Here is a 45875-nt window from a genome sequence, read left to right on the forward strand (position 1 = left end):
ATGCCATGGTAATATATCCTGTTTGTTGTGTCAGTCGGTATGATAATACAACTGAGCCTGTTCAATCAAACCCTGCCAGAGGCAGGGCAGGTAGCCCTTTAATCATGGGCCTATAAGATATTATTATCAAAGGCAGAAGCTGCTATTTTTATATATTCTCACGCTTTTGTGAAAATTTGTTTTGCCTGGCTGAACGACATGCCGGTACTGACAGCGCAGTGATGTGAGCAGGGTTTTTTGCCTGTTTTTATGCCTGAGAGGGGTAAACCCGCCAGGCGGTAATTTCTGCACCTTTATGTGTGATAAAGCCATAGAGTATGTGCTTAAGAGCAATGCAGAATAATAAATTGACTTGCGTAAAAAAAAAGGTAGCGTGGCACCTGAATATGCAGGAAGTACCGTTCTGCCTTTTAAATGGTCTTCGGTTTCCAGGTCTTTCATAGTCCGGAGCAGACTGGCAGGAGGGGCGTGCTCTGTCAGTTATCCCAATGACGAAAGGTCGGAAAAATGGGTCTGTTTATGTTCGTGGCATTTATTATCTGCGGTCTGGATATTTTTGCTGTTGCAGCAACTGAAGTAAGCTTCATTGGCTTCGTTGTGGCATTTATCATTCCGTCTGTTCTCATGGCTGCTTATTGTCTGGTTGGCTTCAGCCAGGATTCGGCCGAAAAACTCAGTGGCGAACACCACTAAGATTACACAACGTTTCAGGCCCGCCTGATCGTTCTGTATTGCTGACGAAGAAAGCGCCTGACGGCTGGCCCGTGCAGGCGTTTTTTATTTTCAGACACGTAAAAGCTGTATAACTGATGTGCATATGACTGATATCACAGGAGAGACATTATGAAGAAGGTATGGAACCAGCCTTATCTTGAAACATGCTGTCGCTCTTCTCTGCACAGATTATGCCTGACGGGGGCTTCAGGCCGGCCCTCAGGTCTGCGTGATGATCCCTGCCTTGAGCGTATGCAGAAGATGGGATTCGTGCAGCGTTCACCTCAGGGGCGTTTTTTAGCCACTGATGCCGGATATGCCCGCTACAGGCAGGAAGTGCTTGGCATGAAACGGTATCGCGGTGGTCGCTGACCTGTCTGAGGCCGGGCGTCTGTGGCATACGCTCGACGGGCTGGCGTCAGAGCACGGCTTTACCCCTTCCGGCCTTGCCAGAGCAGCGGGGCTTGATCCGACAACTTTTAATCCTTCCCGGCGTCGTAACGCAAAGGGGGATTATCGCTGGCCGTCTCTGAGCAGCCTTTTCTCGGCCTTATCTGTTTTGCGCCTGTCTCTTTCAGAGTTTGCTGATGCCTTTGATAAAAGGCAGGTGGCCCGGCCAGTACCGGTGGAGGGGGGGGTGTTTTTGCCAGCTCTGCCTTTGTCCCGGCTGCATGAAGAGGGGGTTTTTGATCATACGGGCCTTCCCCGGACGATCATGTGGGAGAGTGTGGTCCTTCCTGGCGTATTTGCCCCCTCTGCCTACGTTGTCCGGGTCGATACCGATATGTATGAACCCGTGATGCGTGAGGAGAGCCTGATTGTGGTTGTGCCCGACCTGCCACCGCGCCGGCATGACCGTGTTTTGTGCAGTCAGATCGGGCGGCCCTCAGTCGCGGGGCTGTGGTCGCCTGGCGCCCCTGGTGCAGTACTGCCTTTTTTTGCCGGACAGTCAGAGCAGGAGTCGGATGAATTATCTGCGGTATCGGGCGGGGCAGAGATATGGGTGCACCGTATTATTACCGTGACCTTCTGAGAAAAATATGGCTCTGCGCTTTGCTCTGAGCAGGTGAGGCGAAGAGAATATAAAAAATTATGATAAAAGCCGTGCGAACTCAGACGGAAATGGCTGACTTTTTCTTTCCTATCCCTTAAAGGGAGCATCATGACCGATACACCTCTTTCGCTTATCCGCAATTTCTCGATCATTGCTCATATTGATCATGGGAAATCGACCCTCGCTGATCGTATGATCCAGGCCTGTGGTGCACTGACCGCACGTGAGATGACCAACCAGGTTCTTGATAATATGGACCTGGAGCGCGAACGTGGCATCACCATTAAAGCACAGACCGTCAGGCTGCTTTACCCGGCAAAAGACGGGCAGACTTATGTCCTGAACCTGATGGACACGCCCGGACATGTTGACTTCGCCTATGAGGTCAGCCGTTCGCTTGCTGCCTGCGAGGGGTCTCTTCTGGTGGTTGATGCCTCTCAGGGGGTTGAAGCGCAGACGCTGGCTAACGTGTATCAGGCTATTGATGCCAACCATGAAATTGTTCCGATCCTCAATAAGGTTGATCTGCCAGCGGCTGAGCCCGAACGTGTTAAGGCGCAGATCGAAGAGGTGATTGGTATTCCTGCTGATGATGCGGTCGAGATTTCTGCTAAGACCGGCCTGAATATCGAGGGCGTTCTTGAGGCTGTTGTAACCCGTCTTCCCCCGCCGCAGGGTGATGCTGAAAAACCACTTCAGGCAATGCTGATTGACAGCTGGTACGACCCTTATCTCGGGGTTATCGTGCTGGTGCGTGTGAAGGAAGGTCGTCTGCGCAGAGGCATAAAAATGCGCATGATGTCGAGTGGTGCGGTGCATCAGATCGACCAGGTTGGTGTGTTCTCTCCGCGTATGACACCAATTGACAGCATTGGCCCGGGCGAGATGGGCTATATTAATGCGGCTATTAAAACTGTTGCTGACTGTAACGTGGGTGACACCATCACGGATGACCGTCGTCCGGCCGAAAAAGCTCTTGCCGGGTTTAAGCCATCTATCCCGGTGGTATGGTGTGGTCTCTTCCCTGTTGTGGCGGACGACTTTGAAAAGCTGCGTGACAGCCTTGCCAAGCTGCGTCTTAACGATGCCTCCTTCCATTACGAGGCCGAGACATCAGCTGCACTTGGTTTTGGTTTCCGTTGTGGCTTCCTGGGGCTTTTGCACCTTGAGATTATTCAGGAGCGTCTCTCACGCGAGTTCGACCTTGACCTGATCGCAACAGCGCCGTCGGTTGTTTACAACATCACCATGACCAATGGCACGAAGGAAGTTTTGCATAACCCGGCTGATATGCCTGATCTCTCGCAGATCGACCATATTGAAGAGCCATGGATCAAAGCAACCATCATGGTGCCGGATGAATATCTGGGTGCGGTGCTGACGTTGTGCAGCGAGCGTCGTGGTGTGCAGGCTGACCTTACTTATGTTGGCACCCGTGCCATGGCTGTATATCGCCTGCCGCTTAACGAAGTGGTTTTTGACTTCTATGACCGCCTGAAATCACTGACACGTGGTTATGCCAGTTTTGATTATCAGATGGATGGGTATGAAGAGAGTGATCTCGTACGTATCTCCATCCTTGTGAATCAGGAACCTGTTGACGCTCTGTCTTTCATTGCACACCGCTCAGCCTCTGAAACCCGCGGGCGGGCAATATGTGCACGTCTTAAAGACCTGATTCCCCGGCAGCTGTTTAAAATTGCTATTCAGGCGGCTATTGGCAGCAAGGTTATTGCGCGTGAGACCATTGGTGCATTGTCAAAAGACGTAACGGCAAAGTGCTATGGTGGTGATATTTCCCGTAAAAGAAAGCTGCTTGAAAAGCAGAAAGAAGGGAAAAAACGCATGCGTCAGTTTGGTAAGGTTGAAATTCCGCAAAGCGCGTTCCTTGCTGCTTTGAAAATGGATGGCTAAAGCGAAAATAGTTTTTATGTGCCTGGTGCCGGTATGTCCTTGCTGGTATCAGGTGCGAAAAGCAGCCTGACAAAAAGTTTGTTTATGTTGCTATGTTGCTGGAGTGTCAGAGGACGGTTATGAACAGCACGGCTTCTTTTGATCCCGGAAAACACACCAGTGTGACGTTCCCGGAGGGTCTGGACCTCGAATGTGGTGTTCATCTTGCTCCGCTTGAGGTTGCTTATCGCACATACGGTACATTGTCTGAAAAACGCGATAATGCGATTGTTATCTGTCACGCGCTCACAGGTGATCAGTACGTTGCTGAATCGCACCCGCTTACCGGTAAGCCCGGCTGGTGGGCACGCATGGTCGGGCCTGGCTGCCCGATTGATACAGACCGCTTTTTTGTGATCTGCCCCAATGTGCTGGGGGGCTGCATGGGCAGCACCGGCCCGCGCTCTGTCCGCAGCGATGGTAAGGGAAACGGCTCAGAGTGCTGGGGTACTGACTTTCCGCCCATTACGGTGCGTGACATGGTGCGTGCCCAGCACAGTCTCGTAAAACATCTTGGAATAGAACGCCTTTTTGCCGTTGTTGGCGGGTCAATGGGGGGGATGCAGGCGCTTGAGTGGGCAGTTACCTACCCGCATATGATGCTGGCCGTTCTCCCTCTGGCAACGTCACCGTTTCATTCCGCGCAGAATATTGCCTTTAACGAGGTGGGGCGTCAGTCAGTTTTCGCTGACCCTGACTGGCATGGCGGGCGTTACTGGGAATATGGCAAAGTGCCAGCGCGAGGTCTCGCTGTTGCGCGCATGATGGCGCATATTACCTATCTGTCGGAAGAGGCGCTGACCCGTAAATTTGGCAGGCGTGTGCGCAGGGAGCAGCTGGCGTCGCAGGCACCTGAAACGTCTTTGTCGATGTTCAGTGATATCTTTGAGGTGGAGTCGTATCTGCGTTATCAGGGCTCTTCTTTTGTGAACCGCTTTGACGCAAATTCTTATCTGACGATCACCCGCGCGATGGACTGGTTTGACCTGGCGGCTGAGCATGAAGGTGATTTATCAGCCGCTTTTGCGGGTACTCCGGTACGTTTTTGCGTTGTGTCTTTTTCTTCTGACTGGCTTTTTCCTACCTCGGTGTCACGCCAGCTGGTGAATGCACTGAACCGGGTGGCGGCCAATGTCTCTTTTGTAGAAATAGAGAGCGACAAAGGGCATGATGCCTTTTTGCTCGATGAGCCGGATTTTGACCGCACAGTCAGGGGTTTTCTGTGCGGTGTTGCTGAACATGCGGGGCTTGCCTGATGCGACTTGACCAGCGCCTTATTGCTGAAATGGTAAAGCCGGGAACGCGCGTTCTCGATGTTGGCAGCGGAGACGGAGCGCTGATTGGTCATCTCTTCCGCGAGCGTCAGTGTGATGCGCGTGGTATTGAGATTAATATGCGTGAGGTGACCCGCTCTGTCGCGCATGGTTTGCCGGTTGTGCACGGAGATGCAGATAATGACCTGGTGCATTATCCTGATGGCGCGTTTGACTATGTGGTGTTGCAGCGCACCTTACAGGCGGTTGAACGCCCGCGTGAGGTGCTGCGGCAGATGCTGCGCATTGGCCGTCATGCCATTGTCTCTTTTCCCAATTTCGGGCACTGGCGGCTGCGCCTCCAGCTGCTGCTGACAGGGCGTATGCCGATGACATCGGTATGGAGCACCCCCTGGTATGAGACGCCAAATGTGCATCCGTGCACCATTCGCGACTTCCTGGCATTGTGTGAGGAGGAGGGGTACACCGTGCTGCAGTGGATGGCCGTTGACGAAGATGGCAGCCGTGCCCCCTGGCGGCGCTCTGTACGGCTGGCTAATCTGTTTGGTGAGCAGGCCCTGTTCCTGCTGGGGCGCCGTTAAGGCACCCCATAGATAAAGCTGATCAGGTGCGGCGTTGCAGGTCAATGACCATGCGGCCGCAAATCTTGCCGTCTTCCATTTCCTGAAAAATATCGTTGATATCTTCAATGGCGCGTAACGTTACCTTTGGCGTAACTTTGCCTTCGGCAGCAAACTGAAACGCTTCAGCTAAATCCTGACGTGTGCCAACCAGAGAGCCCACAACTTCGATTCCATCCAGCACCAGGCGGGGAATATCCAGGCTCATGGCTTCGGGGGGCAGACCAACGGCGATGACCCGTCCACCGGCACGCACGGCGCCAACTGCTGAGTTAAAGGCATCTTTAGCGACGGCGGTTACGACTGCCGCATGGCATCCGCCGGTTTTTTCCTGAATAACGCTGGTGGCGTCTTCTTTCCGCGGGTTAACGACAAGGTCAGCCCCCATCTCTGTTGCCAGGCGTAGCTGTGAGTCGTTTACATCAACAGCGACTACTTTGGCGTTAAAGACGTTTTTAGCATATTGCAGGGCGAGGTTGCCCAGGCCGCCAAGGCCATAAATAACAATCCACTGGCCCGGCGTTGTGCGGGTCATTTTGATTGCTTTGTAGGTGGTTACGCCGGCACAGGTTATGCTGCTGGCAGCGGCTGAGTCGAGAGAGTCTGGCACTTTTACGGCATAATCAGCAACGACAATACATTCTTCGGCCATGCCGCCATCAACACTGAAACCGGCATTTTCTACACTGCGACACAGGGTTTCATGACCTGTTGTACAATATTCGCAATGGCCACACCCTTTAAAAAACCATGCCACGCTGGCGCGGTCTCCTGGTTTGAGCGATGTCACGCCTGGCCCGACTTCGCTGACAATACCAACGCCTTCATGGCCAAGTGTTACGCCGGTTTTATCTCCAAAATCAGCATTTTTAACGTGCAGGTCTGTGTGGCATACGCCGCAGCACACCATTTTAAGCAGTGCTTCGCCATGTTTAAGCGGGCGCAGCGTTTTATTTGTAATTTTGACTTTATGGTCTTTGGTAACAACTGCAGCTTTCACGAATTCTCTCCTGCTGAGTGTGAAAGCAGAGATGAATTCTCTGCACGCAGACATTCGCAGAAGAAGAGGATGATGCGAAGAGTGAATTTTATGTAATCTTAAAGAATTTGCTGCATGTCAGGATATCTGTGGCAGATGCAGAGAGACGCTTAAAAAAAACTCTTTTAAGATAAAGGCCGAATTTTCATTAAGGGGTATTTTAAAAGCGGGCTTGGTAGTGCCCTGCTTTGATTGTCATAATACGATGATTTCCATCGCATTGGTGCCCAGAAGAAGACTCGAACTTCCACGACCTTTCGGCCACAGGTACCTGAAACCTGCGCGTCTACCAATTCCGCCATCTGGGCTCAAATGACTACCTGAAGTTTGTTTGCATCAGGTCGGTGAACGGGTGTTTATCGCGACAGGCCAGGTGCGTCAATCGGGTAAAATGATTTTTTTCATTTTTATGAAGTTTTTTTTCATTACCATTTTGTATAACTTCATAAAATTACAGTCTCTTAGTCTGTGGGGGGTCATTTATACGGTGTTGTGATGTCAGGGTTGTTGCGGCCTTTTGGTAATGGGTATGCTACTATGTCTTCAGATAGCTGACAGAACAGAGCCTGTTTTTTGCATGTGAGCAGATCAGGCAGGAGAGGGACAGATGAGCGCAGGCAGAATAGCCACCGTTTTTGGTGGGAACGGTTTTGTAGGGCAGTATGTGGTTCAGCACCTGGCCCGTGCAGGGTATCTTGTGCGTGTTGCCGGGCGCCGGCCCGACCTTGCTTCTCTGCTGCGCCCGCTTGGTGATGTCGGTCAGATCGCCCCGTTCTATGCCCCCGTGCAGGATGAAGAGGCTGTTGCCTGTGTTGTTAAGGGCGCCTCTGTTGTTGTGAACCTGGTTGCCGTGCTGGGCGGGCGGGGGCTTGAAAGTGTAAATGTCGAGGGTGCAAAGCGTGTTGCGCGCCTGTCTGCCGCCGCGGGTGTGGAGACCTTTGTGCAGGTCTCAGCGCTTGGTGCCGCCTCTGATGCCCCTTCAGCCTACGGGCGTAGCCGCGCTGCGGGTGAGGAGGCTGTGAAGCAATATATCCCCACAGCGTCGATTATTCGCCCGTCCGTTATTTTCGGGCCGGATGATCATTTCTTTAACCGCCTTGCTTCTCTGGCGCGTTTTCTGCCGGTTATGCCGGTGTATGGTGCCTCTGCCCGTCTTCAACCTGTTTTTGTGGGTGATGTGGCTGAGAGTATCGCCCGTATTATTCTGACGCCTGAGCTTGCTGAGGCCGGCAAGACCTGGTCTCTGGGCGGGCCGGATATCCTGACAATGCGTGAAATTTATCGCTGGATTCTGGCGCAGACGAAGCGTGAAAACCTGCTGGTCAGAGTGCCTGGCTGGATCGCCACTCTCCAGGCCGCGTTTTTTGAGCGTCTGCCAGGTCAGATTCTCACGCGTGATCAGCTCCGTATGCTCTCGCAGGATAATGTTCTGTCCCCGGGTGAGCCTGGTTTTGCCGAGCTGGATATGGAGCCAAACAGCATTGAGCGTTGTGTGCCTTTTTATATGGAGCGCTTTCGTCCGGGTGGTGGCCGTTCAGGTATTGTTGTTTCAAAACAGGATATTATAACGCAATAGGACTCTTTTGAGTCCTATGTTTATGAACAAATTTACATATTACGACGTTTCGGTTTTGTGAAAAACAGAGAAAGGTCAGCTTTGCTGTCTTTTCACAAAAGGGGGAAGAGTTTACCTCAGGCTAACCTGTTTTGGGCGTAGTGTGTCTGCTGCGCCATTTTAATCGGGAAGGCGCCCCCATGACCGAATCAATGCTCAAGTTTGTTTCTGTTGCGCAGCAGCAGCCCGAAAAGCGTACAGCCCCGGCCCGTAAAGCCGACTTCAATGAAATTTATGAAGATTTCAAACCGCAGGAGGCAACAACTCAGGCGAGCCGCTGCTCGCAGTGTGGTGTGCCTTTTTGTTCGGTTGGCTGCCCGCTTGGAAATAACATTCCTGACTGGCTTATGCTGACGGCCAATAACCGTCTTGAAGAAGCCTATGAAATTTCCTCAGCGACAAACACATTTCCTGAAATTTGTGGCCGTATCTGCCCCCAGGACCGTCTGTGCGAAGGCAGCTGCGTTATCGAACCAGGCTTTGAGAGCGTAACTATTGGTGCGGTCGAGCGTTATGTAACCGATACAGCTTTCGAAAAAGGCTGGGTTAAACCTGTTTCTCCCGTAACCGAGCGTAGTGAGTCAGTCGGTATTGTCGGGGCTGGTCCTGCAGGTCTTGCCGCAGCTGACCGCCTGAGAAGCAAAGGCTATCAGGTTCATATCTATGACCGGTATGACCGCGTGGGTGGCCTGCTGGTTTATGGTATTCCGGGCTTTAAGCTTGAAAAAGATATCGTAGCCCGCCGTCATAAACTGCTTGAGGATGGTGGCGTCATCTTCCACATGGGGCAGGGTATTGGTGAGGCTGAAGGCGAGCTCTCTTTCGCTGAGCTGCGTAAACGTCATACGGCTGTTCTGGTTGCAACCGGTGTTTACAAATCGCGTGACCTGGGTGGCCCGGGTGCCGGCCTGAAAGGTATTGAGAAAGCTCTTGATTACCTGACAGCATCTAACCGTCGCTCTCTTGGTGATACGCTGACAGACGAGGCAAAAGGCCTTGATGCTGCGGGGCGTAATGTCGTGGTTATCGGCGGTGGTGACACAGCGATGGACTGTGTGCGTACAGCTATTCGTCAGGGTGCGAAGTCAGTTAAGTGTCTTTACCGCCGTGATAAAGCCAATATGCCTGGTTCAGCCCGCGAAGTGAAAAACGCTGAAGAAGAAGGTGTTGATTTCGTATGGCTCGCCGCACCAGAGGCTTTTCTGGGTGATGAGACAGTCACAGGTGTTCGCGCTGTGCGTATGCGCCTGGGGCAGAACGATGCTTCAGGTCGTCAGGCGATTGAAGCTGTTGATGGCAGCTCTTTCACCATCGAAGCAGACCTTGTCATTAAGGCGCTGGGTTTTGACCCTGAACCACTGCCAAAATTATGGGCGCAGCCTGCTTTGTCAGTGTCACGCTGGGGCACTCTTGCTGTTAAGTCTGATACTTTCATGACCAGCCTGCCTGGTGTTTTTGCCGCAGGTGATATTGTGCGCGGTGCCAGCCTGGTTGTGTGGGCCATTCGTGATGGTCGTGATGCAGCTGATTGTATCGATAAGTGGATTGAGGAAAACGCACCAGCCAGCGTAGCAGCGGTGCAGGGATGAGTGACATGAACAAGCTCCATAACGCAGACTCGCTGGAAAATGCAGAGACTTTTCTTAAAGAGTGGGACGCCAATGTTCACGCTCTGGAGGGGTTGTATGACCCCGCGGATGAGCGCGATTCCTGTGGCGTTGGCCTGATTGCGGCTATTGATGGCAAGCGCCGCCGTGATGTGGTTGAGGCTGGTATCGCTGCGCTGAGTGCCATCTGGCACCGTGGTGCGGTTGATGCCGACGGTAAAACCGGTGACGGTGCAGGTATTCACGTTGAAATTCCGCAGGCTTTCTTTGCGGATGCGATTGCAAAAGCCGGTGACTATCAGGACGGCAGCATCATCGCTGTTGGTCAGGTTTTCCTGCCCAAAACAGACATGGTCGCTCAGGAACTGTGCCGTCAGATTATTGAAACCGAAATTCTGGCTTTTGGTTACACGATTTACGGCTGGCGTCAGGTGCCGATTGACACCGCCTGTATTGGTGAAAAAGCCAACGCAACCCGCCCTGAAATTGAGCAGATTATGATTCGTAATCTGCCAGGTAAGTCGGAGGATGCGCTTGAGCGTGACCTGTATGTTATTCGTCGCAAAATTGAAAAAGCTGCGATTGCTGCACAGGTTGATCTGTATATCTGCTCACTCTCATGTCGTTCTATTATTTATAAAGGCATGTTCCTTGCTGAGCATCTGACCGAGTTTTATCCTGACCTTCTGGATGAGCGTTTTGTCAGCCGCTTTGCTATCTATCATCAGAGATATTCAACCAACACCTTCCCGACATGGAAGCTTGCCCAGCCTTTCCGCAGGCTGGCGCATAACGGTGAAATCAACACGATTTCAGGCAATATCAACTGGATGAAAAGTCACGAGACACGTCTGTCTCACCCTGACCTTGATCCCTGGATGAACGATATTAAGCCGCTTGTTCAGGCCGGCGGGTCTGACACGGCTGTGCTCGATAACGTGTTTGAGCTGCTTACTTTTGCCGGTCGTGATGCCCCTGCGGTTAAAGCGCTGATGATTCCGGCCAGTGTGGGTGGTCACTCCTGCATGAAGGAGAGCCATCGTGACATGTTCATGTATTGCAACTCCGTCATGGAACCGTGGGACGGCCCGGCCGCTCTGTGTGCTACTGATGGCCGCTGGGTAATCGCTGGTCTTGACCGTTCTGGTCTGCGCCCGCTGCGTTATACGGTGACTGAGAACGACCTGCTGATTATCGGGTCAGAAACCGGTATGGTGCGTGTGCCTGAAAGCGAAGTGGTCGCACGTGGCCGCCTTGGGCCAGGCGAGATCATTGGTGTTGATCTCCACGAGGCAAAACTGTTTGGCAATGAAGAGCTGCTCGATATTCTGGCTGCCCGTCATAAGTTCTCCTCATGGGTTGCCGGTACACAAAAAATCGGTGCGGTTGTCCGCTCTGATGTGACTGAGCCTGTCCTGTATGAGGGCGAAGTGCTGCGTCGTCGTCAGCTTGCTGCCGGTGCAACCCTCGAAGAGCTTGAAGCTATTTTGCACCCGATGGTCGAAAATGCTGCTGAGGCTGTCGGCTCAATGGGTGATGATACACCTCTGGCCGTGCTGTCTTCGCGCTATCGTGGTCTGTCGCATTATTTCCGTCAGGCTTTCAGCCAGGTGACAAATCCGCCAATCGATTCTCTGCGTGAAAGCCGGGTGATGAGCCTGACCACACGTCTGGGTAACCTTGGCAATATCCTCGACCAGTCAGCTGATCAGTGCAAAATGCTCCAGCTGCCCAGCCCGGTTCTGACCTCGGGTGAGTATGAGGCGCTGATCGCATTTTGTGGCAACTCAACGGCCGTTATTGACTGCACATTCCCTGCATCAGCGGGTGAGGGCGGGTTGCGCGAGGCTATTGAGCGTATTCGTCGTGAAGCAGAAGAAGCTGTGCGCGAAGGGTGTACGCATGTCTTCCTCAGTGATGAGAAGCAGTCTGCCACCCGCGCTTATATTCCGATGATTCTGGCAACAGCTGCGGTGCACACGCATCTGGTGCGTCACTCCCTGCGTACGTTTATTTCGCTTAACGTGCGCACAGCGACAGCCCTGGATGTGCATGCTATTGCAGTGACCATCGGGGTGGGTGCAACCACGGTAAACCCTTACCTGGCGCAGGAATGTATTGCTGATCGTCATCGTCGTGGTCTGTTCGGCAAGCTGACGCTGCGTGAGTGTGTTGAGCGTTACCGTAAAGCGGTTGATAAAGGCCTGCTTAAGATTATGTCCAAAATGGGCATTTCTATCATCGCCTCTTACCGTGGTGGCTGTAACTTTGAGGCTGTTGGCCTCTCACGTGCGCTGACGGCTGAGTTTTTCCCTGGCATGCCTTCACGCATTTCAGGCATTGGTCTGTCTGGTATTGAGCGCAATGTGCTCGATTTCCATAAAGAGGCCTGGCACTCAGGCAGCCTGCCTCTGCCGGTTGGCGGGCTATATAAGCTGCGTCGTAAAGGGGAGCAGCATGCGTTTGATGGCAACGTGATCCATTTGCTGCAAACCGCAGTTTCGACCGACAGCTTCTCGCTTTACATGCGCTATGCCGAGGCAGTGAAGGCACAGCCCCCTGTGGCTCTGCGCGATCTGCTTGACTTCCGCCCTGGCCGGACACCTATCCCGGTTGAGGAGGTTGAAAGCATTACCCAGCTGCGTCGCCGCCTGATTGCCCCGGCTATTTCTCTGGGAGCGCTCAGCCCTGAGGCGCATGAGACTCTCTCCATCGCGATGAACCGTATTGGTGCCCGCTCTGACTCGGGTGAGGGGGGTGAAGACCCTGCTCGTGCAAAGCCACGCCCCAATGGTGACAATGCCTCATCTGCTATTAAGCAGGTTGCCTCTGGTCGTTTCGGTGTTACGGCACAGTATCTGAACGACTGCCGTGAGCTGGAAATTAAAATGGCTCAGGGTGCAAAACCAGGTGAAGGTGGTCAGCTGCCTGGCTTTAAAGTGACACAGCTGATCGCTAAGCTGCGTCATGCGACCCCGGGTGTTACGCTTATTTCACCGCCGCCGCATCACGATATTTACTCGATCGAAGATCTGGCTCAGCTGATTTATGACCTGAAGCAGATCAACCCGGATGCAACTGTAACAGTTAAACTGGTAGCCCGTTCAGGTATTGGTACGATTGCAGCCGGTGTTGCAAAAGCGAAGGCTGATGCCATCCTGATCTCCGGCCATTCAGGTGGCACAGGGGCAAGCCCGCTGACATCGGTTAAATATGCTGGTCTGCCGTGGGAGATGGGCCTGGCAGAAGCACATCAGGTGCTTATGCTTAACCGCCTGCGTCACCGCGTTAAACTGCGTGCAGATGGTGGTATCAAAACCGGTCGTGATGTCGTGATTGCCGCGATGCTGGGTGCTGAAGAGTTTGGTATTGGCACAGCAAGTCTCGTGGCTATGGGCTGCATCATGGTGCGTCAGTGCCATTCTAATACCTGCCCGGTTGGTGTGTGCTCGCAGGATGAAGAGCTGCGTAAAAAGTTTGAAGGCACACCGGAGAAGGTTATCAACCTGTTCTCTTTCATTGCGGAAGATGTCAGAAATATTCTGGCTGAACTTGGTTTCCGCAGCCTGAATGAGATCATTGGCCGCACAGATCTGCTGCATCAGGTGTCACGTGGTGCAGACTATCTGGATGACCTCGATCTGAACTCTCTGCTGGTTCAGGCCGACCCCGGCCCGTATGCCCGTTACTGCACGCTTGAAGGGCGTAACGAGGTGCCGGATACCCTCGACGCTCAGATGATTAATGACGCAAAGCCGCTCTTCTCACATGGTGAGAAAATGCAGCTTCAGTACAATGTGCAGAACACACAGCGTGCTATTGGCACCCGTATCTCTTCACTTATTGTGCGTCAGTTTGGCATGAAAACTCTGGTGCCTGGTCATCTGACTGTGCGTCTGCGCGGTTCTGCCGGTCAGTCACTGGGGGCTTTTGCCGTGCAGGGGCTGAAGCTTGAAGTGCTGGGTGATGCCAACGATTATGTCGGCAAAGGGCTGTCGGGTGCGACCATTACCGTCCGTCCGTCTCCGTCATCACGTCTGGTCTGGAACCAGAATGCGATTATTGGCAACACGGTGCTTTATGGTGCGACAGCAGGTGAGCTGTTTGCTGCCGGTCAGGCCGGTGAGCGTTTTGCGGTGCGTAACTCCGGTGCGACGGCTGTAGTCGAAGGCTGTGGCTCTAATGCATGTGAATATATGACCGGTGGTACGGTTGTTATTCTCGGGCAGACGGGTGACAATTTCGGCGCAGGCTTTACCGGCGGGATGGCCTTTGTCTTTGATGAGAAAAACAACTTTGAAGACAAAATTAATGCTGACTCGCTGCTCTGGACCCGTGTCACGCAGCCTGAATGGCAGGAGAAACTGCATGCGCTCGTAACGCGTCATGTTGAAGAAACCGGCTCACCCTATGCCACTATGCTTTTGCATAAATGGGATGAGGTTCTGCCTTCTTTCTGGCAGATCGTGCCGCGTGACTACGCACGTATCATCGGTTTTACCTGTGAGAGTGAAGCCGTAAAAAAAAGCGCCTGAAACTGTCATAAAAGCAGGGGCAGGGGATAATCCTGCTCTTGTTTTGGCAGAGTTGTTTTTTCATCCTCTCGCACCCTGCACAAATGCAGTGTAGGGTGAGGGAATGGAACATATAGCGCATTTTTCTCATCTGTCCCGGTTTCCAGCCGCAGCTGCGGAAGCTGATACAGCTCGCAAAGCAGAGACCACGCAGGGAGCAGAAACATCTGCCCTGCCGCGCTGGGATCTTTCTGCTCTTTATAACAGTATGGAAGACCCGCAGCTTGAGCAGGATCTGACCGATGCTCATACCCGTGCCAGGGCTTTTGCTGCCCGCTATCAGGGTAAGCTCGGCGGGTTATCGGGCGCAGAGCTGGCTGAGGCAATTGCGGCCAGTGAAGAAATTGACGAGATTTTAGGCAAAGCCGGCTCTTATGCCTCTTTGTTATTTGCCGCCAATTCTTCTGATGCGGCTATTGCCCGCTTTAGTCAGTCAGTTAACGAGCGCCTGACAGATATTGCAGGTGACCTGCTCTTCTTCACCCTTGAGATTAATAAGCTTGATGATGCTGCGCTTGAGGCAAAGCTTAAAGAGCCTGCGCTGGCGCGCTGGGAGCCGTTTTTGCGTGACACGCGCCTGTTTCGCCCGCACCAGCTGAGTGATGAAGTCGAGAAAGTTCTGCTCGAAAAATCCGTAGCAGGAGCACAGGCCTGGTCTCGTCTGTTTGATGAAACAATTGCAGGGCTGCGCGTCACCCTCGATGGTAAAACCATTACTGTAGGCGATGCGCTCAATCGTTTGTCAGATGAGAACCGTGCTGTGCGTGAGCAGGCAGGTAAGGCCGTTGGTCAGGTTTTCTCTGATAATATTCGTCTGTTTGCGCTGATTACGAATACGCTGGCAAAAGATAAAGCTATTACCGATTCTCTGCGCCATTATGCCCGTCCCACCTCGTCACGTAACCTGAGCAACATGGTTGAAGACGAAGTGGTTGACGCACTGGTTTCCGCTGTGCGGGCCGATTACCCGCGCCTGGCCCATCGTTATTACGGGCTTAAAGCAAAGTGGATGGGCCTTGATAAGCTTGAGCACTGGGACCGTAATGCTCCTCTGCCTGGCACACAGGATCGCAAAATCCCGTGGGATGAGGCTAAAGACATTGTACAGAAAGCCTATAGCGATTTCGACCCGCGCCTGGGTGAGGTGATTACAACCTTCCTGACAAATCCATGGATCGATGTGCCTCCAGCCGAGGGTAAAAGCCCCGGTGCTTTTGCACACCCGACGGTGCCGTCAGCGCATCCTTATATTTTGCTCAACTATCATGGCCGTACCCGCGATGTTATGACACTTGCGCATGAGCTGGGTCATGGTGTGCATCAGGTTCTGGCCGCGCGTCAGGGCTATTATCAGTCCAGCACACCTCTGACACTTGCTGAAACGGCCAGTGTGTTTGGCGAGATGCTGACCTTCCAGTCGCTGCTTGATGCAGAAAAAGATCCCGCCCGTAAACGCACTTTGCTGGCAGGAAAAGTGGAGGATATGCTCAATACGGTCGTGCGGCAGATCGCGTTTTACGAGTTTGAGACCCGCCTGCATGATGCCCGTAAACAGGGTGAGCTGCTGCCTGAACAGATTGGTGAAATCTGGCGTCAGGTGCAGACTGAGAGCCTGGGTCCGGCCTTTAATTTCAGCTCTGAGTATGATGTGTTCTGGGCTTATATCCCGCACTTCATCCATTCACCGTTCTATGTATATGCCTATGCGTTTGGTGACTGTCTGGTTAATGCGCTGTACGGTGTGTTCAGTGAAGGCGCCCCCGGTTTTGCTGATAAATATGTGACCATGCTCGAAGCCGGTGGCACCCTGAGGCATAAAGAGCTGCTGGCTCCTTTTGGTCTTGATGCCTCTGACCCGCATTTCTGGCGTAAGGGTCTTGATGTGATTTCTGGTTTTATTGACCAGCTGGAACAGGTCTGAGCTAATGGCAGAACGTGATCTTGATAATACCGGCATGTTTGGTGAGCTGCGCCGTATGATGCAGACCACCGGCACAGTCGGGGGCATTGCGGCACGCTATGCAGGTCATAAAATGGGCCTGCGTTCTTCTGGCAGTTCTTATGCAGAAGACCTGAAGGGTGTTCTTGGTGGCCTTAAAGGGCCACTGATGAAGGCCGCTCAGCTTCTGTCCAGTATTCCGGGGGCTCTGCCTGAGGAGTATGCGAAAGAACTGGCAGAGCTTCAGTCAAATGCGCCACCTATGGGGTGGAGCTTTGTGCGCCGCCGTATGGCAGCAGAGCTTGGTCCGGCCTGGGAGAAAAACTTTAAGGCCTTTGGTCGCGAGGCCTCGGCTGCAGCCAGCCTGGGGCAGGTGCATCAGGCCATATTAAATGACGGGCGTCGTGTGGCCTGTAAACTGCAGTATCCTGATATGAAAGCCGCCGTGGAGTCTGACCTGCGGCAGTTTCGTATGGCGATAGGTGTATATCACAAACTTGATAACGCCATCCGTCAGGATAACGTTGTGGAAGAGCTGAGCGAGCGTTTGCGCGAAGAGCTCGATTACACGCGTGAGGCAGCCAATATCCGCCTCTATCGTACCATTCTGGCGGACTGCCCTGAAGTGACTGTGCCAGAACCGGTTGATGAATTAAGTACCCGCCGCCTGCTGACGATGGACTGGGTGCAGGGGCGCAGCCTGAGTAAAGCGATTGATGCCGGGTTGTCAGAGGATGAGAAGAAGAAGATTGCCCGTGCATTGTTTCGTGCCTGGTATCTGCCGCTTTATCGTTATGGTGTGGTGCATGGTGACCCGCATATGGGCAACTTCACACTGCGTGACGATTTTGGCCTGAACCTGTTTGATTTTGGTGCGATTCGTATTTTCAAACCATCTTTTATCAGCGGGAATATCGAGCTGTTTGAGGCATTGCGCACAAAGGATAAAGACCGTGCTGCCGCAGCTTATGAAGCCTGGGGCTTTAAAGACCTCAGCTCAGAGAAAGTGGATGTGCTCAACGAGTGGGCTGGTTTTCTCTTTGGCCCGCTTATGGACGATCAGGAACGTTATATTCAGGATGAGAATAATCCCGATCAGAGCCGTGAAATTCTGAGCCGTGTGCATGAGGGGCTGCAGCGTACCGGCGGTGTCAGCCTGCCGCGTGAGTTTGTGCTGGTTGACCGCTCAGCTGTTGGTCTTGGATCAGTCTTTTTACGTCTTAAAGTGAAGATGAACTGGAGCGAGCTGTTTCGCGAAGTTGTGGGTGAGTATAACGAGCAGCAGCTTGCGGCTCGTCAGGCTGCGGCAATTGAGGCTGCACGCTTTCCTGAAGCACCTGCGGTTTAAACCGCAGGCACAGGGCTTTTCGCTTAGTAAGAGCGAAAATCAGAACCGGTTTTATGGTTTTTGTTATATTCCAGCTGTTGTTTATTCAGCTGGAAACCCACCTGAAACTGGTAATCAGACGCGATATTTTTGGGCGCAATCGGCAAAGAGACCGTAACGACCTTCGTATCTGTCGTGAAGTTGGCAAGGTTAGCCGGCACGGTAAAAGTATGTTTAAAAATATGTTTATTCACGATTTTGTCACCGTGTAGCACAACGATAAACCATGGCAGGGTTATCGTGCTGTCGCGCAGGGCTGCCCCTTTGGTGATACCAAAACGCAGTGCAATACGGGTTGTCAGCTCTTTCGGGCCGGCTGCAATGCAGTCACCGCGCAGGGTCAGAATGCTTGCGCGTGTCACCAGGTTAGTGAAACTGGGGGTTTTTCCGTCATACAGATAGTAATCGGCTGCTTCAGGCGGAATTTGTGTCACAGGGCAGGCCGGAGCAAATGCCAGTGATTTATCTTCTTCTTCTGCGCAGCCAGATAGCAAAGTCAGCGCCATAAAACCGGCCAGCACCAGATGAGGAGAGAAACGGCGTGAGCGGGTGAGCATGTGCAGCATATGTGAATCCGGATCTGTCAGTCTGGAAGTGAAAACGTAGTGAATGAGTGTTAAAAAGAACGCTAAAAGACTTTGATATGGTATGAGAGTGTCGAAAACGGCTTGCATATGCCCTGTGCTTTGCGTAGGCCATGCCTGCAATAGCCGTGCTTTGTAAAGTTCGGGTGTAGCATCGTTTTATAACAGCCTTTATCATACTCAGCTTCTTCTATACCGTCCGCTGTCAGTTTGGGGAATACCATGCCCGAGGAAACTCAGACCATTACCTTAGCACAGGCAGATAACGCCGCTCATACCAGAACCCTTAAGGTCCTTCTTGCCGGGCCACGTGGTTTCTGTGCCGGCGTAGATCGTGCCATTCGTGTAGTGGAGGAAGCCATCCGCCGCTATGGTGCCCCTGTTTATGTCCGGCATGAAATCGTACATAACCGCACTGTTGTTGAAGAGCTCGAAGCACAGGGTGCCATTTTTGTTGAGGAACTTGATGAAGTTCCGGCTGATGGCCATGTTGTCTTTTCAGCTCATGGTGTGCCTAAAACCGTGCCTGCCGAAGCTGAGCGCCGTAATCTTTTGTATCTCGATGCGACCTGCCCGCTGGTGTCTAAGGTTCACCGCGAGGCCGAGCGTCACTTTGCCGGTGGTGGCCCTGACAGCCGCCACATTCTGATGATTGGCCATGCCGGCCACCCTGAAGTGGTTGGCACAATGGGGCAGCTGCCTGCTGGTGCTGTCACACTGATTAACGATGCTGAGGAAGCCCGCACGGTTCAGCCTGCTGACCCGGCACGTCTGGCCTTTATTACGCAGACCACGCTCTCAGTTGATGATACGGCTGAGATTGTCGAAATTCTGCGCGAGCGCTTCCCGCTGATCGAGGGGCCTAAGCGTGAGGATATCTGCTATGCCACAACCAACCGTCAGGAAGCTGTAAAAGCGATTGCGGCTGAATGTGACCTGGTGATTGTTATTGGCTCGCCCAATTCTTCCAACTCGCAGCGCCTGCGCGAAGTGGCTGAGCGTTCAGGTGCACGTCGTGCTCTGCTCGTGCCGCGTCAGTGCGACCTTGACTGGACAGTGCTCGAAGGGGTGAACACCCTGGGTATTACCGCAGGTGCTTCTGCGCCTGAGGCTCTGGTTCAGGAAATGGTGGCGGAGCTTGCTAAACGCTACACCCTTCAGATTGATGAGCGCATTGTAAAAGAAGAAAGCGTTATCTTCCGTCTGCCGGCACCACTCGGTTAAGGCGCAGATGGCTGTTTATACGGATGTCAGTGATGAAGCTCTGACCGCTTTCCTCGCAGACTATGCACTCGGAGACCTGACCGAGTGCCGTGGCATCGCAGAAGGGGTTGAAAACAGCAACTTCCTTTTGCGCACCACCCAGGGTCAGTTCATTCTGACGTTGTATGAAAAGCGCGTTAATGAGCAGGAGCTTCCCTGGTTTTTAGAGCTGATGCAGCATCTGGCCACGCAGGGCGTTGCCTGCCCGCAGCCGGTTGCTGATAAGGCCGGGCAGATGCTGAAAGTTCTTGCAGGGCGCCCGGCAGCAATTACCACTTTTTTATCGGGTGCCTGGCCAAAAGTTATCCATCAGTCTCATTGTCGTCCGCTCGGGCAGGTGCTCGCCCGCCTGCATCTGGCCGGGCAGAGCTATGCACCGCTTCGTGTTAACGGCCTTGGGCCGCAGGCCTGGCGGCCCTTACTGGCAAGCTGTGGCACCGCGGCTGACGATGTGCTGCCTGGCCTGACAGATGAGATTGAAGCCGCCCTGGCACGTATTCTGCCATTCTGGCCAGGTGCTGACGGGCAGCCTGATCTGCCGCGCGGGCAAATTCATGCTGACCTGTTTCCTGACAATGTTTTCTTCCTTGAGGGTGAGCTGTCAGGGGTAATTGACTTCTATTTCGCCTGCTCTGATCTGCTGGCTTATGATATTGCAATTTGTCTCAACGCCTGGTGTTTTGACGCTGAGGGCCGGTTTAATGCCCGCTTTGCTCAGGGTATTCTTCGTGGCTATGAAGAAGTCAGACCTCTGGCCGTGGCCGAGAAAAAAGCTTTGCCTGTGCTTGCACGTGGTGCGGCGATGCGTTTTTTACTTACAAGGCTGTATGACTGGATCAATACACCGGCAGACGCCCTGGTCACACGGAAAGATCCGCTCGATTATCTGAAGCGTCTGCGCTTTCATCTGGCAAGGGAGACACTTGATGGATATGGACTCTGAGACGGGTTCTGCTCCTGAGCAGGATGTTGTTGAAATCTGGACGGATGGCGGCTGCCGCCCGAACCCTGGTCCTGGCGGATGGGGTGTTTTGCTGCGCTTTAAAGGCAAAGAAAAAGAGCTTTCAGGTGGTGAGGCAGAAACCACCAATAATCGCATGGAGCTGACAGCAGCGACCAGAGCGCTTGAGGCTCTTAAACGCCCCTGTATTGTCAGACTGCACACAGACAGCGAGTATGTGCGCAATGGCATTACACGCTGGCACACCGGCTGGGTGCGTCGTAACTGGCGTAACGCAGCGGGCGACCCTGTTGCTAATATGGATTTGTGGCGTGAGCTGCTGGCTGCGGCCAAACCGCACGATGTGTCATGGCACTGGGTTAAGGGGCACTCGGGTGTGCCTGAAAATGAGCGTGTTGATGAACTGGCGACACAGGGACGTATTGAGATAGAAAACGCGATGACGTCTTCATAAAGAAGACGTCTTTTTTTTATCGCTCGGTCAGACGAAACTCAATGCGCCGGTTACGGGCATAGGCTTCTGGCGTGTCGTTGTTGTCGACAGGCTGATATTCAGAAAAACCAGTAGCTGCCAGATGTGCCGGGCTTACACCCTGCGCGACCAGAAGCTTAACCACCGTGATGGCGCGGGCACTGGAAAGTTCCCAGTTACCAGGGAAGGCTGTGTGCACAGGCTGGCGGTCGGCATGGCCGTCCACGCGCAAAATCCATGGCACACTGGCCGGAATATGAGCCGTTACTTCCCTGAGGGTCCGGGCAAGAGTTATGATTTCCTTCCGGCCTGCCTCTGATATGTCAGCACTGCCAGGGGGGAAGAGAAGTTCGCTTTGAAAAATAAAGCGATCGCCGGTTATGTGCACGCCCTTCTGGTTGTGCAGTACACTCTGAAGACGGTCGAAAAACTCTGAGCGGTAGTGACTGATCCCCTGTGCTTTTGTACCCAGAGCGTCGTTGAGTTTTTTCGTAAGGTCAGAAATCTGAGTATCGTTTTCTGAGGCAGCCTGTCCGGCTGCTGCAAGATGCGTGTTGAGCTCACTGACTTCATCATCCAGGCTGCTGATCTGGTTCTGATCTGCGATTCTGAGGGCAGCAAGTGCTGCGGCATCTGCATCATGCTGGCTTTGCAGGGCAGAGACCGTGGTGCTGAGGGTATCGTTAAGCATATGCTCAGACTGCACCTGCTGAGCGAGGGCCGTTGTGCGCCCCTCCAAGCCTTCAAGTGCATGCTGTCTTCTGCTGAGTGCGGCTGAGAGCAGTGTCTGCCCCACGACAAAAATGAGCAGAACAAAAATAACGACCATCAGCAGGGTAGAAAGCGCATCAACATAACCTGGCCATGCGTCTGGCCCGGTATAGGGTTTTCTGCGGCGGCGGGCCATGGTCAGTGTTTTTCCTGGTCTGAGGTTATACCGTCAGTGCTTTTTATCCGGGCCAGAACACGCAGGCTGTCTTTGAGCTCATTTGTCATCTGAACGCGCCCGTCATGATTGTTTTGTATGATCTGCTCAAGCCGCTGCTCTATGCTGCGCAGAATATCTGCCTGCCCGGCAGACCGTGACATTTGTTCCGTCAGCCTGACCAGCTGCGTCATTTCATATTCACGCTTTGCCTCGCTGGCACGTATGATTTGCTGTAGCGCTGTGAGATTTTCAGCCGTCTGTTCGAGCAGTGCCTGCGTGTAGGCGGGGGCAGGGTCGGCAGCTACAGTAGTGGTGGCTGCAGCAGCCGGTGTTGTGTTTGTATATATTGTCTGCTCGGTCAGCCATTCTTCCAGCTCGTTAAAAAATCGGTTATTGGCCTGTCCGGCTGTGAGGTCGAGAAACCCAACAATCAGTGCACTGGCCAGCCCGAAAAGTGAGCCTGAAAATGCCGTGCTCATACCATGCAGTGGTTTTGCCAGGTTGGTTTTGAGCTGCTCGAACATGGCATCAAGGGCATTACCATTGACTGACATGCCCGAAATAACATCAGCAATTGACGCAACGGTTAGCAAAAGACCGTAAAAAGTGCCCAGCAGACCCAGAAAAATAAGCAGGCTTGTCAGGTAGCGTGATATTTCACGTCCTTCATCCAGTCGCCCTGAAACCGAATCAAGTAAAGCCTGTACGGTCAGGGCAGGTAGTTTTGTGTGCTGTCCGTTATGGTATTCGTTCAGTCTGAAAGCTGTTGCCAGCGGTGTCAGCAGCGGAGGTGGTTTGGTGTTTACGAGGCTGGTGCGGGTTTGCTTACGGGCTTCAACCCATCTGACCTCAGCTGACAGGCGCAGGGTCTGAACGATGTTCCATATAACACCAGTCAGCAGAATGGCTGCAATCAGGCCATTTAACAGAGGGTTATAGAAAAAAGCTTTGTAAAGCGGTTCCCACAGTATGGCTGCCCCGGCAACCACACAGGCAAGAAACAAAGCCATTCTGAGGCAATAACGTGACGGGCGGGACATCCTGCAAAAATCCTGTCTGGTTTAATAAAGGGTCAGGAAGGGTCATTCCCGGATTGTGAAATCTCAATAAAATCCTGGGTGCCGGCCTGGTTTCCTTCGCTGTCGTGGGGAATACCAATAACCCGCAGGTAAATACGCGTTGAGGGTATGCCAGCATTCATTAACACACTGCGCGCTGCCAGACCGCGTGAGAAAGCCATGCGGCGTGGCAGTGAGGGGTCATCAGTCGCACCTGAACTATATGCGTTGATCAGCGCCTGCTTATAGGGGTTTTCTGCCAGTTTCTGCCCGAAAGTCAGAATAGCCTGGTGTGTTACCGGGTTCAGATCTGCTGATTTGGGAGCAAATGTAACCCGTATCCCGTTTTTAATCTCAGTGACTTTACCTGCAGCTTTAAGCTGAACAACCGGCTGTGGCGGAATAGGAAAGGGGTGCAGCTCAATATTGGGGGGTGTTGTCAGCTGCGGGTCAGGTGGGGGGGCCTGAGGAATATCGGGTATTGTTGTTTTGACTGCGGGCTTAGGTGTTGCCGGCACGGCTGAGCCTGTCGCTGAAGAACTATTACCTCCGGTTGCCTGCGCCGGCGCGGCCGCAGGTTTTTGCGTGCGCCTGGCAGGTGGTGCATGCCGCGAGGGGGGCGTGCTGTGCTGTGCCTGTGTCTGGAGTGTGTCGAGAATCTCGGTATTCGTCGTGACCTGAGCATAGGCCGAGGCAGCCGGCAGCGCAAAAGCAGCGCAGAGTGCAGGCAGGACAGAGAAAGAAAAAGAAAAAGGATTACGCATCAGGAATATATCGACCCGGAAAAACTATAACGGTGGTATCAGAGCGCCATACTATCACATCAGATGTCAAATATGTGGCATCATGACGAAAACTGTTCAGCAACTATGCGCTCAGAGAGCGTTTGTCCGGGGTCAAACAGCACGGTGACTTTTTGACTTCTGTCTTCATGAACATCAACAGCGACAACATTTCTGATTTCCAGTGAATCAGCAACGGCTGCAACCGGACGTTTCTCATGCTCCAGCACACTAAAGCGCACATGGGCAGTTGATGGCAGAAGTGCCCCGCGCCAGCGTCGCGGACGGAAAGGGCATATAGGTGTGAGAGGCAAAAGATTGCCTGACAGAGGCACAATAGGACCGTGGGCGGACAGATTATAGGCTGTTGAACCGGCCGGGGTAGAAATCAGCGCTCCGTCACAGATCAGCTCATGCAGGCGCACATGTTCATCAACGTCGATACGGAGCTTTGCTGCCTGTCGTGTCTGACGAAACAAAAAGACATCATTCAGGGCAAGTGCATGAGTGACTTCTCCGGTGTCGGAGACTGCCGTCATATACAGGGGGTTGAGTTCAGCCGCCTGCGTGCGGGCCAGCCGTTCAGGCAGATTGTCCTGCTGCAAAGGGTTCATCAGAAAGCCGACAGAGCCACAGTTCATACCATAAACGGGGGTCGATAAATCAGCATCGAGTACTTTATGCAGCGTTTCGAGCATGAAGCCGTCTCCCCCCAGGCAGACAATAATATCAGCCTGTTCGAGAGAGACGTTACCATAATGCTGCGCCAGGAGGTCACGGGTCTGGCTGGCGTTATCAGTCGGGGCAGCCATAAAGGCAATACGCTCAGGAACAGGACGCAGAGCCGGTGTCGGCATGGCAGGCGTAAGGAAGGTCATGTCAGAACTCTGCGTCGGAGGGATGGAAAGACGTATTCTCTGACACATGTGCTGTGTGTTGCCCAGGGTGCGCCAGCTGTGAAAAGTAATTTTTCACAGAAAGTTCTCCCTGTTCGGCCTGTTGCCGGGCTGTGTCTGCCATCGTGTGTGAGAATGTTTCTGCCAGACGGGTCCCAAGGAGCTCATCATACGTGCCAAGTGTGGCATGCTGCATGTTCAGAGTTGTATAGTTAAGCAGCACGTCATTTCGTGCAGTCTGCCCCATAGAGGCACGCCCTTCGGGAGAAGCTTCGAGAACAATCCGGAGCGCATCTGCAAGTGCGACATCATCGCCGGGGGGGATAGCAAGGCCTGTCAGGCCGTTTCTGACGGTTTCGAGGGCGGCTCCGTGGGCTGTAACAATAACAGGGCAGCACATAGCCTGTGCCTCAACGACAACGCGGCCAAAGGGTTCGGGGCGCAGAGAGGGCACAACCACCACAGTGGCCATAGCAAAAGCAGCGGGCATATCGCTGCAGTGCCCCGTAAAAAAGACATCGTCAGTCAGGCCGGATTTTTTTATCAGGCCCAGTAGTTTTTTTTCAAATTTATTCTCAGGTGAACCTGTTCCTGTAAAAAGGCAGCACCATTGCAGGTGAGGGGCCTGTTTTCTGAGGTGGCACAAGGCCTGGAGCAGAAAAGCCTGACCTTTCCATTCGGTCAGACGACCGGGGAGGAGGATAATATGTTTATCAGGCGGTATATTCCACTGCTCGCTCAGGCTGTGTACCCGCAGTCCGGAGACGGCTTCAGGGGTGAACTGTCTGATATCAGCACCGCGGGGAATAATACGAAGCTGATCGGGTGTAAGGTTATATTCAGAGGTTAATTTTTGACCAATATGCCGACTGATCGCTATAACTCTGTCACCGCGTGCAAGCACAGCATTGTAACGATGTTTGCCAGGAAAGTCAGAGTTATGCACGCCGTGCCATGTTGTGACAAACGGGGTTTGGGTACGCCGGCAGGCAAGCCAGGCTGTCCATGCAGGGATGCGCGAGCGGGCATGCACCAGGCTGACTTTGTGTTCTTTAATAATCCGGGCAAGAATACGCGCGTTATGCAAAACCGAAACGGGTGATTTTTTGCCGCAGTGAGGAAGGACAATATGAGTTGCCCCCGAGTGGGTGAGTGCCGGCACCAGCTGACCACCTTCGCTGACAACAACAGCCTTCGCGCCGGCCTGCTGGATAGCAGAGGCTATTTCCAGAGTTCCCCGCTCTATACCCCCCTGGTTCAGGGCTGGCAGGATCTGCAGGATAACAGGCGGGGGCTTTTGATCGCTCATACGATTCTGTTAGCATGGTTTTTCTCAAATAACCTACTGTTACAGCGGTTACTTCCTGCCTTTTATGTTTTGTCTGTGAGGCAATTTTGTTTGCAATATTTTAAAGGGTCATGATGCAACGTTCTTTCGCCTCAGGTTTTTTTCTGGCTTTTCCTGTATTTTTGTTAACTTTTCAGGTGACTGACAGCGCCCGTGCTGCCGCAGCTGAAGGGGGTAACTCTGTGGCACCTTCGCATCAGCTGACAGAGAAAAGTAAAGCCCTCTCTGAGGCGGTATGGTCGCCTGCAAAGTGTGATGTGATGACGGGGGATGATCCCTATGGTGCACGTGATTACGCCCAGGACTGGCTGAAACATAATGGCGGCAGACCTGCGCTGCATTGCTTTGCTCTGGCTCAGATGTCTGTGGGAGAAGAAGTGGCAGCGGCAAAAATTTTAAACGACCTTGCACGTAATGGACCATTCTCCGGCCCGGACAGTTCTGACGAGCAGAGGGCGGTTATTGCCTCAGAGGCGGCACAGGCCTGGCTTGCGGCCTCTCAGCCGTCAGAGGCGGTGACGATCGCTGATTATGGCCTTTCCCTGCAGGGCGCAGACATGACCCTTATGCTGCTCAGAGCCAGAGCTCAGCTGATGATGGGACATTTTGACGTTGTGGCGCGTGATCTGGGTGCGCTGGTTGCCCGTACGCCTCAGGTAAGTGCTGAGACCTATATGCTTCTGGCTTCTGCTGAACGCAGGGATGGACTGTTGCCCCAGGCCCAACGGCATATCGCCCGTGCTGCTGAAATAGCACCGCAGGATTCGGCTGTGTTGCTTGAACGCGGTATTATCCGCGGCCAGGCCGGTGATTTCTCAGGGGCCCGCAGCGACTGGCAGCAGGTTGTTGAGCTGGCTCCCGATACACATGATGCGGATCTGGCCCGGCAGGACCTCGCCGTGCAGGCTGCTGACCCTGATATGCCCTGATGCAACACATTACTTATCGGCTGCCTGCTCCCGCAGAAGAAAATATTCTTATTATCCGGCTTGGTGCTCTGGGTGATTTTGTGCAGAGTTTCGGGCCGTTTCAGGCTATCCGTGAAGCACATCCCCAGGCGCATATTACGCTTCTTACGACAAAGCCTTTTGTTGCTTTTGCGAGTCCTGCTCCCTGGTTTGATGCTGTTCTGACCGACGAACGTCCACGCTGGAGTAATCTGAAAGGTATGATGCAGCTGCGCCGCCAGCTGCGCGGTTATGACCGTATTTATGATTTGCAGACATCGGGGCGTACAGCACGTTACTTCTATCTGGCAGGGCAACGTCACTGGTCAGGGCATGTACCTGCCGGGACATTTTTTCATGCTAACCCCTGGCGTAATGACATGCACACTGTGCCGCGCCAGCGTGATCAGCTGCGTATGGCAGGTATAGCTGATGTGCCATTGCCGGATATCAGCTGGCTTCAGGGCATGAAAGACCCGGCACGACAGGCGCCCTATGCGCTGATTGTACCGGGTGCTTCACCCCACAGGCCCGAAAAACGCTGGCCTGCCGCGTCTTATGGTGAGCTGGCCCGGCATCTGGTGAGGACGGGAATTACACCTGTCGTTGTCGGAGCCGGGGCAGATAAAGCGCTGGCGGCAGAGATTTGTGCGCTGTGCCCCCAGGCAGAGGATTATACAGGCAGGACGACACTGGCAGAACTTGCTGTGCTGGCAGAGCATGCCTGCCTCGCAGTGGGTAATGATACAGGGCCGATACATCTTGCAGCAATGATGGGGTGTGAGTGTATAGTGTTGTACTCAGCCCACAGCAGTCCTGCTCTGACAATGCCCTTAGGGCGCAGAAACGGACAGGTGCAGGTGCTTTCTGAGCCCGACCTGGCACGTCTGAGTGTTGGCAGGGTTGCAGAGGCTCTCATGAGTCGTCATTAAACAGTTTTGAACCTTTTTGATATTTCGGAGTTTTCCTATGCCCGCCATTACCCTGCCAGACGGATCCGTACGTAGTTTTGACGGGCCGGTGACAGGCACAACCGTCGCTGAGTCAATTGGCGCAGGGCTGGCCCGGGCTGCGCTTGCCATGGAGGTCGATGGGAAGCTGTGTGACATCAGCCGTGAAATTGTGGCTGATGCTGGTGTACGCTTTGTTACCCGTAAAGACCCCGAAGCCCTTGAGCTGATTCGCCACGATGCGGCCCATGTGCTGGCTGAGGCTGTGCAGTCTCTTTTTCCTGGTACGCAGGTCACCATCGGCCCTTCTATCGAAAATGGTTTTTACTATGATTTTTATAGAAATCAGCCATTTACGCCTGAAGACTTTGCCGCCATCGAGCAGCGTATGAAAGAGATTGTGGCTGAGGCTGAGCCTTTTGTGCGCGAAGTCTGGCCACGTGATCAGGCCATTGCCTTTTTTGAAGAAAAAGGAGAGCGCTTTAAGGCTGAGCTGATCCGTGACCTGCCGGCAGGTGAGGATATCTCTGTCTATCGTCAGGGTGAGTGGCTTGATCTGTGTCGTGGGCCACATCTGCGCACCACGAAAGATGTCGGTACGGCATTTAAGCTGATGAAGGTTGCCGGTGCATACTGGCGTGGTGACCATCGCAACCCCATGCTGACCCGTGTGTATGGCACTGCCTGGCGTGACCAGAAAGAGCTTGATGCGCACCTTCACCAGCTGGAGGAAGCCGAGCGTCGCGACCACCGTCGTATCGGCCGTGAAATGAGCCTCTTTCATTTTCAGGAAGAAGCCGTGGGTCAGGTTTTCTGGCACCATAAAGGCTGGCGTTTATACACTGCGCTGCAGGATTACATGCGTCGTGCGCAAACCCGCCATGGTTATCAGGAAGTTAAAACCCCGCAGCTGGTGGATCGTGGCTTGTGGGAGGCTTCAGGCCACTGGGATAAATACCGCCACCACATGTTTGTTGCCACGGTTGAGGACGAAGACAAAACTCTCGCACTCAAACCCATGAACTGCCCTTGCCATGTGCAGATTTTCCGTCATGGCCTGCGTTCTTACCGTGAGCTGCCCCTGCGTATGGCCGAGTTCGGGTCATGTCACCGTTATGAACCATCAGGTGCGCTGCATGGTCTGATGCGTGTGCGCGGCTTTGTGCAGGATGACGCCCATATTTTCTGCACGGAAGATCAGATTGCTGATGAAACCGTTAAGTTCGTAAAAATGCTTTATGAGGTTTATCAGGATCTCGGCTTTGAACATGTTCGGGTTAAATTTGCTGATCGCCCTGAAGAGCGGGCTGGTAGTGACGAAACATGGGATAAAGCAGAGAGCGCTTTGAAAGAGGCCTGCCTGACAGCCGGTGTTGAATATGAGCATAACCCGGGTGAGGGGGCATTCTATGGTCCTAAACTTGAGTTTGTTCTGCGCGATGCTATTGGGCGTGACTGGCAGTGCGGCACGCTTCAGGTTGACCTGGTTTTGCCAGATCGTCTTGATGCTTCGTTTATCGGTGAGGATTCTGCCCGTCATCGCCCGGTTATGCTGCACCGTGCGATTCTGGGCTCGTTCGAACGTTTCCTTGGTATTCTGATCGAGCAGCATGCAGGGCGTTTCCCTCTGTGGCTGGCACCTGTGCAGGTGGTCGTGGCATCTATTGTCAGTGATGCTGCCCCGTATGCAGAGGAAGTAGCGGCTGCGCTGCGTGATGCTGGCCTTTCAGTCGAGGCAGATACACGCAACGACAAAATTAACGCCAAGATTCGTGAGCATAGTGTTGCACGTGTGCCGGTGATTCTTGTTGTTGGCCGTCGTGAGGCTGAGCAGCGTACCGTTGCGATGCGCCGCCTTGGCAGCCAGGATCAGACAATGGCAGGTTTAGAGGAGATTGTTCAGCAACTGAAGGCTGAGGCAACACCACCAGACCTGCGTAAGAAAAGCACACATTGAGTAAAACAGTAAAAAGTGAGAGCAGGATTCGCGCTTTTCTGGGCTGTGCTGCTTGAAAAAAAGCGCAAAATTGCGCACATTGCTAACCAGCCGGGTGGAGTTTCATTTAAAAATTTCCACCCGTATGCTTTAATATTTAACAGGAGCTGACCATAGCCAGACCCCCTATTCCCGCGCCGCCTACGCGTGAGGGACCACGTGTTAATGAGGAAATTCGTGTAGCCCAGGTTCGTCTTATTGACGAAAATGGCGAGATGGCGGGTGTATTTACAACCCGTGATGCGCTTGCCCGCGCTTATGGTGTCGGACTTGATCTTCTTGAGATCAGCCCAAACGCTGAGCCGCCTGTTGCTAAAATTCTTGACTACGGCAAGTTTAAATACGAGCAGCAGAAAAAACGCAACGAAGCGCGTAAAAAGCAGAAAGTTATTGAAATCAAGGAAGTTAAGGTTCGTCCGAATATCGACGAAAATGACTACCAGGTTAAAATGCGCTCTGTGAAAAGCTTCCTTGGCGACGGCGATAAAGTAAAAATTACTCTGCGTTTCCGTGGCCGTGAAATGGCGCATCAGGAGCTGGGTATTAAAATTCTTGAGCGTATTCGTACAGAAATGGAAGAAGAAGCTAAAGTTGAGCAGCTTCCACGTCTTGAGAATCGTCAGATGGTTATGGTTCTGGCTCCTCGCTGAAGCAGGATGCAACTCCTCTGCCGCTCAAACCGGCAGAGGAAGAACCTCATATTTTCTTTTAAAAAATTATGACATCAGGGTGCTAAGAGCACCGTAGCTGATGCTGTGGCATGCACTGTTTGTGTTTCTGCTGTTGCAGAAGGGGCAGGCGCATCTTCTGCCATCTTACTTCTTGCCATTGCTGCCATTATCAGCGGACGAGGGAAGGGCGTGTCAGAAAGAGAAATTCTTTCAAAGCGCACAACATGCATTTTCAGAGCCTGCGCCAGGGTGTCACTCTGCTTTTGCAGGTCAGTCACGGCGTTCTTTTTTGCTTCCAGAAGAAGTGTATTTTGCTTTTCTGGTGAGAGAGACCATTCCAGGCCTTCTAATAACAGGCCATTGCTCTGAAGCTGCCCGGTTAAGGGCAAAAGCGCATCGGAGTCTGCTGAGACAAGTGTCAGCGTCTGGCTGGCAGACCAGGTTGATTTATTTTTTATTTTATCATCACGCCACTCTGAAACATCGTAGTTTTGTACAGTGTAGGTGATGCCTTTATTTTTTTTAGCCTGCTCGATGGCGTCATGTACCAGAGTGTTAACAGCTTTTTGTGCTGCCGCTGCGGTACTGTTGCGGCTTTCAATGCGGAAATGTGCCTTTAGCTGGTCAGGCTGAGCCTGAGCTGTGCCACTGCCAGAGAGAATGAGTCTGGTGGTGCTCTGGTTTTCTGCTGATGTCTCAGCTGCCTGAGTTATTGTTGCAGGAACGATCATTGTGGCCGCAAGGGCTACTAACATCACGTGACGTTTCATAAAATGTCTCCGTTTTATTCTGGTCAGCAGCGTGAGCTATGACCTGAGGTATTTAGTAATATTTCTGCTTTGTGGCATAAATTGTTCCGCCTGAATGCCAGCAGAAACCAGACCTGTTACCGACAAGAGAAGATTGGCCCGGACAGGCACATGAAAGCCCTGAATATCTTACAGGGTTAAAACCCGGAAAACTGATATTTTATACAAATATTAAGGTATATCGTCTGTTTTTTTAAGGCTTATTAACGCACGCCTCAGCCTTACTATGCCAGACCTTACCATGCCTTTCTTACATAAATCCTCACCACTATCGCGCATTTGTTTAATCATAGGAGATAAAGCCTGCTCCTTATATTCATCAATTGCTTTAACAAGCGATGCGCAGAAGGCTTTACTGTCAGATGTAACAACAACAGGCTTAACTGTTGGTTTTGGGGCGCAGAATATACGACGGTCGCCGGAGTCTATCAGGTCAGAGGGCGGGGGAGCACATTGCTCCCGCTCCATCGTGGTTGATAACGCGATGTTAGCAGCGATGAGTATAATAGCGATGGGCAGAGAATGTCTCATGCCTTACCTTTATGAATTAAGGACGTTAGCGTGGCTGTGTTCCCTGTTTTTGAGGGCTGGTGCTGAGAAACAAAAAATCAAATTATAAGAAAATTCTAACATATGCTTAAAACGCTATAAGATTTTTATTTTTTAGGCAAGGGACAGAGGGGCAGTGATAACGACTCTCAGACCCGGATTTGCCGAAGACAAACTAATCGTTCCGCCATGCAGCTGAACAATGGCCTGAACAAGAGAGAGACCCAGGCCTGAGCCCGGTGTATTGCGGGCCTGGTCAGCTCTGAAAAAACGTTCTGTAGCACGTGCCATGTCAGCCTCGGTCATTCCTGTACCCTGATCCTCAACGATAAGTTCCATCTGAGGGTGAGAACTTTTTTGATCGGGCAGGGGAGAGATAACCTTCAGGCTCAGGGTTATGACGCCGCCGGCAGGTGAAAATTTAATGGCATTATCAACCAGATTAACAACGGCCTGCTGAAACATGGTCCGATCACCGAAGAACATCAGTGTTTCAGGGAATGAGTGCGCCAGTTTCAGGTTTTCTTCTTCAGCAACAGGTTCGTAAAATTCAATGATATCCTGGAGGATGGCTACAAAATCAAACTGGGTAAAAGCGGAGCGTCTGGCACCAGCCTCAATCTGCGCGATACGCAGAAGGGCGGAGCAGATATTTGTCAGGTGATCAAGGCCGCGAATGGTCTGGTTAATGACTGCACGTAACTCGTCTTCATTCGTTGCATGAATAACGGCTTCTTCAAGCTGGTTGCGCGCGCGGGTCAGCGGAGTGCGCAGATCATGGGCAATACTGTTAGAGACCTGTTTTACGCCATCCATCAGACGGGCAATACGATCAAGCATTTCGTTAACTGTTGCTGATACAGCATCCAGTTCCTTATCCTGCCCGTGCACAGGCAGGCGCCGCGTCATATCGCCCTGTGTAATCGCTGAAGTCGTGCGGCTGATAGAAGAAATGATGCGCCTTAACAGGCGGCGTGTCAGCAGGCCGCCACTGAAAGCCAGCAGAGCAATCATGACACAGACCCACAGCAGAACTTTTGTGAGCATATGTGAGAGCTCGGTCAGGCCGCGCATATCACGCCCGATCAGCAGGCGCTCTCCTCCGGGCATATCATAGGCTCTGACCTTGGCGACATTATCAATGTCGACGCGTTTTACCAGAATTGTATACCAGGAGTGGGTTGTTTTAATAACCGAAGGCCACTCGATGAGGTTTCCGGTTATGCGTTTGCCATTTTTGTTAACAAGCAGATAGAGCGCATTGTCATCAATATCCTGCTCAAGGCGCTCGTTAATCAGTGTACTGAGAGAGGTATCTTTATGTAGCTGTAGTGCATTAAATATCAGATGAGCATCAGAGGTAATAGATTGTTCAGTCTGACGCTCAATAAGGCCGACTGTTCCCCACCAGATAAAGGAGAGGAACAGCATAGCAGACCCAATAAATAAAACAGCATAGGCCAGGCCGAAACGCAGGCTGACAGAGCGTAGCTTGATGCGTGTCAGCGCTGTTAATCGACGGAATGAAAAAACCTTCATTCCTGAAGCATATACCCGGCGTTACGGATCGTATGTACAAGCGGGCGGCCAAAAGGTTTATCAATTTTCTGGCGCAGGCGAGAAATATGAACGTCGATGACGTTTGTCTGAGGGTCGAAGTGATAGTCCCACACGTTCTCAAGCAGCATGGTACGTGTAACAACCTGCCCGGCGTTACGCATCAGAAATTCAAGCAGTCTGAATTCACGTGGCTGAAGATCAATTTTCTGCCCGGCACGTTTGGCTGTGCGTGATAACAGATCAATTTCCAGATCGCCAATAGCCAGGCGTGTCAGAGGAAGTTGCGGGTCGTTACGGTTGCGTCTGACAAGGGCGTCAATACGTGCCTGTAACTCGCTGAAAGAAAATGGTTTGGTGACATAATCATCCGCACCGGCCTGGAGGCCTGCGACTTTTTCATCGACATCAGACAAAGCGGAAAGAAGCAGCACAGGTGTGGCGTCGTTCTTCTTACGCAGGGCTTCAACGATGTGCAGACCATCGACATCACTTGGCAGCATGCGGTCAAGAATAATGATGTCAAACTGAACATTGGTGGCAAGTGCCAGGCCATCTTTACCATTGTCAGCATATTCGACAGAGTGGCCAGCTTCTTTAAGGCCTCTGACGATAAAGCTTTTAACGGTTGGGTCGTCTTCTACAAGGAGAATGCGCATTCTGAAAAAACCAATAATTGCAGAGCGGTGTAAACTAAGGGTGAGGAGGTAATACCTGCTGAAGGCAGGTATTGAAGACTATGTCATATGTGTTCATCATCCTTCAAAGGCGGGGCAAGGCCGTCAAAAACTGATAGCAACGCCGCAGTGAGAGGAGAGGCCAGAATAAGCCCGGGAAACCCAAGAATGGCACCGAACAGCGTCTGCGAAAGAATTGTGATGGCAGGTGGCATTTTAACAGCGTGACGCTGGATAAGGGGAGCCATAACGTTGCCTTCAAAAAACTGTATCACACTATAAAGGGCTGCAACCATAATTGCTTCGCGCACCCCAAGTGAAAGTGCAAGCAAAATAGCCGGAACAGCCCCCATAATAGCCCCGATATAGGGGATAAAATTACAAAGTGCGGCCAGAACGCCAAGTGCCAGGGCAAGCGGAACACCAATAAACCACAGCCCAACACCGGAGAGAACGCCGACAACCAGCATATCAAGCGATTGTCCGGCGACCCATGCCCAGAGAGTGTGACCGGTGCGCAGCATCAGAGTGCGTGCACGGGGGCGCTGTGTTACGGGCACAAGCCTCAGAACGCCATTAGCGTATAATGAGGGGGATATGGCAAAATATAAACCGGCAATCAGGGCGACAACAGCCGTGCCAACAGCACCAAAAGCTGAGCCGACAATACCTGTCATCGACCCGGCAATGCGCGAGCCAAGAAAATCGAGGCTGCTTCTGCCCTGCTGCCCGCTGAGAGAGGAGGGCAGGTAGTTGAGTAAAGACTGTCCGGCCTGGTTATTTTCAAGGTTACTGCGCAACAGTACTTCCTGCTGTTGCAGGGCCTGTTTCAGGCGCAGGGCATTTTCAACGATCGCCGGGCCGCTGCCCCATACCAGGAGGGCAACAGCAGCAATCAGCAGAATAACAACTGCGCACAGCGCCCATCCATAAGAGAGATGCAGCTTTTTAACCAGGATGCGCGACAGTCCTGAAAGAACGACGGCAAATAATGTCGCAGAAAAGGTAATAGTCAGTACATCGCTCAGCAGCCAGACAGCTGCCGCGATTATAACCAGTATAACGACAAAACGCAGAATACTCGTGATACTGCCCAGCCACTCAGCCTCGGCGCTTTGTTCTGCAACAGCTGATTTTTTTTCTGTGGGGGCAGACGGAGAGGTCATATCAGGCGAAGCTCTTTGCTTGTCATGAGAAAGATACAGTAGCTCATAACGTGACTTATGACCCCATTTGATGGTTTTTGTAATCTGCGAAACATGAGTAAACTTTTAATATAACGTATTTTTCATAAAATTAACTATTAATTTCAACGGGATGGAGATTTTATTTTTTTCTTGAAGCGCATTGCCCGATCCAGTTAAAGAAATGGTTTTGATACTGTGAATGAAAAATAAACATATTTATTCGCATTTTGAAATAATTGTTTTTATGAAAACTGAAAATTTTCAAGAGCAGATTCAGCTTCCAGCCACTTTTCCTCCAGGGTTTCCTGCTCTTTTGTAATCGCGGCCAGACGCGTGTTAAGGCGGGTTACTTCTGTGGCCTGTCCGTCAGTATAGAGCTCGGGGCTGGCCAGTTTACTTTCGATCGTTGCGTGTTCTTTTGCGAGTTTTGCGAGTTTTGCTTCGATATCTTTAATTGTTTTGCGTATAGGCGCCTGTGCCTGGCGCAGCTCGGCCCGTTCGCGGCGGTCATCCTTGCGGCTGGGCTGTTTCGATGCATTATCCTGCTCTTTACCTGCACGGCTCTGTTCAGTAAGCCATGAGCGGTATTCTGCCATGTCGCCATCGAACTGCGTGACATTACCATCGGCAACGAGCCAGAGCCGGTCAGCAATCAGTTCGGTCAGGTGCGGGTCATGGCTGATAAGTAAGACAGCGCCTTCAAAGGCTGAAAGAGCGCGTACCAGTGCATCGCGGGCATCAAGGTCAAGGTGGTTGGTCGGTTCGTCAAGGATGAGGAGCTGCGGGGCATCGCGCGTGGCCAGTGCCAGAAGCAGGCGGGCTTTTTCACCGCCTGACAGGTCTTTCACCGGTGTTTCAGCGCGTGCCGCATCAAGGCCAAAGCGGGCCAGCTGTGCCCTGACAGCAGGCAGAGGTGCTTTTGGTATAGCACGGCTCATATGGTCGACCGGTGTCTGCTCAGCAATCAGTTCTTCGGTCTGGTGCTGCGCAAAATAGCCAATCTTCATACGTGGGTTGCGTTCAAGCGTACCTGAAAGAGGTTCGAGGCGGCCTGCAATCAGTTTGGCGAAGGTTGACTTACCATTGCCGTTAGAACCCAGCAGCGCGATACGATCATCCATGTCCAGTCTGAGTGAAAGGTCTTTCAGAATGGCTTTGCCGTTATAACCGGCGCACACACGCTGCATAAGCAGCATAGGCGGGGGGAGCTGCTCAGGTTCGGGAAAGTTGAACTGAGCGGGGGCGTCCTCCACAACGCTTTCTATAACAGGCAGCTTTTCAAGAGCTTTAAGGCGCGCCTGTGCCTGACGGGCCTTTGTTGCCTTTGCCCGAAAGCGATCAACAAATGACTGCATATGTGCGCGTTGTGCCGCAATTTTTTCAGCCTGCCGGGCCTGTTGCAGAGCCTGCTCGGTGCGGATTCGTACAAAATTCTGGTAGCCGCCTGGCGTGAGGGATAATTTGCCCTTGTCGAGATGGGCTATGGCGTCAACGCAGGAATCAAGCAGCCCCTGATCATGGCTTACAATAATTGCAGCCCCGGAGAAGCGGGCTAACCAGCTTTCAAGCCAGAGGGTCGCTTCAAGATCAAGATGGTTGGTTGGCTCATCGAGAATCAGCAGATCGGGTTCGAGAAAGAGTGCTGTTGCAAGGGAGACGCGCATACGCCAGCCGCCCGAAAAATCGGTAATGGGGCGCAGCTGCGCCTCGGCATTAAAGCCCAGGCCTGCCAGGACTGAGGCTGCGCGTGAGGGAGCACTGTCAGCGCCGATAGTAAGAAGGCGTTCATGAATAGCTGCGATTCGGGCAGGGTCAGTCGCTGTTTCTGCCTCTGCGAGCAGAGAGGACCGTTCGACATCCCCCTCCAGCACTGTATCAATCAGCGAGGCGCCGGTGGCCGGTGCTTCCTGCAAAACGCGGGCCATACGTGCCCGTGAGGAGAGGCGGATATCCCCTCCGTCAGGCGCAATATCACCGGCAATCGCGGCCAGAAGTGTTGATTTACCGGCCCCGTTGCGGCCTATGAGCCCTATTTTGCGTCCTGGTTCGACAGAGAGATCGGCCTGGTCAAGCAGGGTGCGCCCTGCAATGCGAAGGGTCAGGTCGGAAATGATAAGAAGGCTCACCGGGATACTCTCGTTAAGGATGCAAATAAGAACAATGAAGCGAAAGACCTACCAGCCTGCCGGAATATGTTCTAGAGGAACACGCTGACAGGCCTCGTATTATACGGGGCTGTATATAACAGGGAGTCATTATATCATGGCAACAGAACGCACTCTGTCCATTATTAAACCAGATGCAACACGTCGTAACCTGACGGGCAACATCAACGCTGTTTTTGAAGAAGCAGGTCTGAAAATCGTTGCTCAGAAACGCGTACAGCTGACACCTGCTCAGGCTGGTGCTTTCTACGCTGTTCACAAAGAGCGTCCTTTCTACAAAGACCTCGTTGACTTCATGATCTCTGGTCCGGTTGTTCTGCAGGTGCTCGAAGGCGAGAACGCAGTTGCAAAAAACCGCGACGTTATGGGCGCAACAGACCCGAAAAAAGCTGAAGCACACACCATTCGTGCACGTTTTGCTGAAAGCATTGAAGCAAACTCAGTACATGGTTCTGACAGCGCAGAAAACGCAGCAAACGAAATTCGTTTCTTCTTTGCTGAAACAGAAATCCTTCCCTGATTTCTGCTGACTGTTACAGGCCGGGGCAGAAAATACTCTGGCCTGTAATACGATAAAATTTTTATAACACTATAATGTGATTACTGATCAGTTACGTGTCCATGGCTTTTAACCGGGTGCGATTATTTTTATATCTCGCAGATTAGCCTGTTTTTATATGGGCTTGCATTACAAAAGTTAGATTCTCCTCCGCGTATAACAAAAAATATATAGGGTGAGCATGAACGACTGCGCAGGTCTGTTCTGATCTGTGGTGGATTGTTTTTATCATTTATCCCGATATCTTAACCCCGGTTCCACAGCATTGCCGGAGCAAAATGTTTTGCTCTGAAAAGATAGTCTTTTGTGCTGTAATGCTGGTATTATAATAAATACCGGCAAATTACCGGGCGGTATTCGTCATGCCGTGTATAGTAATTATTTCACTGAATGATCGCCAGTAGCTCTGCGGTCAGCATGATCTTTGATGACGGGAAAAAATGGTATGAAAGTTCTGGCAGTACACCCGAGTGCACTGATGTATACAAAAGTGTTTCTCAGGCTTGAGCCTCTGGGTCTGGAACTGGTCGCTGCCGCTGCACGTAATGCCGGACATGATGTGCAGCTGATTGATCTTCAGGTTGAAACGCATGACGATTACTGGAAGCTGGTCAGTCATTTCAAACCTGATGTTATTTGTTTTTCGGGTAATTACCTGGCGAATGTGCCCGAGATCATAGATCTGTGCCGTGCGACCCGACTGCGCTTTCCCGGAGTGTTTCAGTTTATAGGCGGACATTCGGTCTCTTTCATCGCTCAGGATATCCTCTCCCTCTCAGAAGGCACGGTAAACTGCATTCTCAAAGGTGAGGGCGATGCAACTGTCGGCCTGCTGCTCAGCGCGATAGAAAAAGGGCAGGACCTGCTGACTGTTCCGGGTGTGATTACGCCTGATGGTGAAGGGCCACCACCGGTTTTTGTGGAATCCCTTGATGATATCCGCCCTGCCCGGGACCTGTTAAGGCATCGTAATAAATATTTTATCGGCACGCTCGATCCTGCTGCCTCTATTGAATTTGCCCGTGGCTGCCCGTGGGATTGTACTTTTTGTTCTGCCTGGACATTTTACGGGCGTTCGTACCGCACAGCCAGCCCGCAGACGATTGCTGACGAGCTTGAGGATATTAAAGAGCCGGGTATCTTTATTGTCGATGACGTTGCGTTTGTGCATGAAGAGCATGGCATGGCCATTGCTAATGAAATTAAGAAGCGCGGGATTAAAAAAGAATATTATCTTGAAACGCGGGCTGATGTTCTGCTGCGTAATAAAGAGGTTTTTAAGGTCTGGAGCGAGATCGGTCTTTCCTACATCTTTATTGGTATGGAAGCCGTTGATGAAGAAGGCCTGAAACAGTTTCGTAAGCGTGTCTCACTGGACAAAAATTTCGAGGCTCTGGACTATGCCCGTTCTCTGGGGCTGATCGTGGCTATTAATATTATTGCTGACCCGTCATGGGACAGAAGTCGTTTTGAGGCTGTGCGTCAGTGGTGTCTCGAAATTCCTGAAATTGTGAATATTTCTGTCACAACGCCTTATCCGGGAACAGAAATCTGGCACAAAGAATCCCGGCGCCTTATTACCCGCGACTATCGCCTGTTTGATATTCAGCATGCTGTATTGCCAACTAAATTGCCTTTGCCCGAGTTTTATGAGGAGCTGGTCAAAACACAGCAGGTGCTTAACACCAAGCATATGGGCTGGCAGGCGCTCAAAGACACAGCAGGTATTGCCGGCCGTCTGCTGATGAAAGGGCAGACCAATTTTGTTAAAATGCTGTGGAAGTTCAATTCCGTCTTTAATCCGAAGCTTCAGCTTGCTGATCATATGCGTAAGCCGCGCTACCTGATGCCTGTTCAGCCAGAGGTGGTTGATAAAGTTGATCGTAAAGATCTTTACGTGCACGGACCAGGGGGCAGAAAGTCCCGTTCGCTGGATGAGAAAACGGAGGAATTTGTTGATCAGACCCGAATGGGAGAAGATGCCTGAGAGAGGTTGTTTGTACAAAAGGGGGCTGCGGCCTCCTTTTTTTGTTCAGGCTATGTGCGGCGGTGTAAAGCGAAGCAGGTCCGAGGTGTAGGTTTCAATCACTGCACTAAAAGGGGCTGCGTCATGTCGTTTCAGGATAGCCTGATGACGAAACAAAAAACGGGGCAGATGTAACTGGCAGTTGTTTCCGTCAGGAATAGTCATGCCTGCCGTTATGTCGGGCAGAGGGTCCCATAAATCCTGCTCTGCCAGTGTCCGGCGCGAAAAACCAAGAGGCGTTGTGACAAGGCCAAATGGAGTTTCGGTTGTTTCTAAGGCTGTATTCATCTCCTTTGTCAGCCTGTCTGGTCTGTACCAGTTTTCTGCATGAGAGAGTGTAAGAGCGCCGCATATCAGGCGCACATGACGATAGCGCAGTGTTTCAGATGCATTTTGGGATGTGAGCTGCAGATGTTCTGCCAGCTCTGGCGGGCAGGGGGGCGCAGGCGTGTCAGAGTTTACGCGCACTGCCCTGATAGCCGGGGCAGAAGCCAGCTTTTGTTGCCGGCACCAGGCGTCAAGTGTCTGTGTTGCACTGTTTTCAAGCAGCAGCTGATTTTTCAGTCGGGACAGGAGAGCCGAAAGCATAAGCCGGTGCAGGCCTGTGTCGCGCCATAGCAGGTCAGGCAAGGGTGTCATGTCGTGCTGTGAAGCTGGCAGATAAAAGGAGTCTTGCATGGTTGCTTTTGTTTATGTTGTAAAAACAGGCATGTTTTCATAGTACTATGATGTTACGTCTTAAGGGAGAGAGTTTTATGACGACAGTCAGTTTTATTGTTGATGGTATTACCTGTGACGGATGCGTGTCGTCTATCCGCCGTGCACTGACAGCTATTGATGGTGTACAGAGCGTTGATGTGAAGCAGGAAAATGGTGAAGTAACTATTGAGTATGACCCGCAGCGCGCTGGTACGTCTTCTTTGCAGAACGCTATTCGTGGTGCAGGCTACGAAGTGAGCTGAGAGGCGCGTGACCTCCTGAATTTTGTCTTTTCAGCCATGTGTTATCCGGGCGGGCCGGGAGTGAATTTTTCTGTTATTCTCTCAGCCCGGGGCGTGACGACACGCTTCTCCGGTTAATGTTCCTGCGCTGCCTGGCAGGCGGGTATGGTGAGTGAAAATGATGTATCCGGTAAAAATCTGGGGACTGGCGTTATCGGCTTTCGTGCTTGTGGGCTGTTCGTCCGAAGTCGGGCGCAGGCCGTTTCTGGATACTGACGTCTCCTGCCTGCGTAAGCAGATGGCGGGACCAATGTTTCTGAGTTTCCCTCTGGCGGCTAACACCTGCCAGCGTATGAGCAATCATAATTTTGTGCTCAGTGAAAAGGGAGCGCACCCTTTGCCTCTTAACCTCAGGGATGCGCCTGATCTGCAAAAAATGGCCGACGACCACGGCTATAATTATACAAAATAGCTGTGTTTCAGTTTTCCAGCTCTGTATCCCAGTAAAGGTAGTCACGCCAGCTTTCATGAAGATGGTTTGGCGGGAAGGCACGCCCGTTTTCCTGCAACTGCCATGATGTGGGCTGGTCTGGCCGGCGACGGGGATGCATGTTGATTTTTTCTGGCAGGTGCGGCCCTTTTTTCAGATTGCACACACCGCAGGCTGTCACAACATTTTCCCATGAGGTGCGCCCTCCCTTGCAGCGTGGAATCACGTGGTCAAAGGTCAGGTCGTGTGCGGGAAACTGGTCGTCGCAGTACTGGCATGAAAAATTATCACGCAGAAAAACATTAAAGCGGGTGAATGCCGGCCTGCGCGCTGCGGGGATGTAGTCTTTCAGTGCAATCACACTTGGCAGACGCAGGGAGACCTGAGGGGAGCGTACTTCCTGGTCATACTCATTGAGTACGGAGACCCGGTCGAGAAAGACCGCCTTAACCGTATCCTGCCAGGACCAGAGAGAGAGGGGGAAGTAAGAAAGTGGTCGAAAGTCCGCATTCAGCACTAAAGCCGGGAAATTCAGCAAGCTGCCGTCAGCCACACCGATCCTCCTTTACTCTTACGAGGGAGCGGCTTCGCTGCGGGCGTTATACTCTGACCATTACGTCTGCGGGAAGCACGTCGTCGAGATGAATAAGCCCGCTGACTATTGCAGATTGTATGAAGGGCAGCAAGATAAAGCGCGGGTTCGTCATGAAACGGTAATTTTTACAAGGGTTTTGTAACCTGAGCGGGAGCAGAAACAATGTGGGTTACGCGCTTTGCTCCGAGTCCGACAGGGTTGCTGCATCTGGGGCATGTGGCATCGGCCATGTCGGGGCTGTCTTATGCCCGCCCTGGCGGGCGCTGGCTTATCAGAATGGAGGATATCGACCCTCAGCGTTGCAGGCCTGAATATGCCAGGCAACTGCTTGAGGACCTCGCATGGCTTGGTCTGTTTTCTGATGCCCCGGTTCTTTATCAGTCTGCCTGCCTGGCCGAGTACAGGCAGACCCTGGATATTCTTGAGCAGATGGGAGTTCTTTACCCCTGTTTTTGCACCCGTTCTGACATTGCGCGCGAGAGTGCCGCTATTTTCTCAGCGCCGCATGCTGCACCTGATGGCAGCCTTCTTTATCCGGGGCGTTGTCGCAGCCTGCCCGCAGCGCGGCGTGAAGAGCTGCTTGCCCGGGGCAGGCCCCATGTGCTGCGTCTGAATATGCAGCGTGCACTCGAATGTGCCGGGGGTGCCGAAAGCCTTTATTACAACACACCAGAGGGACGGCGGGTGCAGTGCCAGCCGGCTTTGTTTGGTGATGTCGTGCTGGCCCGGAGGGATATTCCCGCATCTTATCATCTGTGTGTGACGCATGATGATGCAAAGCAGGGTATTACCCTTGTCACACGCGGGGAGGATCTGCGCCCTGCTACAGACCTGCACTGCCTTTTGCAGAATCTGATGGGCTGGCCCCGCCCGCATTACACATTTCACCCTTTGCTCTGCGGTGCAGATGGCAGGCGGCTGTCAAAACGTGATAACGCCCGGTCGGTACGCGCTATGCGCGAGGCTGGTATGTGCAAAGAGGAAGTTATGCGTGCAGCAGGCTTCTGAGCTGGTGATATCATAAAAATGACAGGAGTTTTCGCTCAACTATAAGAAAAAGAGATGGCAGGATATTTTTCTTCTGTATGATCCCGCCGCCGAAGTTTTTTTGCCCGGCGGAGTCTGAGAAAGACAACAGACAAATTTCGTGTGGACTGGTCGGAAGATGCCAGCCATATCAACTGTGTCAGGAACTGTGGAAACCATGAGTATTGTCGCTGATCGTCTGAACAGAATTAGCCCAAGCCAGACGGTAGTTATTTCCGCTAAGGCCCGTGCTCTTAAAGCATCCGGCCGTGATATTATCAGCCTCTCTGCAGGAGAGCCTGACTTCAGAACTCCTGATAATATTGGTAAGGCTGCTGCCAGAGCCATTGAAAACGGGCAGACTCAATATACCGATGTTGCTGGCACGCCGGAGCTGCGTAAGGCCGTTGCTGAACGCTTTCGCCTGGATAGCGGGCTGGATTACACGGCGGATGAGATTCTGGTTTCAACCGGCGGTAAGCAGATTATTTATAATGCGATGATGGCTTCTCTCAATCCGGGTGATGAGACGGTTATTCCTGCTCCATGCTGGGTTTCTTATCCCGATATCGTCACTCTGGCTGAGGGCGTGCCTGTTATTGTGCATTGTAAGCGCGAGAACGGGTTTAAGCTGACAGCTGATGAACTCAGAGCTGCTATTACACCTCGTACAAAATGGCTGTTCCTTAACTCTCCGTGCAATCCGACAGGTGCCAGCTACTCGGCTGAAGAGCTGCGTCCGCTGTGTGATGTGCTGCTAGAGCATCCGCACGTATGGGTTTTCACTGACGATATTTATGCAAAGCTGGTTTATGACGGGTTTAAACCTGCAACTTTTGTTGAGGTCGAACCCCGCCTGCGTTCACGCACCGTGACAATGAACGGGGTTTCAAAAGCCTATGCCATGACCGGCTGGCGGATTGGTTTTTCTGGTGCACCTGTCGAGCTGACAAAAGCGATGAACAAACTGCAGGGGCAGTCAACAGGCAACACCTGTTCTATCGCCCAGGCAGCAGCTGTTGAAGCTCTGCAGGGTCCGCAGGATTTTATTGCGGATATGGTCAAAATTTATGAAGAGCGCCGTAATTTTGTCGTCTCCAGGATTAATCAGTGTAATGGGCTGGAATGTGATATGCCTTCCGGTGCGTTTTACGTGTTCCCATCTGTTGAGAAATGTCTTGGTAAAACATCACGCAGCGGTGTTGTGCTGAAGACTGACGAAGATTTTGTGACAGCCCTGCTTGAAGAAGAAGGTGTAGCGGCTGTGCATGGCTCGGCCTTTATGTATCCTGGCTATATGCGCCTTTCTTATGCAACGGATACAGAAAGCCTGCGTAAAGCCTGTGAGCGCATTGAAAATTTCTGTAACGGTCTGCGTTAAACGATGGCAGGACATTTTTCACGCAGGCTGCAGACACTGCCGCCGCCTGCGACGATAGAAATGGCACGCCGTGCCCGTGCGTTACGGGCAGAAGGGCAGGAGATTATTTCTCTTGCTCTGGGCGAGCCCGATTTTGCAACGCCTCCGGCAGTGGTTGAGGCTGCGCATCAGGCCGCTCTTAACGGCCAGACGAAATATCCGCCGGTTGATGGTACACCAGCTTTGAAGGCGGCTGTCGCCCGTAAGTTCGGCCGTGAAAATAATCTGATTTATCAGCCTTCTGAGATTATGGTCTCAAATGGTGGCAAGCAGGTTATTTTTAATGCTTTTATGGCGACCCTTAATGAGGGGGATGAGGTCGTTGTGCCCGTTCCTTACTGGGTCAGTTACCCTCTTATTGCCAGCATGTTCGGGGCAGTGCCGGTTTATGCCCGGTGTCATGAAGAGGATGGTTTTCGCCTCAAAGCTGCCGAGCTTTCACGTGTAATGACCTCGCGCACGCGCTGGGTTGTGCTGAATTTTCCTAATAATCCGACCGGGGCAGTCTGTTCCCGTCAGGATATGGAAGAAATAGCCGAAGTGCTGCGGCGCTATCCTGATGTCTGGATTTTATCTGATGAGATTTATGAGCATCTCGTTTTTGACGGTATGCAGTCATACTCTATCGCGGCAGTGGCCCCTGATCTGAAAGAGCGGGTTGTTACTCTTAACGGGGTTTCAAAAGCCTATGCTATGACCGGCTGGCGTGTCGGGTTTGCTGGCGGCCCGCAGGCATTAATTGCAGCGATGTCTGCCGTGCAGGGGAATGCAACCTCAGGTGTCTGCGCTATAGCGCAGGCAGCTGCCGCAGCGGCTCTTGATGGTCCGGCTGATCTTGTGCAGCATATGGCAAAAACATATAGCCGGCGCCGCACGATGGTTGTTGAGGCGTTAAGACAAATACCAGGTGTGACCTGTGCAATGCCTGAAGGGGCTTTTTATGCCTATCCGGGTATAGCTGGTTGTCTGGGGCGTAAAACTGCAGCTGGAAGGCTGCTTGAGACGGACCGTGACTTTGCGATCGCCTTACTTGAAGAGGCCCATGTTGCAACAGTGCCTGGTTCTGCTTTTGGTCTGGCTCCTTATCTGCGACTTTCCTGTGCGACGAGTGAGGTGATTCTGGAGGATGCCTGCTCACGAATTCGAGAGTTTGTAAAAAATTGTCATTGAAGTACAGGTTTATACAAAAAAGTATTCTGAAGTTAAAAAATCATTAAAAATCTCTATGAAAACTTTTTATGG

General features: G+C 52.3%; 41 protein-coding genes and 1 tRNA gene (1 of these 42 only partly in view). 25 read left to right on the forward strand and 17 right to left on the reverse strand.

Annotated elements, in window-relative coordinates:
* Positions 1-7, reverse strand: partial view of a pyrroloquinoline quinone precursor peptide PqqA gene (gene pqqA / locus HK25_RS02135; RefSeq protein ID WP_086553423.1) — the 5' portion only. Its footprint begins 74 nt before the window's first position; 7 of the gene's 81 nt are visible here — the first part of the coding sequence; its start codon is at positions 5-7; its stop codon lies off the left edge, out of view.
* A 512-nt stretch (positions 8-519) separates the two neighbouring features.
* Here pqqA and HK25_RS02145 point away from each other — a divergent pair.
* The 6 genes from HK25_RS02145 (at position 520) to metW (ending at position 5576) form a co-directional block, all read left to right on the forward strand.
* A complete protein-coding gene (locus tag HK25_RS02145) occupies positions 520-693 on the forward strand; it encodes a hypothetical protein (protein ID WP_158092769.1) in 174 nt (57 codons plus the stop codon).
* Between the two features lie 150 nt (positions 694-843).
* A complete protein-coding gene (locus tag HK25_RS02150) occupies positions 844-1086 on the forward strand; it encodes a hypothetical protein (protein ID WP_086553420.1) in 243 nt (80 codons plus the stop codon).
* Positions 1076-1747 carry a hypothetical protein gene (locus HK25_RS02155; RefSeq protein WP_086635149.1) on the forward strand — a complete coding sequence of 224 codons (672 nt, stop codon included), beginning with the start codon at positions 1076-1078 and terminating at the stop codon, positions 1745-1747. The genes HK25_RS02150 and HK25_RS02155 overlap by 11 nt, the downstream gene beginning before the upstream one ends.
* Positions 1748-1876: 129 nt before the next feature.
* Positions 1877-3682 (forward strand): translation elongation factor 4, encoded by a 1806-nt coding sequence (gene lepA / locus HK25_RS02160; protein ID WP_086553418.1) that lies wholly within the window; start codon positions 1877-1879, stop codon positions 3680-3682.
* 119 nt (positions 3683-3801) lie between these two features.
* On the forward strand, positions 3802-4977 hold the full coding sequence (locus tag HK25_RS02165; RefSeq protein ID WP_086553417.1) for a homoserine O-acetyltransferase: 1176 nt from the start codon (positions 3802-3804) through the stop codon (positions 4975-4977).
* The gene (gene metW, locus HK25_RS02170; RefSeq protein WP_086553416.1) at positions 4977-5576 is read left to right on the forward strand and encodes a methionine biosynthesis protein MetW; all 600 of its coding nucleotides are present in this window, start codon (positions 4977-4979) and stop codon (positions 5574-5576) included. The genes HK25_RS02165 and metW overlap by 1 nt, the downstream gene beginning before the upstream one ends.
* A 22-nt stretch (positions 5577-5598) precedes the next feature.
* On the opposite strand, the gene adhP is transcribed toward metW, so the two are convergent.
* Both adhP and HK25_RS02180 read right to left on the reverse strand, forming a co-directional pair.
* Positions 5599-6615: an alcohol dehydrogenase AdhP gene (gene adhP / locus HK25_RS02175; RefSeq protein WP_086553415.1), complete on the reverse strand. Its 1017-nt coding sequence runs from the start codon at positions 6613-6615 to the stop codon at positions 5599-5601.
* Between the two features lie 260 nt (positions 6616-6875).
* Positions 6876-6962 (reverse strand) — tRNA-Leu (locus tag HK25_RS02180).
* 299 nt (positions 6963-7261) lie between these two features.
* On the opposite strand from HK25_RS02180, the gene HK25_RS02185 reads away from it, so the two are divergent.
* The 5 genes from HK25_RS02185 to HK25_RS02205 all read left to right on the forward strand — a co-directional run bounded on the left by HK25_RS02185 (position 7262) and on the right by HK25_RS02205 (position 17737).
* On the forward strand, positions 7262-8230 hold the full coding sequence (locus tag HK25_RS02185; protein WP_086635150.1) for a complex I NDUFA9 subunit family protein: 969 nt from the start codon (positions 7262-7264) through the stop codon (positions 8228-8230).
* Positions 8231-8409: 179 nt separating this feature from the next.
* Positions 8410-9858: an NAD(P)-dependent oxidoreductase gene (locus HK25_RS02190; RefSeq protein ID WP_086553484.1), complete on the forward strand. Its 1449-nt coding sequence runs from the start codon at positions 8410-8412 to the stop codon at positions 9856-9858.
* A 5-nt stretch (positions 9859-9863) separates the two neighbouring features.
* On the forward strand, positions 9864-14411 hold the full coding sequence (gene gltB, locus HK25_RS02195; RefSeq protein ID WP_086553483.1) for a glutamate synthase large subunit: 4548 nt from the start codon (positions 9864-9866) through the stop codon (positions 14409-14411).
* A gap of 103 nt (positions 14412-14514) precedes the next feature.
* On the forward strand, positions 14515-16371 hold the full coding sequence (locus HK25_RS02200) for a M3 family oligoendopeptidase (protein ID WP_086635151.1): 1857 nt from the start codon (positions 14515-14517) through the stop codon (positions 16369-16371).
* A gap of 4 nt (positions 16372-16375) precedes the next feature.
* Positions 16376-17737 carry an AarF/ABC1/UbiB kinase family protein gene (locus HK25_RS02205; RefSeq protein WP_086553412.1) on the forward strand — a complete coding sequence of 454 codons (1362 nt, stop codon included), beginning with the start codon at positions 16376-16378 and terminating at the stop codon, positions 17735-17737.
* 23 nt (positions 17738-17760) lie between these two features.
* On the opposite strand, the gene HK25_RS02210 is transcribed toward HK25_RS02205, so the two are convergent.
* A complete protein-coding gene (locus HK25_RS02210; protein WP_086553411.1) occupies positions 17761-18342 on the reverse strand; it encodes a hypothetical protein in 582 nt (193 codons plus the stop codon).
* A gap of 240 nt (positions 18343-18582) precedes the next feature.
* On the opposite strand from HK25_RS02210, the gene ispH reads away from it, so the two are divergent.
* From ispH to rnhA, 3 genes are read left to right on the forward strand one after another with little or no spacing between them, the layout of a single operon-like run.
* Positions 18583-19584, forward strand: a complete 1002-nt coding sequence (ispH, locus tag HK25_RS02220) for a 4-hydroxy-3-methylbut-2-enyl diphosphate reductase (protein WP_086553410.1) — start codon at positions 18583-18585, stop codon at positions 19582-19584.
* A gap of 7 nt (positions 19585-19591) precedes the next feature.
* The gene (locus HK25_RS02225; protein WP_086553409.1) at positions 19592-20566 is read left to right on the forward strand and encodes a homoserine kinase; all 975 of its coding nucleotides are present in this window, start codon (positions 19592-19594) and stop codon (positions 20564-20566) included.
* Entirely contained in the window at positions 20550-21038 is a 489-nt protein-coding gene (rnhA, locus tag HK25_RS02230) for a ribonuclease HI (protein ID WP_086635153.1), read from the forward strand. The genes HK25_RS02225 and rnhA overlap by 17 nt, the downstream gene beginning before the upstream one ends.
* A gap of 16 nt (positions 21039-21054) precedes the next feature.
* Here the strand turns inward: rnhA and HK25_RS02235 are convergent, their stop codons facing one another.
* The 5 genes from HK25_RS02235 to HK25_RS02255 all read right to left on the reverse strand — a co-directional run bounded on the left by HK25_RS02235 (position 21055) and on the right by HK25_RS02255 (position 26029).
* Positions 21055-21963: a peptidoglycan-binding protein gene (locus HK25_RS02235; RefSeq protein ID WP_086635154.1), complete on the reverse strand. Its 909-nt coding sequence runs from the start codon at positions 21961-21963 to the stop codon at positions 21055-21057.
* Between the two features lie 2 nt (positions 21964-21965).
* Positions 21966-23024, reverse strand: a complete 1059-nt coding sequence (locus HK25_RS02240; protein ID WP_086635155.1) for a flagellar motor protein MotA — start codon at positions 23022-23024, stop codon at positions 21966-21968.
* A 32-nt stretch (positions 23025-23056) separates the two neighbouring features.
* Entirely contained in the window at positions 23057-23806 is a 750-nt protein-coding gene (locus HK25_RS02245; RefSeq protein ID WP_086635156.1) for a hypothetical protein, read from the reverse strand.
* 80 nt (positions 23807-23886) lie between these two features.
* Positions 23887-24702: an NAD kinase gene (locus tag HK25_RS02250; RefSeq protein ID WP_086553404.1), complete on the reverse strand. Its 816-nt coding sequence runs from the start codon at positions 24700-24702 to the stop codon at positions 23887-23889.
* Between the two features lies 1 nt (position 24703).
* Complete coding sequence (locus HK25_RS02255; protein WP_086635157.1) at positions 24704-26029, reverse strand: glycosyltransferase family 4 protein; 1326 nt, start codon at positions 26027-26029, stop codon at positions 24704-24706.
* Positions 26030-26139: 110 nt separating this feature from the next.
* Between HK25_RS02255 and HK25_RS02260 the strand changes: the two genes are divergently transcribed.
* The 4 genes from HK25_RS02260 (at position 26140) to infC (ending at position 30611) form a co-directional block, all read left to right on the forward strand.
* Positions 26140-26997: a lipopolysaccharide assembly protein LapB gene (locus tag HK25_RS02260; RefSeq protein ID WP_233127603.1), complete on the forward strand. Its 858-nt coding sequence runs from the start codon at positions 26140-26142 to the stop codon at positions 26995-26997.
* Positions 26997-27947, forward strand: coding sequence for a glycosyltransferase family 9 protein (locus HK25_RS02265; protein WP_086635158.1), 951 nt, complete (start codon positions 26997-26999; stop codon positions 27945-27947). The genes HK25_RS02260 and HK25_RS02265 overlap by 1 nt, the downstream gene beginning before the upstream one ends.
* A 37-nt stretch (positions 27948-27984) precedes the next feature.
* Positions 27985-29922, forward strand: coding sequence for a threonine--tRNA ligase (gene thrS, locus HK25_RS02270; RefSeq protein ID WP_086635159.1), 1938 nt, complete (start codon positions 27985-27987; stop codon positions 29920-29922).
* A gap of 167 nt (positions 29923-30089) precedes the next feature.
* Entirely contained in the window at positions 30090-30611 is a 522-nt protein-coding gene (gene infC / locus HK25_RS02275; protein ID WP_086553401.1) for a translation initiation factor IF-3, read from the forward strand.
* A 74-nt stretch (positions 30612-30685) separates the two neighbouring features.
* Here the strand turns inward: infC and HK25_RS02280 are convergent, their stop codons facing one another.
* The 6 genes from HK25_RS02280 to HK25_RS02305 form a co-directional block, all read right to left on the reverse strand.
* Positions 30686-31402 (reverse strand): SIMPL domain-containing protein, encoded by a 717-nt coding sequence (locus HK25_RS02280; RefSeq protein ID WP_086635160.1) that lies wholly within the window; start codon positions 31400-31402, stop codon positions 30686-30688.
* A gap of 210 nt (positions 31403-31612) precedes the next feature.
* On the reverse strand, positions 31613-31972 hold the full coding sequence (locus tag HK25_RS02285; protein WP_086553399.1) for a hypothetical protein: 360 nt from the start codon (positions 31970-31972) through the stop codon (positions 31613-31615).
* A 132-nt stretch (positions 31973-32104) separates the two neighbouring features.
* On the reverse strand, positions 32105-33529 hold the full coding sequence (locus HK25_RS02290; RefSeq protein WP_086635161.1) for a HAMP domain-containing sensor histidine kinase: 1425 nt from the start codon (positions 33527-33529) through the stop codon (positions 32105-32107).
* Entirely contained in the window at positions 33526-34206 is a 681-nt protein-coding gene (locus HK25_RS02295) for a response regulator transcription factor (protein ID WP_086553397.1), read from the reverse strand. The genes HK25_RS02290 and HK25_RS02295 overlap by 4 nt, the downstream gene beginning before the upstream one ends.
* Positions 34207-34289: 83 nt before the next feature.
* A complete protein-coding gene (locus HK25_RS02300; RefSeq protein WP_086553396.1) occupies positions 34290-35390 on the reverse strand; it encodes an AI-2E family transporter in 1101 nt (366 codons plus the stop codon).
* A gap of 263 nt (positions 35391-35653) precedes the next feature.
* Entirely contained in the window at positions 35654-37537 is a 1884-nt protein-coding gene (locus tag HK25_RS02305; protein ID WP_086635162.1) for an ABC-F family ATP-binding cassette domain-containing protein, read from the reverse strand.
* Positions 37538-37673: 136 nt separating this feature from the next.
* On the opposite strand from HK25_RS02305, the gene ndk reads away from it, so the two are divergent.
* Both ndk and hpnR read left to right on the forward strand, forming a co-directional pair.
* A complete protein-coding gene (gene ndk / locus HK25_RS02310) occupies positions 37674-38096 on the forward strand; it encodes a nucleoside-diphosphate kinase (protein ID WP_086553394.1) in 423 nt (140 codons plus the stop codon).
* A gap of 484 nt (positions 38097-38580) precedes the next feature.
* On the forward strand, positions 38581-40122 hold the full coding sequence (gene hpnR / locus HK25_RS02315; protein WP_086635172.1) for a hopanoid C-3 methylase HpnR: 1542 nt from the start codon (positions 38581-38583) through the stop codon (positions 40120-40122).
* Between the two features lie 45 nt (positions 40123-40167).
* Here hpnR and HK25_RS02320 read toward each other — a convergent pair whose 3' ends face one another.
* Positions 40168-40839 (reverse strand): hypothetical protein, encoded by a 672-nt coding sequence (locus tag HK25_RS02320; RefSeq protein ID WP_086553393.1) that lies wholly within the window; start codon positions 40837-40839, stop codon positions 40168-40170.
* Positions 40840-40916: 77 nt separating this feature from the next.
* On the opposite strand from HK25_RS02320, the gene HK25_RS02325 reads away from it, so the two are divergent.
* Together HK25_RS02325 and HK25_RS02330 are read left to right on the forward strand one after the other, a co-directional pair.
* A complete protein-coding gene (locus HK25_RS02325) occupies positions 40917-41123 on the forward strand; it encodes a heavy-metal-associated domain-containing protein (protein WP_086553480.1) in 207 nt (68 codons plus the stop codon).
* A 157-nt stretch (positions 41124-41280) separates the two neighbouring features.
* Positions 41281-41574: a hypothetical protein gene (locus HK25_RS02330; protein ID WP_086635163.1), complete on the forward strand. Its 294-nt coding sequence runs from the start codon at positions 41281-41283 to the stop codon at positions 41572-41574.
* A gap of 7 nt (positions 41575-41581) precedes the next feature.
* Here the strand turns inward: HK25_RS02330 and HK25_RS02335 are convergent, their stop codons facing one another.
* The gene (locus HK25_RS02335) at positions 41582-42145 is read right to left on the reverse strand and encodes an HNH endonuclease (protein WP_086635164.1); all 564 of its coding nucleotides are present in this window, start codon (positions 42143-42145) and stop codon (positions 41582-41584) included.
* Between the two features lie 204 nt (positions 42146-42349).
* Here HK25_RS02335 and gluQRS point away from each other — a divergent pair, with 204 nt between their 5' ends.
* From gluQRS to HK25_RS02350, 3 genes are all read left to right on the forward strand, one after another.
* Entirely contained in the window at positions 42350-43195 is an 846-nt protein-coding gene (gene gluQRS, locus HK25_RS02340) for a tRNA glutamyl-Q(34) synthetase GluQRS (RefSeq protein ID WP_086553391.1), read from the forward strand.
* A gap of 157 nt (positions 43196-43352) precedes the next feature.
* Complete coding sequence (locus HK25_RS02345; RefSeq protein WP_369822898.1) at positions 43353-44594, forward strand: pyridoxal phosphate-dependent aminotransferase; 1242 nt, start codon at positions 43353-43355, stop codon at positions 44592-44594.
* Positions 44595-44597: 3 nt separating this feature from the next.
* The gene (locus tag HK25_RS02350) at positions 44598-45803 is read left to right on the forward strand and encodes a pyridoxal phosphate-dependent aminotransferase (protein WP_086553389.1); all 1206 of its coding nucleotides are present in this window, start codon (positions 44598-44600) and stop codon (positions 45801-45803) included.
* The last annotated feature ends 72 nt before the right edge of the window (positions 45804-45875 follow it).

Source organism: Acetobacter sp. DsW_059, assembly GCF_002153695.1.
Taxonomy (GTDB): Bacteria; Pseudomonadota; Alphaproteobacteria; order Acetobacterales; family Acetobacteraceae; genus Acetobacter; species Acetobacter thailandicus.

What these genes read in the sequence shown, in the direction of transcription:
- HK25_RS02145 (WP_158092769.1), top strand. Translation starts at nt 520, where the DNA reads ATGTTCGTGGCATTTATTATCTGCGGTCTGGATATTTTTGCTGTTGCA.
- HK25_RS02150 (WP_086553420.1), top strand. Translation starts at nt 844, where the DNA reads ATGAAGAAGGTATGGAACCAGCCTTATCTTGAAACATGCTGTCGCTCT.
- lepA (WP_086553418.1), top strand. Translation starts at nt 1,877, where the DNA reads ATGACCGATACACCTCTTTCGCTTATCCGCAATTTCTCGATCATTGCT.
- HK25_RS02165 (WP_086553417.1), top strand. Translation starts at nt 3,802, where the DNA reads ATGAACAGCACGGCTTCTTTTGATCCCGGAAAACACACCAGTGTGACG.
- metW (WP_086553416.1), top strand. Translation starts at nt 4,977, where the DNA reads ATGCGACTTGACCAGCGCCTTATTGCTGAAATGGTAAAGCCGGGAACG.
- HK25_RS02185 (WP_086635150.1), top strand. Translation starts at nt 7,262, where the DNA reads ATGAGCGCAGGCAGAATAGCCACCGTTTTTGGTGGGAACGGTTTTGTA.
- HK25_RS02190 (WP_086553484.1), top strand. Translation starts at nt 8,410, where the DNA reads ATGACCGAATCAATGCTCAAGTTTGTTTCTGTTGCGCAGCAGCAGCCC.
- gltB (WP_086553483.1), top strand. Translation starts at nt 9,864, where the DNA reads ATGAACAAGCTCCATAACGCAGACTCGCTGGAAAATGCAGAGACTTTT.
- HK25_RS02200 (WP_086635151.1), top strand. Translation starts at nt 14,515, where the DNA reads ATGGAACATATAGCGCATTTTTCTCATCTGTCCCGGTTTCCAGCCGCA.
- HK25_RS02205 (WP_086553412.1), top strand. Translation starts at nt 16,376, where the DNA reads ATGGCAGAACGTGATCTTGATAATACCGGCATGTTTGGTGAGCTGCGC.
- HK25_RS02210 (WP_086553411.1), bottom strand. Translation starts at nt 18,342, where the DNA reads ATGCTGCACATGCTCACCCGCTCACGCCGTTTCTCTCCTCATCTGGTG.
- ispH (WP_086553410.1), top strand. Translation starts at nt 18,583, where the DNA reads ATGCCCGAGGAAACTCAGACCATTACCTTAGCACAGGCAGATAACGCC.
- HK25_RS02225 (WP_086553409.1), top strand. Translation starts at nt 19,592, where the DNA reads ATGGCTGTTTATACGGATGTCAGTGATGAAGCTCTGACCGCTTTCCTC.
- rnhA (WP_086635153.1), top strand. Translation starts at nt 20,550, where the DNA reads ATGGATATGGACTCTGAGACGGGTTCTGCTCCTGAGCAGGATGTTGTT.
- HK25_RS02235 (WP_086635154.1), bottom strand. Translation starts at nt 21,963, where the DNA reads ATGGCCCGCCGCCGCAGAAAACCCTATACCGGGCCAGACGCATGGCCA.
- HK25_RS02240 (WP_086635155.1), bottom strand. Translation starts at nt 23,024, where the DNA reads ATGTCCCGCCCGTCACGTTATTGCCTCAGAATGGCTTTGTTTCTTGCC.
- HK25_RS02245 (WP_086635156.1), bottom strand. Translation starts at nt 23,806, where the DNA reads ATGCGTAATCCTTTTTCTTTTTCTTTCTCTGTCCTGCCTGCACTCTGC.
- HK25_RS02250 (WP_086553404.1), bottom strand. Translation starts at nt 24,702, where the DNA reads ATGACCTTCCTTACGCCTGCCATGCCGACACCGGCTCTGCGTCCTGTT.
- HK25_RS02255 (WP_086635157.1), bottom strand. Translation starts at nt 26,029, where the DNA reads ATGAGCGATCAAAAGCCCCCGCCTGTTATCCTGCAGATCCTGCCAGCC.
- HK25_RS02260 (WP_233127603.1), top strand. Translation starts at nt 26,140, where the DNA reads ATGATGCAACGTTCTTTCGCCTCAGGTTTTTTTCTGGCTTTTCCTGTA.
- HK25_RS02265 (WP_086635158.1), top strand. Translation starts at nt 26,997, where the DNA reads ATGCAACACATTACTTATCGGCTGCCTGCTCCCGCAGAAGAAAATATT.
- thrS (WP_086635159.1), top strand. Translation starts at nt 27,985, where the DNA reads ATGCCCGCCATTACCCTGCCAGACGGATCCGTACGTAGTTTTGACGGG.
- HK25_RS02280 (WP_086635160.1), bottom strand. Translation starts at nt 31,402, where the DNA reads ATGAAACGTCACGTGATGTTAGTAGCCCTTGCGGCCACAATGATCGTT.
- HK25_RS02285 (WP_086553399.1), bottom strand. Translation starts at nt 31,972, where the DNA reads ATGAGACATTCTCTGCCCATCGCTATTATACTCATCGCTGCTAACATC.
- HK25_RS02290 (WP_086635161.1), bottom strand. Translation starts at nt 33,529, where the DNA reads ATGAAGGTTTTTTCATTCCGTCGATTAACAGCGCTGACACGCATCAAG.
- HK25_RS02295 (WP_086553397.1), bottom strand. Translation starts at nt 34,206, where the DNA reads ATGCGCATTCTCCTTGTAGAAGACGACCCAACCGTTAAAAGCTTTATC.
- HK25_RS02300 (WP_086553396.1), bottom strand. Translation starts at nt 35,390, where the DNA reads ATGACCTCTCCGTCTGCCCCCACAGAAAAAAAATCAGCTGTTGCAGAA.
- ndk (WP_086553394.1), top strand. Translation starts at nt 37,674, where the DNA reads ATGGCAACAGAACGCACTCTGTCCATTATTAAACCAGATGCAACACGT.
- hpnR (WP_086635172.1), top strand. Translation starts at nt 38,581, where the DNA reads ATGAAAGTTCTGGCAGTACACCCGAGTGCACTGATGTATACAAAAGTG.
- HK25_RS02320 (WP_086553393.1), bottom strand. Translation starts at nt 40,839, where the DNA reads ATGCAAGACTCCTTTTATCTGCCAGCTTCACAGCACGACATGACACCC.
- HK25_RS02325 (WP_086553480.1), top strand. Translation starts at nt 40,917, where the DNA reads ATGACGACAGTCAGTTTTATTGTTGATGGTATTACCTGTGACGGATGC.
- HK25_RS02330 (WP_086635163.1), top strand. Translation starts at nt 41,281, where the DNA reads ATGATGTATCCGGTAAAAATCTGGGGACTGGCGTTATCGGCTTTCGTG.
- gluQRS (WP_086553391.1), top strand. Translation starts at nt 42,350, where the DNA reads ATGTGGGTTACGCGCTTTGCTCCGAGTCCGACAGGGTTGCTGCATCTG.
- HK25_RS02345 (WP_369822898.1), top strand. Translation starts at nt 43,353, where the DNA reads ATGCCAGCCATATCAACTGTGTCAGGAACTGTGGAAACCATGAGTATT.
- HK25_RS02350 (WP_086553389.1), top strand. Translation starts at nt 44,598, where the DNA reads ATGGCAGGACATTTTTCACGCAGGCTGCAGACACTGCCGCCGCCTGCG.